This window comes from Kitasatospora sp. Ki12 (assembly GCF_054601375.1).
Genome location: NZ_BAAIHT010000006.1, coordinates 55321 through 111637, shown reverse-complemented (window position 1 = coordinate 111637; position 56317 = coordinate 55321). Strand labels below are relative to the sequence as shown.

Annotated in this window: 58 protein-coding genes and 1 pseudogene (1 of these 59 cut by a window edge); 28 read left to right on the top strand and 31 right to left on the bottom strand. The window is 70.3% G+C overall.

Translation table 11 applies throughout. From position 1 onward, the window contains the following. Positions 1-136 carry the 3' portion of a cytochrome P450 gene (locus ACYP53_RS42885; RefSeq protein ID WP_459651495.1) on the top strand. 1070 nt of this gene lie to the left of the window's left edge, so 136 of the gene's 1206 nt are visible here — the last part of the coding sequence; the start codon falls outside the window, past its left edge; its stop codon occupies positions 134-136. Between the two features lie 62 nt (positions 137-198). Here ACYP53_RS42885 and ACYP53_RS42880 read toward each other — a convergent pair whose 3' ends face one another. Together ACYP53_RS42880 and ACYP53_RS42875 are read right to left on the bottom strand one after the other, a co-directional pair. After that, positions 199-576: a nuclear transport factor 2 family protein gene (locus ACYP53_RS42880; protein ID WP_459651494.1), complete on the bottom strand. Its 378-nt coding sequence runs from the start codon at positions 574-576 to the stop codon at positions 199-201. Positions 577-827: 251 nt separating this feature from the next. Further along, complete coding sequence (locus ACYP53_RS42875) at positions 828-1361, bottom strand: hypothetical protein (protein WP_459651493.1); 534 nt, start codon at positions 1359-1361, stop codon at positions 828-830. A 443-nt stretch (positions 1362-1804) separates the two neighbouring features. On the opposite strand from ACYP53_RS42875, the gene ACYP53_RS42870 reads away from it, so the two are divergent. Continuing rightward, a complete protein-coding gene (locus tag ACYP53_RS42870; protein ID WP_459651492.1) occupies positions 1805-3004 on the top strand; it encodes a hypothetical protein in 1200 nt (399 codons plus the stop codon). A gap of 344 nt (positions 3005-3348) precedes the next feature. Here ACYP53_RS42870 and ACYP53_RS42865 read toward each other — a convergent pair whose 3' ends face one another. Further along, a complete protein-coding gene (locus ACYP53_RS42865) occupies positions 3349-4380 on the bottom strand; it encodes a medium chain dehydrogenase/reductase family protein (protein WP_459651491.1) in 1032 nt (343 codons plus the stop codon). Between the two features lie 127 nt (positions 4381-4507). Between ACYP53_RS42865 and ACYP53_RS42860 the strand changes: the two genes are divergently transcribed. Further along, entirely contained in the window at positions 4508-5182 is a 675-nt protein-coding gene (locus ACYP53_RS42860) for a TetR/AcrR family transcriptional regulator (protein ID WP_459651490.1), read from the top strand. A 93-nt stretch (positions 5183-5275) separates the two neighbouring features. Then, complete coding sequence (locus ACYP53_RS42855) at positions 5276-5512, top strand: hypothetical protein (RefSeq protein ID WP_459651489.1); 237 nt, start codon at positions 5276-5278, stop codon at positions 5510-5512. Between the two features lie 114 nt (positions 5513-5626). Here ACYP53_RS42855 and ACYP53_RS42850 read toward each other — a convergent pair whose 3' ends face one another. Both ACYP53_RS42850 and ACYP53_RS42845 read right to left on the bottom strand, forming a co-directional pair. Continuing rightward, positions 5627-8032 (bottom strand): FtsX-like permease family protein, encoded by a 2406-nt coding sequence (locus ACYP53_RS42850; protein ID WP_459651488.1) that lies wholly within the window; start codon positions 8030-8032, stop codon positions 5627-5629. Continuing rightward, positions 8026-8817: an ABC transporter ATP-binding protein gene (locus ACYP53_RS42845; protein ID WP_459651487.1), complete on the bottom strand. Its 792-nt coding sequence runs from the start codon at positions 8815-8817 to the stop codon at positions 8026-8028. The genes ACYP53_RS42850 and ACYP53_RS42845 overlap by 7 nt, the downstream gene beginning before the upstream one ends. A gap of 706 nt (positions 8818-9523) precedes the next feature. On the opposite strand from ACYP53_RS42845, the gene ACYP53_RS42840 reads away from it, so the two are divergent. Next, complete coding sequence (locus tag ACYP53_RS42840) at positions 9524-10045, top strand: GNAT family N-acetyltransferase (protein ID WP_459651486.1); 522 nt, start codon at positions 9524-9526, stop codon at positions 10043-10045. 34 nt (positions 10046-10079) lie between these two features. Further along, a pseudogene (locus ACYP53_RS42835) lies at positions 10080-10262 on the top strand (DedA family protein); the annotation flags it as partial. 165 nt (positions 10263-10427) lie between these two features. Here the strand turns inward: ACYP53_RS42835 and ACYP53_RS42830 are convergent. The 4 genes from ACYP53_RS42830 to ACYP53_RS42815 form a co-directional block, all read right to left on the bottom strand. Further along, on the bottom strand, positions 10428-11765 hold the full coding sequence (locus ACYP53_RS42830) for a hypothetical protein (RefSeq protein WP_459651485.1): 1338 nt from the start codon (positions 11763-11765) through the stop codon (positions 10428-10430). A 111-nt stretch (positions 11766-11876) separates the two neighbouring features. After that, positions 11877-12101 (bottom strand): hypothetical protein, encoded by a 225-nt coding sequence (locus ACYP53_RS42825; protein ID WP_459651484.1) that lies wholly within the window; start codon positions 12099-12101, stop codon positions 11877-11879. Further along, positions 12098-12517: a hypothetical protein gene (locus ACYP53_RS42820; RefSeq protein ID WP_459651483.1), complete on the bottom strand. Its 420-nt coding sequence runs from the start codon at positions 12515-12517 to the stop codon at positions 12098-12100. The genes ACYP53_RS42825 and ACYP53_RS42820 overlap by 4 nt, the downstream gene beginning before the upstream one ends. 155 nt (positions 12518-12672) lie before the next feature. After that, positions 12673-13935 carry a hypothetical protein gene (locus ACYP53_RS42815; RefSeq protein WP_459651482.1) on the bottom strand — a complete coding sequence of 421 codons (1263 nt, stop codon included), beginning with the start codon at positions 13933-13935 and terminating at the stop codon, positions 12673-12675. A gap of 73 nt (positions 13936-14008) precedes the next feature. Here ACYP53_RS42815 and ACYP53_RS42810 point away from each other — a divergent pair, with 73 nt between their 5' ends. Beyond that, the gene (locus tag ACYP53_RS42810) at positions 14009-15445 is read left to right on the top strand and encodes a hypothetical protein (protein ID WP_459651481.1); all 1437 of its coding nucleotides are present in this window, start codon (positions 14009-14011) and stop codon (positions 15443-15445) included. A gap of 22 nt (positions 15446-15467) precedes the next feature. Further along, complete coding sequence (locus ACYP53_RS42805) at positions 15468-16451, top strand: NAD(P)/FAD-dependent oxidoreductase (protein WP_459651511.1); 984 nt, start codon at positions 15468-15470, stop codon at positions 16449-16451. 97 nt (positions 16452-16548) lie between these two features. On the opposite strand, the gene ACYP53_RS42800 is transcribed toward ACYP53_RS42805, so the two are convergent. From ACYP53_RS42800 to ACYP53_RS42790, 3 genes are all read right to left on the bottom strand, one after another. Then, positions 16549-16746 carry a hypothetical protein gene (locus ACYP53_RS42800; RefSeq protein ID WP_459651480.1) on the bottom strand — a complete coding sequence of 66 codons (198 nt, stop codon included), beginning with the start codon at positions 16744-16746 and terminating at the stop codon, positions 16549-16551. A gap of 117 nt (positions 16747-16863) precedes the next feature. Continuing rightward, on the bottom strand, positions 16864-17292 hold the full coding sequence (locus tag ACYP53_RS42795) for a RidA family protein (protein WP_459651479.1): 429 nt from the start codon (positions 17290-17292) through the stop codon (positions 16864-16866). A gap of 44 nt (positions 17293-17336) precedes the next feature. Then, positions 17337-17843 (bottom strand): cupin domain-containing protein, encoded by a 507-nt coding sequence (locus tag ACYP53_RS42790; RefSeq protein ID WP_459651478.1) that lies wholly within the window; start codon positions 17841-17843, stop codon positions 17337-17339. Between the two features lie 85 nt (positions 17844-17928). Between ACYP53_RS42790 and ACYP53_RS42785 the strand changes: the two genes are divergently transcribed. From ACYP53_RS42785 to ACYP53_RS42775, 3 genes are all read left to right on the top strand, one after another. Beyond that, on the top strand, positions 17929-18432 hold the full coding sequence (locus tag ACYP53_RS42785) for a MarR family winged helix-turn-helix transcriptional regulator (RefSeq protein ID WP_459651477.1): 504 nt from the start codon (positions 17929-17931) through the stop codon (positions 18430-18432). Between the two features lie 237 nt (positions 18433-18669). After that, positions 18670-18918, top strand: coding sequence for a hypothetical protein (locus ACYP53_RS42780; RefSeq protein ID WP_459651476.1), 249 nt, complete (start codon positions 18670-18672; stop codon positions 18916-18918). Positions 18919-19002: 84 nt separating this feature from the next. Further along, the gene (locus ACYP53_RS42775) at positions 19003-19269 is read left to right on the top strand and encodes a hypothetical protein (protein WP_459651475.1); all 267 of its coding nucleotides are present in this window, start codon (positions 19003-19005) and stop codon (positions 19267-19269) included. Positions 19270-19468: 199 nt separating this feature from the next. Here ACYP53_RS42775 and ACYP53_RS42770 read toward each other — a convergent pair whose 3' ends face one another. Beyond that, on the bottom strand, positions 19469-19786 hold the full coding sequence (locus tag ACYP53_RS42770; protein WP_459651474.1) for a P-loop NTPase family protein: 318 nt from the start codon (positions 19784-19786) through the stop codon (positions 19469-19471). Between the two features lie 733 nt (positions 19787-20519). Between ACYP53_RS42770 and ACYP53_RS42765 the strand changes: the two genes are divergently transcribed. After that, positions 20520-20987 carry a VOC family protein gene (locus tag ACYP53_RS42765; protein WP_459651473.1) on the top strand — a complete coding sequence of 156 codons (468 nt, stop codon included), beginning with the start codon at positions 20520-20522 and terminating at the stop codon, positions 20985-20987. A gap of 39 nt (positions 20988-21026) precedes the next feature. Here the strand turns inward: ACYP53_RS42765 and ACYP53_RS42760 are convergent, their stop codons facing one another. From ACYP53_RS42760 to ACYP53_RS42735, 6 genes are all read right to left on the bottom strand, one after another. After that, on the bottom strand, positions 21027-21785 hold the full coding sequence (locus ACYP53_RS42760; protein WP_459651472.1) for a TIGR02466 family protein: 759 nt from the start codon (positions 21783-21785) through the stop codon (positions 21027-21029). Between the two features lie 41 nt (positions 21786-21826). Beyond that, positions 21827-22954: a winged helix-turn-helix domain-containing protein gene (locus ACYP53_RS42755; RefSeq protein ID WP_459651471.1), complete on the bottom strand. Its 1128-nt coding sequence runs from the start codon at positions 22952-22954 to the stop codon at positions 21827-21829. Further along, positions 22951-23958, bottom strand: a complete 1008-nt coding sequence (locus ACYP53_RS42750) for a GNAT family N-acetyltransferase (protein ID WP_459651470.1) — start codon at positions 23956-23958, stop codon at positions 22951-22953. The genes ACYP53_RS42755 and ACYP53_RS42750 overlap by 4 nt, the downstream gene beginning before the upstream one ends. Continuing rightward, the gene (locus ACYP53_RS42745) at positions 23955-25223 is read right to left on the bottom strand and encodes an MFS transporter (protein WP_459651469.1); all 1269 of its coding nucleotides are present in this window, start codon (positions 25221-25223) and stop codon (positions 23955-23957) included. Before ACYP53_RS42745 ends, ACYP53_RS42750 begins: the two co-directional genes overlap by 4 nt. Next, on the bottom strand, positions 25213-25893 hold the full coding sequence (locus ACYP53_RS42740; protein ID WP_459651468.1) for a hypothetical protein: 681 nt from the start codon (positions 25891-25893) through the stop codon (positions 25213-25215). The genes ACYP53_RS42745 and ACYP53_RS42740 overlap by 11 nt, the downstream gene beginning before the upstream one ends. A gap of 75 nt (positions 25894-25968) precedes the next feature. Beyond that, complete coding sequence (locus ACYP53_RS42735) at positions 25969-27015, bottom strand: YVTN family beta-propeller repeat protein (protein WP_459651467.1); 1047 nt, start codon at positions 27013-27015, stop codon at positions 25969-25971. 895 nt (positions 27016-27910) lie between these two features. On the opposite strand from ACYP53_RS42735, the gene ACYP53_RS42730 reads away from it, so the two are divergent. Next, positions 27911-28207: a hypothetical protein gene (locus ACYP53_RS42730; RefSeq protein ID WP_459651466.1), complete on the top strand. Its 297-nt coding sequence runs from the start codon at positions 27911-27913 to the stop codon at positions 28205-28207. A gap of 261 nt (positions 28208-28468) precedes the next feature. After that, on the top strand, positions 28469-28645 hold the full coding sequence (locus ACYP53_RS42725; protein WP_459651465.1) for a hypothetical protein: 177 nt from the start codon (positions 28469-28471) through the stop codon (positions 28643-28645). Between the two features lie 38 nt (positions 28646-28683). Here ACYP53_RS42725 and ACYP53_RS42720 read toward each other — a convergent pair whose 3' ends face one another. Further along, complete coding sequence (locus tag ACYP53_RS42720) at positions 28684-29598, bottom strand: hypothetical protein (protein WP_459651464.1); 915 nt, start codon at positions 29596-29598, stop codon at positions 28684-28686. A 455-nt stretch (positions 29599-30053) separates the two neighbouring features. After that, entirely contained in the window at positions 30054-30815 is a 762-nt protein-coding gene (locus ACYP53_RS42715; protein WP_459651463.1) for a GntR family transcriptional regulator, read from the bottom strand. A 295-nt stretch (positions 30816-31110) separates the two neighbouring features. On the opposite strand from ACYP53_RS42715, the gene ACYP53_RS42710 reads away from it, so the two are divergent. Both ACYP53_RS42710 and ACYP53_RS42705 read left to right on the top strand, forming a co-directional pair. Beyond that, entirely contained in the window at positions 31111-32598 is a 1488-nt protein-coding gene (locus ACYP53_RS42710; protein ID WP_459651462.1) for a pyridoxal phosphate-dependent decarboxylase family protein, read from the top strand. Further along, positions 32595-33263 (top strand): hypothetical protein, encoded by a 669-nt coding sequence (locus tag ACYP53_RS42705; RefSeq protein ID WP_459651461.1) that lies wholly within the window; start codon positions 32595-32597, stop codon positions 33261-33263. The genes ACYP53_RS42710 and ACYP53_RS42705 overlap by 4 nt, the downstream gene beginning before the upstream one ends. On the opposite strand, the gene ACYP53_RS42700 is transcribed toward ACYP53_RS42705, so the two are convergent. Continuing rightward, the gene (locus tag ACYP53_RS42700) at positions 33221-33961 is read right to left on the bottom strand and encodes a phosphotransferase (protein WP_459651460.1); all 741 of its coding nucleotides are present in this window, start codon (positions 33959-33961) and stop codon (positions 33221-33223) included. The two genes, ACYP53_RS42705 and ACYP53_RS42700, sit on opposite strands and share 43 nt — an antisense overlap. An 897-nt stretch (positions 33962-34858) precedes the next feature. Here ACYP53_RS42700 and ACYP53_RS42695 point away from each other — a divergent pair. The 6 genes from ACYP53_RS42695 to ACYP53_RS42670 all read left to right on the top strand — a co-directional run bounded on the left by ACYP53_RS42695 (position 34859) and on the right by ACYP53_RS42670 (position 39713). Then, positions 34859-34990, top strand: coding sequence for a hypothetical protein (locus ACYP53_RS42695; protein WP_459651459.1), 132 nt, complete (start codon positions 34859-34861; stop codon positions 34988-34990). Between the two features lie 369 nt (positions 34991-35359). Continuing rightward, a complete protein-coding gene (locus tag ACYP53_RS42690; protein ID WP_459651458.1) occupies positions 35360-36310 on the top strand; it encodes a helix-turn-helix domain-containing protein in 951 nt (316 codons plus the stop codon). A 93-nt stretch (positions 36311-36403) separates the two neighbouring features. Continuing rightward, positions 36404-36799 (top strand): hypothetical protein, encoded by a 396-nt coding sequence (locus ACYP53_RS42685; RefSeq protein WP_459651457.1) that lies wholly within the window; start codon positions 36404-36406, stop codon positions 36797-36799. Positions 36800-37468: 669 nt separating this feature from the next. After that, positions 37469-38380: a nucleotidyltransferase family protein gene (locus ACYP53_RS42680; protein ID WP_459651456.1), complete on the top strand. Its 912-nt coding sequence runs from the start codon at positions 37469-37471 to the stop codon at positions 38378-38380. Next, positions 38377-39021 (top strand): Cap15 family cyclic dinucleotide receptor domain-containing protein, encoded by a 645-nt coding sequence (locus tag ACYP53_RS42675; RefSeq protein ID WP_459651455.1) that lies wholly within the window; start codon positions 38377-38379, stop codon positions 39019-39021. The genes ACYP53_RS42680 and ACYP53_RS42675 overlap by 4 nt, the downstream gene beginning before the upstream one ends. Positions 39022-39347: 326 nt before the next feature. Beyond that, positions 39348-39713 carry a hypothetical protein gene (locus ACYP53_RS42670; RefSeq protein WP_459651454.1) on the top strand — a complete coding sequence of 122 codons (366 nt, stop codon included), beginning with the start codon at positions 39348-39350 and terminating at the stop codon, positions 39711-39713. Between the two features lie 52 nt (positions 39714-39765). Here the strand turns inward: ACYP53_RS42670 and ACYP53_RS42665 are convergent, their stop codons facing one another. Continuing rightward, positions 39766-40140 (bottom strand): hypothetical protein, encoded by a 375-nt coding sequence (locus ACYP53_RS42665; protein WP_459651453.1) that lies wholly within the window; start codon positions 40138-40140, stop codon positions 39766-39768. 43 nt (positions 40141-40183) lie between these two features. Then, complete coding sequence (locus tag ACYP53_RS42660) at positions 40184-41791, bottom strand: restriction endonuclease fold toxin-2 domain-containing protein (protein WP_459651452.1); 1608 nt, start codon at positions 41789-41791, stop codon at positions 40184-40186. A gap of 786 nt (positions 41792-42577) precedes the next feature. On the opposite strand from ACYP53_RS42660, the gene ACYP53_RS42655 reads away from it, so the two are divergent. Continuing rightward, positions 42578-42805: a hypothetical protein gene (locus tag ACYP53_RS42655; protein ID WP_459651451.1), complete on the top strand. Its 228-nt coding sequence runs from the start codon at positions 42578-42580 to the stop codon at positions 42803-42805. Between the two features lie 355 nt (positions 42806-43160). Here ACYP53_RS42655 and ACYP53_RS42650 read toward each other — a convergent pair whose 3' ends face one another. Together ACYP53_RS42650 and ACYP53_RS42645 are read right to left on the bottom strand one after the other, a co-directional pair. Next, complete coding sequence (locus ACYP53_RS42650; protein WP_459651450.1) at positions 43161-43670, bottom strand: hypothetical protein; 510 nt, start codon at positions 43668-43670, stop codon at positions 43161-43163. Then, on the bottom strand, positions 43670-44464 hold the full coding sequence (locus ACYP53_RS42645) for a NucA/NucB deoxyribonuclease domain-containing protein (protein ID WP_459651449.1): 795 nt from the start codon (positions 44462-44464) through the stop codon (positions 43670-43672). The genes ACYP53_RS42650 and ACYP53_RS42645 overlap by 1 nt, the downstream gene beginning before the upstream one ends. 822 nt (positions 44465-45286) lie before the next feature. On the opposite strand from ACYP53_RS42645, the gene ACYP53_RS42640 reads away from it, so the two are divergent. Then, the gene (locus tag ACYP53_RS42640; protein ID WP_459651448.1) at positions 45287-46549 is read left to right on the top strand and encodes a hypothetical protein; all 1263 of its coding nucleotides are present in this window, start codon (positions 45287-45289) and stop codon (positions 46547-46549) included. Between the two features lie 229 nt (positions 46550-46778). Here ACYP53_RS42640 and ACYP53_RS42635 read toward each other — a convergent pair whose 3' ends face one another. Then, positions 46779-47066 carry a hypothetical protein gene (locus tag ACYP53_RS42635; RefSeq protein WP_459651447.1) on the bottom strand — a complete coding sequence of 96 codons (288 nt, stop codon included), beginning with the start codon at positions 47064-47066 and terminating at the stop codon, positions 46779-46781. Further along, the gene (locus ACYP53_RS42630) at positions 47063-47491 is read right to left on the bottom strand and encodes an HNH endonuclease family protein (protein WP_459651446.1); all 429 of its coding nucleotides are present in this window, start codon (positions 47489-47491) and stop codon (positions 47063-47065) included. Before ACYP53_RS42630 ends, ACYP53_RS42635 begins: the two co-directional genes overlap by 4 nt. A 116-nt stretch (positions 47492-47607) precedes the next feature. Here ACYP53_RS42630 and ACYP53_RS42625 point away from each other — a divergent pair, with 116 nt between their 5' ends. From ACYP53_RS42625 to ACYP53_RS42615, 3 genes are read left to right on the top strand one after another with little or no spacing between them, the layout of a single operon-like run. Then, positions 47608-48729 (top strand): tyrosine-type recombinase/integrase, encoded by a 1122-nt coding sequence (locus ACYP53_RS42625; protein ID WP_459651445.1) that lies wholly within the window; start codon positions 47608-47610, stop codon positions 48727-48729. Continuing rightward, the gene (locus ACYP53_RS42620; RefSeq protein ID WP_459651444.1) at positions 48726-50924 is read left to right on the top strand and encodes a tyrosine-type recombinase/integrase; all 2199 of its coding nucleotides are present in this window, start codon (positions 48726-48728) and stop codon (positions 50922-50924) included. The genes ACYP53_RS42625 and ACYP53_RS42620 overlap by 4 nt, the downstream gene beginning before the upstream one ends. Then, a complete protein-coding gene (locus tag ACYP53_RS42615) occupies positions 50921-51517 on the top strand; it encodes a DUF6262 family protein (RefSeq protein ID WP_459651443.1) in 597 nt (198 codons plus the stop codon). The genes ACYP53_RS42620 and ACYP53_RS42615 overlap by 4 nt, the downstream gene beginning before the upstream one ends. Here ACYP53_RS42615 and ACYP53_RS42610 read toward each other — a convergent pair. Further along, positions 51489-51782 (bottom strand): hypothetical protein, encoded by a 294-nt coding sequence (locus tag ACYP53_RS42610; RefSeq protein ID WP_459651442.1) that lies wholly within the window; start codon positions 51780-51782, stop codon positions 51489-51491. The genes ACYP53_RS42615 and ACYP53_RS42610 overlap by 29 nt on opposite strands. Positions 51783-51938: 156 nt before the next feature. On the opposite strand from ACYP53_RS42610, the gene ACYP53_RS42605 reads away from it, so the two are divergent. Beyond that, on the top strand, positions 51939-52856 hold the full coding sequence (locus ACYP53_RS42605) for a hypothetical protein (protein WP_459651441.1): 918 nt from the start codon (positions 51939-51941) through the stop codon (positions 52854-52856). A gap of 497 nt (positions 52857-53353) precedes the next feature. Here ACYP53_RS42605 and ACYP53_RS42600 read toward each other — a convergent pair whose 3' ends face one another. Both ACYP53_RS42600 and ACYP53_RS42595 read right to left on the bottom strand, forming a co-directional pair. Beyond that, a complete protein-coding gene (locus ACYP53_RS42600; RefSeq protein WP_459651440.1) occupies positions 53354-53671 on the bottom strand; it encodes a hypothetical protein in 318 nt (105 codons plus the stop codon). Positions 53672-53958: 287 nt separating this feature from the next. Then, positions 53959-55818, bottom strand: a complete 1860-nt coding sequence (locus ACYP53_RS42595; RefSeq protein ID WP_459651439.1) for a pentapeptide repeat-containing protein — start codon at positions 55816-55818, stop codon at positions 53959-53961. Positions 55819-56317 lie beyond the last annotated feature (499 nt).

The window sequence follows — 56317 nt, the reverse complement described above, 5'->3', positions numbered from 1 at the left end:
GCTGGCCCGCGCCGAACTCCAGATCGCCCTGGAGACACTGTTCCGCCGGCTGCCGGGGCTGCGGCCGGCCGGCGAGCGCGGGTTCCGTACCGAGTCGTTCATCTACGGGATGCGGTCGCTGCCCGTGACCTGGTGAGCGGGGCCCGATGGAGAACTCTCACCTTTGATCTCCCAGGATGCCCCGTCCTTCAGGACGAGTCAGGAGGCGGACGGCTCGATCTCTCCCGCGAAGACGATGACCTGGTCGATGAGGTTGCGTCGCAGATGGACGACGTCCGTTCCCGCCAGGCGGGGGCCTCCGTCCGGCGTGGTGAAGACCCACCGGTACCGGGCCCACTCGTCGGGCATGTCCACCGCCGAGCAGCGTGCCATCGTGCCGGTCCCCGCCGGGTGGCGCCGGATGTCCAGCACGAACCGTTCGACCGCCGCGATTCCTTCGCTGCGACCCAACGGGCCCCAGAAGACCACGTCCGAGGTCAGGGCCTGGGAGAGCAGGGCAGTCACATAGCTGTCGTCCGAGGTGTTGAACGCGGAGATGAACGTGTCGATCGCGGAGCGTGCCGTCTCTTCCTGCATGCCCCAGTAATACCAGCCGTCGCGTGTGCGCTCGTCCCGCGAGCTGCTTTCCGATCACGGTGGACCATGGGTACCACGCGGTGTTGCGGCGGGGCGCGACACGGGGCTGGGCTGCGGGTCTGAGCAGGTGCCATGTGGCCGGGCGTGGGGGCGGCCACGCCCGGCCAGCGACAACAGGACGACCAGCGGTGGGAGGGCCGGACGAGGCTCTGCCCGGCGAAGGGCCGGTGTGTGTGACCTGAGGCCTCCTGCTACCGGGCCGGGGCTCCGGAGGCGACGCCGGGGGCGTTCGACCCGCGTACCTTGACCTTGGCCTTGGTCAGCCGCGTGAGCGCAGCCGTGACGTCGGCGGCCTGGGCGTCGGTGAAGGCCTTCTTGAGGACGGTCGTGGGCACCGGCGCTCCGCCCGGCCTCTTGACCAGGACCGACCAGGCCAGGGGAGTATCCGTGGCCCGGGCGACCGACGTCCACGGGAACCTCAGCTCCCCGGACGCCGTACGGATGACGGCCTCCTGATCGGTCAGCGCGACCGAGGTGGGACCGGCCTGGCGCTGGGCGGCACGAGAGCCGAGCTTCTTGACGACCACGGTGATGTTCTGGACCTGGAGCAGGCAGGCGATGAGCGCGGCGATCGCGAAGAGGACACCGTCCGCCGCGAGGCAGAGCAGGGAGAGCAGCAACCAGGCGCCGGCGACCGCCCAGCGCACCGCCGGGGCCGGGAAGTTGGCTCTCACCGCGGCGGCGAGCTCCTCAGGTGCTGCGTCGTACTCCACCTGGACGTTCACGTTCGTTCCTTTGTTCGCGAGGGGGCACATCATGACCGGGGCACCCCACCCAGCACAAATGCGATGCGACGGCCCCGGACGGGACGCCTACGACCAACACCGGAAGGCCCGGGAGAAGAAGGCCCGCCAAGCCGACCGAGACCCTGTGCGGGCCCTGACCTGCGCCGACTGCCGCCGGGTCCCCGAAGACGGAGCGGAAGACCACCGCGCAGTGCGGCCGTGAAATCCCGCGTCGGATCGCACCCTGCCGCTCGGGCCTTGCAGGCAGCGGGACAATGATCTTGGATGCCGGCTGATGCGGGGCAAGGGGGCGGGGTGCGGATCAACATGACTCAGTGTGACGAGGATCGTTGCTCGTCGGTCCATCAGATCCACTGTTGGCCCGACACGGTCCTTCCAGTGCGGCAGGATGCGGAGCTGTGATCGTTCCTACGCGTGTAGCCATGCCCGGCCAGGTGCGGAGCCTGGCAGCCCACCATCCCGCGGGTCCGCTGTACGTGACGAGCTACGGCAGCGACGTCTTCGAAACGGTTCTGACCGCGGTGGACCTTTCGGGAGCCGTGTTGTGGCAGCGGACCTTCCCAGGCACTGGACATCCGAGGTCTCGTGGCTCCCAGCAGGGAGTGATGTGGCTGCCCCGGCTGGGGGACGGCGGTCCGATGCTGGAGGAAGTCGGCCCGGACGGTGATACCCGGAGCGTCGTCGTCCCTGCTTGCGATGCCGGTGAAGAGATCGGTGCCTTCGTGGTGCTGGACGACGGGTTCTGCATCTCCTGGGCCGCCGTTCCCCCCTTCCGGCGCGGCGTCGCCCCGTACCGCGAACCCCGTGTGGCCCGGTACGCCCGCGACGGCCGGTGCGTGTGGTCGTCACCGGTCAGTCTCGGCGCTCTCTTCCACACAGGTGTGGCCGAGGCGGGAGTCCACAGCGACTGGGAGGTTCACTCGAAGCCCTGGACTTCGCAGGAAGCCGTGGTCGATCACTGGGAGCCGCTGCTGGTGTCCGGGGACAGAGTGGCCGCGAGCTTCGAGGACTCGCGGGACGGGATCGGCGCCACCTTCTTCCTGGACCTGGCGGGCGGCGGGATCGTCGCGTCGACGAGGCCCTTGCCGACGGGCCGGAAAGCCATTGCCGGGCCGGCGGAGTTCCTGATCGGCTCGCAGGGCTACGGGGAGTTCAGCACCGCACGCTACGACCGCGACGGCGCCCGGGTCGCGCGGTGGAACAGCCACGGAGCGATGCTGGTCGATGCGTCCGGAGCGGCTCGGGGTCCCGAACTGCAGAACCACCGCCCGTCCTGCTCCAGGTTCCGAGGACTGACCGATCTGGGCACACTGGTAGACGGCCCGGTGCTGACCGGCTACTACACCTCCTACCCCGCGCTGGACTGTGCGGGCACCGCTGTGTTCTGGCGGGACGGCAGGCTCCTGGCCATCGACTCGAGCCTGGGGCAGCAGGAGTACTGTGCGACCGGCGACTCCCGAAGGATCATGAGCCGCACCCTGCTGCTCGACAGCGGGCAGGTCGCCTTCGCGTTGGACGACGAGCTGCTGCTTTTTCAGACCCCGCTCGGCCCACTCGCCGCCGGCGCCTGGCCCTGTGGAGACGGAAATCTGCACGGCAACCCGGTCAGGTGGACCGACTGACTCCCCGGCCCGTGCGAGAGCCACGCGCCTTCGACGGGCTGGTCCGGACCGGGCTGCTCGGAGCCCCGGCCGTCACCACCGTGGCCGCCGTCACGATGCTGACGGTGATGCTCCTGCTTCGCGCGTCCGAGTGGAAGGGCGCGTTGCCTGGCTTGGCCAGGTGGCCGGGGGCGGTCGAACGCCGGCACCGTCTCGTCGGTGCGGACGGTCCAGCGTTCGACGGTGCCAAGGCGCAGGGTGTGGTTGGTGTGGCCGGAGTCGAACAAGCCGTAGGCCCGGGCGGCGTTCTGCGGCCGGGCCGGCGTCCGCGCCGACTGGCGGCGGCGTCCTGGGGAGCGTGCCGCTCAGGGGGTCAGGACGACCTTGCCGGTGGCGGTGCCGGATTCGGCGAGGCGCAGGGCCTCCGCGGCCCTGGCGAGCGGGAGCTGGGCGGCGATGCGGGCACTGACGTCGCCGCGGCCGACGGCCGCGAAGACCTCGGTGAGGTCGGTCCGCAGCCGGGCGCGGAAGCGGTCGCTGTTCAGCGACCGGCCGGCCCAGATGTTGTAGAAGTGGGCGCGGCGGCCGTTGGGCAGGGCGTTCCAGAGCCAGGTACGGGCGAGGATCTTCAGTACGGGCCACTGCTTGGAGCCGGTGTCATCGCGGGTGGAGGCGCTGCCGTACGCGACGAGGGTGCCGCCGGGGGCGAGCAGGTGCCAGGAGTCGATGACGCTGCGGCCGCCGACGTGGTCGAAGACGGCGTCCACCCCGCCGGGGGCCAGCTCCCTGACCCGGTCCGGCACGTTGCCGGCGCGGTAGTCGACCGGCGTGACACCCAGCGCCCGCAGCTCGTCGTGGTGCCGGGCGGAGGCGGTGCCGATCACCTTGACGCCCGCGGTGCGGGCGAGCTGGGCCAGGACTGACCCCACGCCGCCGGAGGCGCCGTGCACCAGGACGGTCTGCCCGGCGCGCACCCGGGCGGTGCGGTGCAGCATCTGCCAGGCGGTGATGCCGTTGACCACGACCGTCTCGGCCTGAGCCGCGGTCAGGCCGTCGGGGACCTCGACCGCGTCCGCCGCGTCGACGACGACGTGGCTGGCCCAGCCGCCGACCTTCACCAGCGCGGCCACCCGCCGTCCGGCCAGGCCGGGGTCGACTCCCTGACCGGTCGAGTGCACCCGTCCGACCAGGTCGTAGCCGGGCACGAACGGGAACGGCGGCTGGTCGTAGTACCGCCCGCGGCGCATCTGCTGCTCGGCGAACGAGACGCCGGTCGCCTCCATGGCGATCACGATCTGTCCCGGGCCGGGGCGCGGTACGGCGGTGTGGCGGATCTGCAGGCCTTCCGGGGCCACGATGCCCGGCAGAACGACCTGGACGAGGCTCTCGCTGTCCACGATGGCCCTCCCTTCGGTAGATGTCTTCGCGTTCGTTAGAAGTTATAACTCCCGGCGAGAGTGAGAGTCAAGAGCGATGGTGATAGGCTCTAACTGAACGGGTCGGTGGAGGAACGGGGGCAAGGTCGTGAGCGAGCCGGATGCGAGGACTCCCCGGGAGCGGTACCGCGCCCAGGTCCAGGAGGAGATCAAGCAGCACGCCTGGGGGCAGATCGCCAGCGCCGGGGCCTCCGCCCTGTCCCTCAACGCCATCGCCAAGCAGATGGGCATGAGCGGACCGGCCCTGTACCGGTACTTCGCCAACCGGGACGAGCTGATCACCGAGCTGATCAGAGACGCCTACCGCAGCCTGGCCGACACCTTCCGCGCCCGGGCCGAGGCCGGCGCCGGCACCGGCACCGGCCTCGGCGACCTGGCGCACGCTCTGCGCCGGTGGGCCCTGGACGACCCCCAGCGATACCTCCTCGTCTACGGCACCCCCGTGCCCGGCTACCGGGCACCCGAGGACACCACCCGGACCGCCGCCGAGATCATGGCCGTCATCCTCGACGCCTGCACCGCCGAACCACCCCCCGCCGCACCGCCGACACCTCTCGACGCACACCTGGACGCACACCTGGACGAGCACCGCGCATGGGCCGGGCAGCACCCGGCCCCGCCGTCGGCGCTCCGGCGCGCCCTCGCGTTCTGGACCCGGCTTCACGGCGTGCTGTCCCTCGAACTCGCCGGCCACTTCACCGGCATGGGAATCGACCCGGCCCAGCTCTACACCGCCGAGGCAGAGGCCATCGCGCGCCACTGACAGCGGCAACGGCGCAGCGGCGCAGCGGCGTCACGCGACGCGAGGGTCGTCCGAAAGGCGAGGAACCGCCAGGGACGCCGCCACACACAGGCCGTGAACGCCGAAAGTGCCGCGCGGCGAGCGGCGGCCGTCCGCTTCGCCGACCCCAGGAGCCCGGTCATCGACATCGTCCAGGCCGTCGGCCGCGCACTGCGCCAGTCCTACCGCCAGGGCAAGGTCTCCTGGGTCGTCATCCCGGTCCACCTGCCGGCGCCACCTGGGCGGCCAGGGCCTGCTCGATGCCGCCCGCCTCTCGGAGCCGGACGCGCGGCGGCCGTCAGGGTCCGCTGAAGGGAACTCCGGCGGCTACCGGTTGCTCGCCGCCCTCGCGGGCGGCGAGCAACCGGACGTGGAGGCCCCCTCTGGTCCGGTCGATCCGCGGGTCGCCGGTGTGGCCGAGCGCCGCTACTCCCGTGCCCCCGCCGCTTCGATCGAGCGCCCGCGAGTGGTGCGCCAGGCGGCGAGTACGGCCGCTGTCACCGCGACTGCGGCACACAGGGCCACCGCCTGCGCGACCGGTGTCCACGGGACGGTGGCCGCGAAGCCGTCCACCAGGCGGTGCAGCGCTGTCGCCTGAGTGGCCGCGACCGCCGCGCCGGCCACGGCGGCGAGCAGTGTGCCCACCAGTACGGCAAGCAGGGACTCCGCCGCGATCAGCCGCAGGGTCTGGGCCCTGGTCGCCCCGGCGAGGTTGAGTGCCGCCAGTTCGCGCCGTCGGCCGGCCGCGGCCATGACCAGGGTGTTGGCCACCGAGAGCAGCGAGTAGCCGACCGAGATCCCCAGCACCACCACGCTCGCGTTCCGTGACTGCGCGCGCTGCTTGGCCGCCGACCGGTCGAAGTACAGGTCGGCTGGTCCGACCTTGGCGTCCAGGCCGCCGAGCGCCGTACGGGCCGTTGCCGCGTCGGTGGGCGTGTCGAGCCAGGCCAGCGCGGGCAGCGCGCCCGTCGTGTGTGCCGCCGAGAGGTAGGTGTCGTCGCCGTTGAGACCGGTCCGGACCACCGCCGCGATGCGCAGTGCGGTCCGTGACCCGTCCGGGAGCCAGCAGGTCACGGTCTGCCCCGGTGACAGGTCGTCACTGCGGGCGGTGTGTTCGTCGACCACCAGGAAGTCGTCGCCGAGCCCGGTCAGTGAGCCCGCGACCACGGTCGGCGTCAGCACCGAGCCGAGTGCGTCGGGCCGGACGGCCTTTCCGCTGAGCGAGTCCAGGATCGTGCCGTCGGCGCCGCCGATCTCCAGCCGGGTGGGGGTGACGGTGGTGGCCCGCAGGTTCGCGAGCGCGGCGGCCGTCGGCCGGTCCAGCAGCCCGCCGTCCACGGGCAGTACCACGGCGGCGGCGTGGGTCTGGCTTCGCGCGAGATCTGCGCGGGCCCCGTCGCCGGCGCCCTGCATGCTCATCATGGCCGCGACCAGCCCCACGGCCACCACCACGGGGGTGACCGTGGCGGCGGTCCGGCGCCTGGCGTTGAGCGTGTTCTGGCGGACGATCAGCGGGCCGGCGCCGAGCCGGGCCAGCGGCCACGTGGCCAGCCGGGCGGCGGGCCGCAGCAGCACCGGCGCGAGCAGGGCGAGACCGCCGACGAAGAGCAGCGGAACGGCACCGTACTTGCGGGCGTTCACCGCGTACTCGGGCGAGGTCGCGGTGATCGTCCAGCCGGTGGCGACGGCGCCGGCGAGCAGGCCCAGGGCCAGTACCCAGCGCAGCGGCGTCATCGCCCGGGTGTTCGCGGCGGAGTCCCGCAGCGCCGCGACCGGGCGCACCCGGGCGGCCCGGACGGCGACGGCGGCGGCGCCTGACAGCGCGGCGGCGACGCCCAGCAGTGTGGCAAGCAGCAGCGCGAGCGGATCTGCTCCGACGTCGAACCACCCGGGTGCGACGCCGTGGTCGACCATCCACTCGCGCAGCACGCCGGCGCCCGCCACCCCGAGCAGCGACCCGAGCAGCGACCCGGCCGCGCCGACCAGTCCGGCCTCGGCCAGGACCAGGCCGGCCACCTGGGGCGGGGTGGCGCCGGTCAGCCTGAGCAGCGCGAGCTCGCGGCCGCGCTGCTCGATCGAGAAGGCGAAGGTCGCGATCACGATGAAGACCGCGACCGAGACCGCGATTGCGCTGGTGGTGGCGGCCATGGCCTGCGCGTTCAGCAGCTGGTCCGCGCCGCCGGACGGGTCGGGATCGGCCTGGCGGCGTTCCGGCCCGGTGAGCAGCAGCACGCCGTCGGCTGTCGGCAGGGCGGCCGCGGGGCCGGTGGTGGCCAGCGCGTTGACCGGTGGCGAGATCCGCGCGGCGGCGGCGTCGGTGAAGAAGGCCGCGTGTTCGAACCAGCGCTGCTCGGTGGCGCCGACGACGGTGTAGGCGGAGCGTCCGGCCGCGGTCGCGAGTTCGATCCGGTGGCCGACCAGCTCGGCGCCGCCGGTCAGCACGATCTCGTCGTCCGCCACCGGCGCCCGGCCGGCCGTCAGGTGGTACGGCGTCAAGGCGGCCGACGACCAGCCGTGCCCGACGCCGTCGGACGGGCCGCCCGGGCGGCGGGCCGGGAAGGTGCGGTCGGCGACGGTTCCGGCCGGCGCCCCGCCCGCCACGGCGGCCGGCAGCCCGGTGGGAAGCCGGGCCGCCTCGCCGCGTGCGTCGGCGGGCACGGCCACGGCGGTGGCGGCCGCGAACCGCTGGGGCGCGGGGTAGGGCGTACCGGCGGTCGCGGCCAGGACGAGCGACATCATCGAGATCAGCCCGGTGCCCAGGACCAGGGCGGCGAACACCCCGGCGAAGGCGGTCCAGCGGCTGCGCAGGTTGGCCATGGCCAGCTTCAGCACGCCGCGGCCTCCTCGAGGTGGCCGTGGCCGGTACCGGTGGGTTCGTCGTCGGCCGGCTCCAGCGCGGCCATCCGGGCGGCGACCGCGTCCACCGTCGGGTTGGCCAGCTCGTCCACCACTCGGCCGTCGGCGAGGAAGACCACCCGCCCGGCGTACGAGGCGGCCACCGGGTCGTGGGTCACCATGATGATCGTCTGCCCGTGCTCGGCGACGATCCGGCGCAACAGTGCCAGCACCTCCCGGGACGTGCGGGAGTCCAGGGCCCCGGTCGGCTCGTCGGCGAAGAGCACCTGGGGACGGGTGACCAGGGCGCGGGCGATGGCCACGCGCTGCTGCTGGCCGCCGGAGAGCTCGCTCGGCAGGTGCGCGGCTCGGGCGGCCAGGCCCAGTTCGGCCAGTACCTGGTCGACTTCGGCGGGCCGGGGCGGTTTCTTGGCCAGCTGGAGCGGCAGCTCGACGTTCTGGCGGGCGGTCAGCGTGGGCAGCAGGTTGAAGGACTGGAAGACGAAGCCGATCCGCTCACGGCGCAGCCTGGTCAGCGCCGTCTCCGACATGCCGCGCGGGTCCACTCCGGCGAGGCGGACCCGGCCCTCGTCCACTTGGTCGAGCCCCGCCGCGCACTGGAGCAGGGTCGACTTCCCGGAGCCGGACGGCCCCATCACCGCGGTGAAGGAGCCGGCCGAGAACTCCAGGGTCACCCCGTCCAGGGCCGCGACCCGGCTCTCACCGTCGCCGTACACCCGCCGGACTCCGGTCAGCGCGACGACCGCGCTGTCTTGCACCATGCTGAACTGCCCCCCGAGCTGAATGATCATTCAAAGAGGTGACAGTAATACCAGCTGCGGAGCCGATCGAGGACGAGTCCGGGTACGTCGACCGCATCCATGCCGCCGGTCAGGCCGCAACCGCCTCCGGTAGCCCCGCTTCCGCGGTCCTGCACCGGCTCCGTACGAGGACGATCCCCGCACCCTCTCCCAGCCGTCGAGGAGTCTCTCGGCGACCCGGGCACGCCCGCCGACGTATCCTCCGCTCTCGTCGCCTTCCCCGTCTGCGCGAGAACCCCTTCCCGCACCTGAGCATGCCGGTCCTGGCCCGCGTCCGGCTCCACGCCCGTAGCCGGTCGACGTGGCGGGCGTCGGCCCCTGGGCGTGAGGACCACAGCCACACCGGGCCCGGGTCCCGTCCGCCGGGCAGGCGCTCCACGGCCAGTCGGACCACGAGGCCGTGCAGGACGGGAAGTTCGGCGTTCTGGTCGGCGATCCAGGCCGAGCGACGGGTGAGCCGAGGGTGCAGGCGATCCTCTTCGTCCCGCGCGTCATCCGGTCCACCGGATTCGCACCCTTCGCGATCTCGGTCGCCCGCTGACCCCGACCGCTTCTCCGTCCCGTCGGCCCGGGGCGTCACCCCCTCCACCCGGCGTCGGCCGGCGCGTTGCGCCGTACGAGGTGGGCGTCAGGGAGCCTGGCGCTCCGGGTGGTTAGGGTGACCGGGGTGAGCGATGAAGCGGTCTCCTTGCGCCCGGTAGCCGAAGCCGACCTCCCCGCCCTCGGCCGGCTGATCAACGACCCGGAAGCGACCGGTGAGTTCCAGTGGCACGGCTGGCGGGATCCCGAGCGGCTCCGCCGCCGCTGGGAGGAGCACGGGTTGCTCGGCGACGACCAGTGGATCTTCGCGGTCGCCCTCGGCGACGAGTTCTGCGGCTTCGTCGCCGCCGACCGGATGGGCCTGCTGCCCACCATGCCGTACTGGAACATCGGGATCCAGCTGGCCCCGCACGCACGCGGGCGCGGGATCGGAACCCAGGCCCAACGCCTCCTGGTGGACTACCTGTTCGCCTGCACACCGGTGATGCGCGTGGAAGCGGACACCGAGACCGGCAACCTCGCCGAGCAGCGTGCCCTGGAGAAGATCGGCTTCACCCGTGAGGGCGTCCATCGCGCCGTGACCTTCCGCGCCGGCGAATGGCGCGACTCCGTCATGTACGGCCTCCTGCGCACCGACCCCAGGCCGTAGCGCGACATCCCGGCCCGCGCCCCGGACTTCGCCGCTGCGAACGCGGGTCGACACGGCGCGGGACCTGATCCGCCGGCGCGGGCCGGCCGCCGTCTTCGTCGGCCGCTTCGTCGCCTTCTTCCGCCCGCTGGTGCCCTCGCTGGCCGGGATGTCCCGGATGCCGTACCGCCGGTTCCTGTTCCACAACGCCCTCGGCGGGCTCGCCTGGGGCGTCGGCTTCACCCTGCTGGTCTGGTACCTGCGACGGCACCGCTCACGGCGCCACGATCCCTCGGACGACAGCGACAGCGCCGCCGACACCGGCACCGGCACCCCGCGCCGATCACGTGCGATCGAGGGCCCGTCCCGCCGGACGGGCCCTCGGTCGCACGGGCGCGGAGCGTCACGCGAAGCGGGAGCTGCGGACCGGGCCGGCGGAGCGGACGCGGTCGCGCGGGCCCGCGGCGGGCCAGCCGGCCGCGCGGGTGGCGAAGGCCGTGAGGGCGGCGTCCGGGTCGGGCGGGGTCCGGCCGTCGCCCTCCGGGACGGTCGGAGCGGCGGCCAGGACCGCCTCGGCGAGTTCCTCGGCCGAACGCCGGTCGGGCCCGGCCTCCTGCGGTTCGCCGTCCTCGCCGAACCGCAGGCCGGGCTCCCACGGGGCGTTCACGATCTGCCCCAGCAGGGTGGAGACGTCGGCCGTCACGGTGGGCGGGTCGGTCCAGCAGGTGGCGTGCTCGAAGAGCAGCTGGCCCTCGGCCCGCTCGTGCAGCTGCGCCACCACGTCGGGATCGCACGCGTTCAGGTCGTACGCGACCACCAGCACGTCCGGCGCCTGCGGCCGGTACGGTGCCGCCGGCAGGCCGAGCAGCCGCGCCGCCGCCAGTCCGAGCGCCCGGCTGCCCCGGTCGGGCAGCAGGCCGACCGAGGCGGGCTCGCGGTCGGTGGCGGCCAGCACGGCGCGCAGGCGCTCCAGGCCGTAACGGCAGTGCTCGAAGTCGTCCTGCAGGTAGGCCCAGCGGCCGGTCATACCCTGGTCGAACCCGTGCGGGGAGAGGGTGGTGAGCAGGCCGCCGGTGAGCACGTAGTGCCAGCCGCGCAGGTCCTGGCCGTCGGCCGGCGGCAGGGCCGCGGCCCGCTCCAGCATCCGCCCGACCCGCTGCGCCGGGCCGACCCAGACGCCCTCGGGGGCCGACAGCGCCTCGTACACCTCCCGGGCCAGGGAGATCCGGCCGGCCATCAGCGCGTTGTAGACCGTCAGGTACCGGTCCGGCCAGTCGCCGAGCCGGGCGTCGTGCTCCCGCAGCACGGCCAGCGCCTCGTCGTGCCGCTCGCAGCCCTCCAGCGCGGAGACCAGCTCCAGCAGCACCTTGCGCGGGCCGAGCGCCTGGGCGGCCTGCGGCTGGGGCTTGCGGCGGAACAGGCCGGTGCGCGCCGGGGCGGCGGGCGGGGCCTGGACCAGCCGCAGCGCCTCCCGCAGCGCGGGTACGGCCACCGCGTCGATGCCGCGCTCGACGCAGGCGTAGCCGTAGGCGTAGAGCCGGCCGGCCTCCCCGGGCCGGGCCGCCAGTGCTGTCGAAGCCTCCACCAAGTCCTCGAAACCGGCGCCTTCGGCCAGCTCGGCCACCAGCGGTGCGATGCCGGCGGGCGGGAGCCGGTCGGCCGCGGAGCGCAGCACCCGCATCGATCCCTGCGGGTCGCCGGACTCGAAGAGCTCCCAGGCTTCGGACAGTTCGGTGGTCATGTGTCTCCGGGGCCGGGGGGCAGGACCTGAGGATGATCCTCGACCGGCCGCCGTCCGGGCAACCCGGTTTCCACCGGCGGCCCGGGTGGGGGAGCCCGCCACCTGCCGCCGTTACAAGTCCCCTTCCCGTATGGGCGGTTCGGCGGGCCATTCCTCGCCGGTGGCGCCGTCGAGGCGCAGCAGCCCGCTGGCGTCCGCGCCGGCCAGGCGGGCCGTGCCGTCCGCCGCGGTAAAGACGGCCAGCGACCGCAGGCCCGTGCGGCCGGTGCCGCGCATCCGAGGCCCGGCCGCCTCCCCGGTCACCGCGTCGACCCGGTCCACGCGGCCGTCGCTCAACCCGAGCAGCAGGGGCCGCCGCCCGTCTTCGCCGCGGCAGGAAGCCGCCGCGGACACCCGCAGCTCCACGGCTTGCGCCGCTTGCCCCAGGTGTCGGGACAGGCCCGCTCGCCGGTCACCAGGTCGACCTGGACCGCCGTCCCGCGCAGCCCCCGGGACTCCTCCAGGGCCACCAGCACCGGCCGTTCACCGCCCACGTCGAGGTGCATCCGGCACAGCGGGCCGCCGGTGAATCCCGCGTCGAGCGCGAACTCCCTTACCAGGGAACCGTCTTCGGCGTCGTACGCCGCGAAGCCCCGGACCGGGGCGAAGACCGGCCGGATGACCGCCGGCCGGCCGCCGAGCTCGGCCCCGAGCAGCTGCCCGGCGCCGATCAACGGGTTGCGCCAGACCGTGAAAGGGGTCGCCCTGTGCATGACTTCCGAACCCCACTGTCCTCAAAGGGGGGCTGCCCGCAGGACGGCCCCGAAGCCGGCGCGACGCTACCAACCGGACCGACCGGCAACGGCCCTCGTCCCCGCCCCGGCGCCCGCCACACGTCGCGGCAGCCACCGCGCCCGTCCAGTGGCGGTCAGTCCTGGCCGGCGGCGAAGGGGCCCTCGTCGACGAAGCGGCGCAGGAGGCGGGCGAAGGCCCGGGCGTCGGCCTGCGGCCAGGAGGCGAGCGCCCCCTCCGGCGCGACGGGCCGCCGCCACCCCGCCGCCCGCGGCCATGCGTCCGTCCGGGTGCGAACACGCGTCGTTCGCGGGCCGTCCCGCCCCGGCACGACACAATCACCGATCGACGAGGAGGCCCCGGCACACCCCAGGAGGCGAACGGCGTGGAGCTCACGCGACGCGATGTCATGAGGAGGGCCGCCGCAGGCGGGCTCCTGCTCGGGTTCCCCGGGCTCACCGTCCAGTACGAGGCGGCGGCCGCGCCGTCCTCCAGACCCCTCCTCGAACCGGTCGCCGACGCCTGCGCCCGCCTCGCCGACCAGGGCTGGCGCACGCTCCTGCACGCCGTCACCCGGGGCGCGCTCGACCTCGGCGCCCGGGACCTGGCCGCCGAGCTCGACAAGCCCGTCGCCGAAATCGACCGCACCGTCCCGGGCTTCGGCGACTTCGCCCCGACGCTGCCCGCCCGCGGCATCGAACCCGGCAGCCCGGCGCGCAGCCTCCTCTACCACTCCTTCGCCTCGGCGGCCGTGCTCACCGACGGCCGGGACCGCACTCTCGGCGCGTTCCCGACCCTGGCCGAGATCGAGGCCGTCGAGAACTACGTCTACGGGGTCAGGCCCCCCGGCCTGGACCGGGTCCGCGAGCTCGCCGGGAGCAACCCGCTCGGCGTCGTCGTCTTCGCCCTGGACTACCGCGACGCCACCGGCTCCGTGCACGGCCGCCACGCCGACCTCTGCTTCTCCCGGACCGGCGTCGCCCGGATGGGAACCACCGAACCCCACTACGACGCCCGCAACCGCCAGTTCACCCCCTTCGACCGGAAGGATCCATTCGCCTTCCGGACGGTGCCGCAGCGCTTCGCCCCCTACCTCGCCATGCAGGTGACCGGCGCGGACCCCCGGCTCTTCGGCCCCCGTGACACCGTCGACGGCGACGACGCCCGCTCCTTCTGGGTGCCCCTGCACAAGCTCTTCCCCGGCCGCGAATGCCTCGACGGCCTGGACCTGACCCTCTCTCTCGACTCCCACCTCGTCAACGAGAAGCTCAAGCGGATGCACCTCTTCCTGCGGGAACAGGGCTACCCCACCGACTGGACCGGCAAGGACCTGGAGGCCTTCCCCTTCACCATCCGCGGCGAGCACATCGCCGCCCTGGCGCCCGAACAGCAGGCCCACGGTTCCGGCGTCCTCGCCCCGCAGCCGCACCCCTTCGCCAGCCGGGCCAGGTTCAAGGGCGAGTGGCTGAGCTTTGACGTCTCCGCCGACCTGGTCCAGGACCCGGGCGTCCTCATACTTCTCCTCCGTCCAGCTGATCCCCGGCGCCGTCGAGACCGAGCCGACCTACCAGGAGGGCGACGCACCCGACAACGACCGCCGCTCGCCCGAGTACGTCAACATCCGCCACCGCCTGCACGACGACGGCCGGCTGGAGGACCTCAACCTCGACCCCGACATGGAGACGATCATCCGCACGGGCGGCTACCGCGCCCAGCACTGGATCGACTTCGCCGGCGACGGCTTCGTCTCCGTCGCGTGCCCGCAACTCGCCCCCGAGATCACCACCTTCAAGCCCGCCTTCTGCAGCGTCGCACCACCCGACTTCTTCCCGCACGTCAACCAGCACGACCTCGCCGCCTGGTGGCGCACCGCCGTCCCCCAGGAGACCCGCGCCGCGCTGTGGGCCGTGTCACCGCGCCCCCTGTCGGAGTTCCGCTTCGCCGGCGACATCACCCTCCCCAAGGGGTTCGACATCTACGACGACACCGTCACCGCGGTCGTCGGCCCTCCCACCCCCGGCGACCCGGTGGACCGGCCCCTGCCCGACGACGCGCGCGGCCGGTACACGGGCCTGCCGGACGCCGCCGCGGGAGTGACCGACCCGGGCTGGGAGGTCAGCCAGGGCCTGGTCTACAACGAGCCGGGCGCGCCCCTCCAGCGCTACATGCAGGCGTACAGCCTCGGAACCCCCTTCCTGGAGGACGCCAAACTCTGCGCGGCACTGGGCAGTTACTGGCCGTCCGTAGCGCCGGACGCCACCCGCACCTTCAGCCCGCTCAAGGCCGCACCCGGCTTCCCGTACCCGTGGCCGACGATCGTCCCGCTGACCGACACCGAGATCGGCATGACGGACGCCCCGGGGCGCGGCCGGATGCCGTGGGACGGCGTCCGCGGCCCGGAGACCAGGACGGTGGACGGCCGCAAGGCGGCCGTCCACCAGGACATCGACCGCGCGGACTACATCACCACCCAGGAGCGGATGACCGCCCACCTCACCGCCCGCGTCGACCTCGCCGAGACCAAGGCACGCGTGCTGGCCATGTCGGCGGTGTACTGGAGCCTGGGCATCCACGACCCGGACTTCGCCCGGTTCGGCGACCGCGCGGTCATCGAGATCCTCAAGGCCAAATCGGCCTGGGCCGTGCTGTCCTTTACCACGGCCGGAGCCGACGACGAGGAACTCGTACGGGCCCAGAACGCCACCGGCGGGCGGCTCACCGGCCCGCGCCGCTACCGCTTCCGCGTCTACCGGCCCGGGACGCAGAGCCCGGACCCCGGCGACATCCAGAAGGTCCTGGTGGAGATCACCGAGGACGTGACGGCCTACACCGACGGCCGGACCGTCCTGCTGTCCAGGGACGGAGGGCCGTGGACGCGCGACACCTCGATCCCGACGCCGACGTCCTGATCGCCGGAGCCGGACCGGCGGGCTGCGCGGCCGCGATCGTCTGCGCGGCCGCCGGGCTGCGCACGGTCCTCGCCGAACGCGCCCCCGGCCCGGTGGCCCGCCCCGGCGAGGCCCTCCACCCCGGAGCCGAGACCTCCTGGCCCGCCTGCTGCCGGAGGGCTTCACGGACGCCGTCCGCGCCCGGCACGACGGCATCACCGTCGGCTGGGGCGACCAGCCGCGCTTCCAGCCGTTCGGACGGGACGCGGACGGGCCCTGGTACGGCTACCAGGTGGACCGCCGGCGGCTGGACGCCCTGCTCCTGGAGCGGGCCCGGCGCGCGGGCGCCGACGTCCGCCTCGGCTGCCGGGTGCTGGAACCGGTACTGCGGGACGGAGCGGTGACCGGGGTCCGGCTGCGCGGCGCCGCCACGGCGCTGCGCACCCGTACCGTGATCGACGCGACCGGCCGGGCCCGCTGGCTCAGCCGCGCCCTGGGCCTGACCGCCCCGCCCCGCTCGCCGAGACTGCTGGTCCGGTACGGGTACGCGGCCGGGAGCTGCCCGCGGCGCGACGCCGCGCCCGCCATCGTCGCGGACGGCACCGGCTGGACCTGGACCGCGCGGGTGGCGCCCGGACGGTACCAGTGGATGCGCCTGGACTTCGTCCCCCGGCAGGCGCGCCCGCCGTACGCCGGGTCGCCGCAGGAGTTCGCGGGCCTGCGGCCGCACGGGCGGGCCGGGGCGGCGGACGTCAGCTGGAGGCTGTGCCCCGGGCCGGCCGGCCCGGGCTGGTTCGTGGTGGGCGACGCCGGGGTCCTGCTGGACCCGGCGTCCTCGCACGGTGTGCTGCGGGCCCTGCTGTCCGGCTGGACGGCGGGCTCGCTGACCGCGGCGCTCGCGGCCCGGGCCCTGGACGCGGACCGGGCGGCGGCGCTGTACGGCAGCTGGCTGCACGAGGGCGCCGAACGGGACATGGCCCATCTAGCCTCCCGCTACGCCGAGTTGGGGGCCCGCGGCTTCGGCTGAGGGCGGCGAAGCCGCCCGGGCGGGCGTGGCGCATCAGCGCGTGCCCTCAGTTCGGTCGGAGCGGCGGGCGGGGGCACGCGCTGCGGGTGATCCGGGCTCAGGTGGTGCAGGCGGGACCGGCGGCGGGCAGAGCGAGGGCGGTCAGGCAGCGGTTCATGACGTCCCGCACGCACGGGGAGAACAGGAATGTGCTGTAGTCGTCGCCCTCACGGCCGACCACGACGCTGCCGGGCAGCTGGGCCGCCATGGCCGCGCCCGCGTCGAACGGGACGGGGGACGGGTGGGCGGACGGCACGACGGCCGCGCGAGCGGACGCTCGTCACTCCGGAAGTCCGGCGTCTGCCGGCGTTCTGGGGCGGGAACGTCGCCGCGTCCACCGCGAGGCCTACGCCGCCCGCATCGACCACGGGCGTCAACCGGTTTGACTCGCTGCCCCCGCCGTCGGCCGGACGGCGACCGCATCGATCTCGAAGAGCATCCCCGGCAGGGCGAGCGAGGCGACCCCGCTGAGCGTCTGCGCGGGCAGCCGGTCGCCCCAGGCCCCGGCCAGGGCCTTGCCGAGGACGGCCAGCTTCTCCGGGTCGTGGTCGACGATGTACGAGCCGAGGCGGACCACGTGCTCGAAGCCGAGGCCGACCCCGGCGAGCGCGGTGCGCAGGTTGGCGAGGGCGAGCTTCGCCTGGGCGGCGAAGTCGCCGGGTACGACCTGACCGCTGGCGTCGGAGGCGTACTGGCCGCCGATGAACACCGGTTCGCCGGGCGCGGAGGCGGCGTGGCTGTAGCCGAACGGCGTCGGGTCGTGCAGGCCGGGCGGGTTGGTGATGGTGCGGGTGTCGGTCACGGGGTTCCTCCCCTGGTGTCGGGCCGGGCTCGGTGCCGGGCGGTCTACGGCTCGGACCGGGTGGCTTCCTCCCGGGCGTCGCGCCAACTCGGCGACTCCAGGAAGTGGTTGTCGAAGAGGTCCTGCTTGGCGAGCAGTTCCTCGACCGTGGCCTCGCCCGCGCGGATCCGCTCCAGCAGGCGGAAGTAGTCGAAGCGCTCCACCCCGGGGGTGATCACGATCAGCAGGTCCGCCCCGGAGTCCGGCGCCGCCGCGAAGGCATGCGGCAGATGGGGCGGCACCACCACGAGGTCGCCGCTCCGGGCGGTGACCACCTCGTTCCCGACCAGCACCTGGGCCGAGCCGTCGACGACGAAGAACAGCTCCGAGGAGCCCCCGTGGTAGTGCGGAGTGGCGCCGTCCTTGCCGCGCCCCAGCGTGACGCGCAGGGTGCTCAGGGCGCCGCCGGTGGCGCTGGAGTCCGCCAGCAGCCGCCCCTTGCCGCCGGGCATTCCGACGGTCTCGGCTTCGTCGCCCCGCACCACCACGGCTTCCGGTCCGATCAGCGTCATTGGCCTCTCCCCACAGTGAGCGCTCCGGTAGTTCCCTAGATGATAGTACTACATCTAACTATCTCCCATCGAATAACATGCCCCCATGGATCACGTGGACGTCATGCTCGACCAGTGGAGCCGGGAGCGCCCGGACCTCGACCTGGCGGCGGTCGGCACCGTTGGCCGCCTCGGCCGCTTCGCGCTGCTCGCGGGCCGGGTCGTCGAAGAGGTGTTCAAGCAACACGGCCTCCAGCGCGGCGAGTTCGACGTTCTCGCCACCCTGCGCCGCTCCGGCGCGCCGTACGAACTGATGCCCTCCGAACTCGCCGCGCTGCTGCTGATGTCGCGGGCCGGCATGACCAGCCGGATCGACCGGCTGGAATCGGCGGGCCTGGTGGAACGCCGCACCGACCCGGCGGACCGGCGCAGCGTCCGCATCGCCCTCACCGCAGCCGGACGCGCCCTCGTGGACGCCGCCTTCACCGACCACGCGGCCAACGAGACCGCGCTGCTCTCCGCCCTCTCGGGCAAGGAACGGGCCACCCTGGACGGGCTCCTGCGCAAACTGCTCGCCGACGTCGAGGGCGCGCAGAGCCCGGCGCCCTGACGGCCCCGCCCGAGGTCCAGTCACCCGCGACCGCTCCGGAACGCCGTCGGCCGCCGTACGCGGGGAACGCGTACGGCGGCCGACACCCGGAGGCTGGGGAGGCCAAGCAGCCGGCGGCAGTGGAGTCGTCGGTCGAGTGGCTGAAAGGCATGACCTCAATGGCAAATATGTGAACCTGGGAAACTAGCCTCCGACGTGAACGGGCGGCTGATGGGAGTGGACGTAAACATTGAGGAGATGCTGGACCAACTCGGTGCGGTGATCGGGCCGCCACCTGAGAGCGGCGTGGTCCCGGTCCCGTGGGAGCACGCGCCGGGGGAGCTCGGCTTCCAGCTGCCAGCGGACTACCGGGCGTTCGCCGATCGGTTCGGGATGGTCAGCATCAGCGACGAACTACACATCTACACGCCATCGGCAGCGCCCAGTCCCCAGGTCGCGGAGCCGGTTGGCTTCGAGGGGTTCCTGTTCAACACGACGGAGCCCTAGGGATACTGTGCCTGGCTGGCCGAGGCCTACCGGGACGGGGACTTCAAGGAGTGCCCGTATCCGCTGTTCCCGGCTGAGGGTGGGTTGCTGAAGTGGGGCAACAACTACAACTCGGACCATTTCTTCTGGCTGATGCGGGGCCCAGACCCGGACCGCTGGCCGGTCGCTGCCAAGTTCCACTCGATGCGGGAGTGGGACCTATTCGAGGGCGGCTTCCTGGAGTTCCTGCTGGCCGCGGTGACGCAGCAGTACTCGTACCATGATGATGTCATCCCGGACGGGCTGAAGCAGGCTGGTGACGGCCGTGCTTATCGTTTCAAGGGTGACTGGTCCAACCAGGTTCGGCAGTGAGCCCACGAACATGGTCAACGGCCAGGTTGTGGCGCTGCTGGGGGCCTCGGACGGCTGAGAGCGCGGCGGATGCCGCGTCGGCGCAGGTGCTCGCGGATGGCGGGAAGGCGTTCGGAGAGGTCTTTGAGGAAGTCCGCGGGCTCGGCGCCGCCTGTGGTATGGGGGTTGAGGCGGTGGATCTCGTCCACCAGGACCAGGCTCACCCCAGGCTGGTGTACATGCTGCAGACGGTCGCGGTGAGCAGGGCCTGGGTCATGCGCGGGCCGACTGGCAGTCCGACGAAGCGTGCGAACTCGGCGGCCGGGCTCTTGGCGCTCGCTCCGGGTGGCACCAGAATGTACGCGACCTGCGCCCGCCCGGGGATGGAAGTGCGGGACAGGGACCGCTGGTGCAACTCGTAGGTGCGCCCGACTTCCTGGAGGGCGGTGCTCTTGCCGGTAGTGGGTGGCCCGGTGACGATCAGTCCGGGACGGGCGGTGCCGTCCTGGTGGCACCCGAGCAGTGTGAGGGTGCGCAAACTGGTGGTGATCTTGTCGAGGGCCGGGGTGCGTACGACGACGAACCGGGAGTGGTCGGCCAGCCGCTGGGCAGCGCTGCGCCGGGGCCCCTCGGGAGAGGGCGGTGTGGGTCGTTGCGGTCGACGAAGCGCCGCCGCTCCTCCCAGGTGGTGGGCGTTGCGGTGCCGGCCTGTGCCGCGGGCTGACGGTTGGTCGGGGTCACCCACTGCTGCGCCTCCTCGGCGGCGTTGAACAGCCCGAAGCCGGCGTCCCCCGCATCCGAGTCGTCCAGGTCGTCCGGGGCGTCACCGCCGGAGTGCGGGAACGTCGCCGCGTCCACCGCGAGGCCTACGCCGCCCGCATCGACCACGGGCGTCGACCGGCTTGACTGGTCACTCGCGAGCGGGGGCGCCCGCACTGGATCCGCGCCGCTGTCCCCGTCCTTGGGGAGGAGACACGGAACGGGTGCCAGTTCCGTTGGAAGGCCTGGGTGTGGATGCAACCGCGGACTCGACCAGTGGAGAAAAGGGGCGTTGCAGGACATCTACAATGCCCGCAAACGCGCGCACGGCGGGGCCCGCCGAGCTGAGCGGCCTCGAGCGGGTTCGGGAGCCACGGACGGGCCGAGGCCATGACCGACGATGAGGACGATGTGCTGACGCTTCACGATTCCCCAGCCACGTGTCGGACCTGCTCAAGGGTCACCGAACCAGTCGGGAGCCGTCGATGTGATGCCATGCCGGTGGGGGCATCATGCGAACCGGGCTGGCCGGCCGGGACGTTCTCAATGGTGTCGGCGGCGTGACCAGGTCCATCAGCGGAATGCTGCACCACGTCGAGATCTGGGTTCCTGACCTTGACCGTGCCACCGCCTCTTTCGGGTGGCTGTTGAAGGCCCTCGGATACACGTTGTTCCAGAGCTGGAGCAACGGGCGCAGTTGGCGCCTCGGGTCGACGTACCTCGTCTTCGAACAGTCGAAGGCTCTCACCGCCGACCGTCATGACCGTTGCCGGCCGGGGCTGAACCACCTGGCGTTCCACATCGACGGACAGGACACGGTGGAGGCGCTGGTCTCGGAAGCTCTCCAGCACGGCTGGTGCCTGATGTTTCCCGACCGTCACCCGCACGCCAGTGGCGAGCACGTCTACGCCGCCTATCTGGAGAACGACGACGGTTTCGAGGTCGAGCTCGTCGCGATCGGCGCGTCGGAGGCGGACTGATCGCGACGAAGGCGGGTTGAGTCCCCCGGGGGGCGTGGCTCAAGCGGAGCCGGCCGTACTGTCGCCGCTACGGGTGGGCTGCGGGCCGGCCGCTGGGATGATGTTGTAGCTGAGGTTCCAGGACATGGAGATGCGGACGGAGTCGTCGTGGAACTCGGGTACGGCGTGCTTGAGCCAGCCGGGGAACAGCACCAGTTCCCCGGGCGCGCAGCGCAGGCGGAAGTTGCGGCCCTCGCCGGCGAAGGTGATGCCGGGGTCGAAGTAGTCGATGTTCGCGCGGGGGTCGATGAGGTCCAGATCGCACGTGCCGGGTGCTTCGACGTAGTAGATCGCCGCTATCGCGGTGTTGGGGTGGAAGTGGGCTTCGTGGTGGTCGCCCTTGCGGTAGATGCTGGCCCAGCTTCGTCCGGGTACGATCGATGCTCTCCTGGCCGTCGTGCTGCGGGTGCCGTTGAAGGTCTCCTGGTCGTTCGCCACCGCGTCGGCGAAGGCCTCGTCGAGGCTCTTGCCCACCGAGGTCTCCACGAAGCGCCGGGCCGCTTGGAGGACCCAGGTCGTCAGGCTGTCGATCAGGGGCTCGCCCCAGGCGGTCATGTCCGCAGAGGTCTCGGCCTTGTACGTGAACTTGTTGTCGGTCCCGCTGAGCCTTCCGAGGAGCAGTTCGGCCAGCGGCTCGTTGAGCGCTGCGGCGAGTGGGTGGGGGACACGAGCGACCGGCGTGGCGAAGGTGTGCAGCAGCTTGCCTCGCGTTCCTTCTCCGGGCTGGGTGGCTTCGTCGTCCTGGAGCGGCGTGGCCATGCGTCCTCCTTGCGGTCGTCGGGTTCGTGGCGCTGGGCCGGTCACGGCAGTGCGGGGATTCCGGTCACGGTTGTGGCTCCGGCGAAGCGCAGCAGGTCCTGCAGTGCCTGGTCGAGCGCGGGGCGGTGGACGTCCTGCTGGTCCTCCCGGGAGAAGGCCAGAACCTGGAGTTCGCCTTTGGCCACCTTCATGTCGGCTCGTGCGACGAGGCGGTCCGCGTGCAGGAGCGGCATGGCGTAGTAGCCGTACTGTCGCTTGGAGGCTGGTTTGTACGCTTCGAGGATGTGGTCGAATCCGAAGAGGCGGCGGACGCGGGGGCGGTGCCAGATCAGGTTGTCGAAGGGCCCGATGAAGCGGGCGTCGGCGATCGTGGGGTGGTCCAGATGCTCCGATGCCGCAGGGTGGATCCATGCCTGGTCGGCCCAGCCTGTGACACGGGCGGGTTGCAGCGGGGTGTCTTCGATGACTGACAGGACCCGGTCTTTGCTGATCCGCAGATAGTCGGCCAGGTCGTCCGTTGTGGAGATGCCCATCGCCCGGCCGGCCTTGGTGAGAAGTTGGGTCAGTGCGGTGTGGTCATCGGGTTCCTGCTTCAGCAGGTGGGCGGGGATGGTGCGCTCGGGGAGGTCGAAGACGCGGTGCCAGCGACGTCGTGTTACACAGACCAGTTGTCCGGTCCAGAGGAGGTATTCGACGGCGGTCTTGGTGGGTCCCCAGCTCCACCCTTGGCTGGGACTTTCCTCGCCCCGCAGTTCACGCATAGTCAGGGGCCCGCGGTCGGCGATGGTGCCGATCAGGCGTGCCTGGACCTGTGTGTCGGGCCGCCAGTCGAGGTCTCGGGTCCGGGTGTGGTGCCTGCGGAAGTTCCACAGCGGCCAGTCGGCGATGGGGACCAGGGAAGCGGCGTGCGCCATGTACTCGAAGGCCACCGGGAGTTGTCCGTCACCCCAGAGCGTGTCGTCGACCTGCTTGGCGTCGAGGCCGGGAAGGCGGGTGCCCAGCGTGAGCTGGTGGGCCCGGGCGACTGAGTTGATGGAGTCGAGTTGGATGATGCCCAGATGGTCCAGCACCTCCTCGGCGGTGTGGTGTTGACGGCCGAGGGCTGATGCGTGGATGGCGAGACGCCGCGCTTCCGGCTGGGTCAGTTCGGTCAGGTTGCGGCTGGTCACAGTGCTCCTGGGTGGTCGGCTGGGGCGAGTTCCCACGTGCTCCAGGCCGGATTGAACCCCGCACGTCGCCAGAAGCCTTCGGGGCCGTCGGGCCCGAGCAGGTGGTGGGTGTAGGTGTTGGTGGCGCCGGTGCGGGTCAGGTGGTGGTTGGTGTGCTCGACCAGGTGCAGGCCCAGGCCCAGGCCCTGGTGCGAGGCTTTGACGGCGATCCAGTCAATGCAGCCAGTGGGGCCAAGCGGTGCGCGGGCGACCGCGTAGTCGTCCGGGGTGGTCTCGCGGCGGGCCTCGATGGCCCCGAGCACGGTGCCAGCCGCGTCTTCGGCGACCCAGACCCGGGATTGGTCTGCGGTGAGCCCGGCCTCGCAGGTTGAGATCCGGCTCCGGACCGCTTCGACCGCGGCGGCGTCGAAGCGGACGAACGGTGACGCCTTGGCCAGGGTGGTGAGGGATTCCGCGAAGAGGGTGGCGACGGCAGCGGCGTCATCTCGCTCCGCCGCACGAATCGTGCAGTCGGGCTGGCTCGGCGGCCGGGTGGGCGCTGGTCCGCTGCGGACCGACAGCGCGCTGTCGGCGCGGAACCCGCCGCTCGCCAGCGCCCCGTGCCAGTGTGGTTCACCGACGGGCATGCTCAGGGTGATGCGGTGTTCACCGTGGATGGCCCTGAGCCTTTCAGCAAGCCGGGTGATCACGCCGGCAGCTGCGCCGGGGCTGTGCCCGGGACGAGCGACGAGCATGGGTACGCAGATCGCTGTGGGGCCGGCCGCGGCGGCGATTTCAGGGTCGTCGTTGCGCTCGAGGTAGTGCAGCGCAACGGCGGCCGGCTCGTCGCCGTCGGCCAGGATGAGAAGGCGCTCGTAGTACCCGGCGGAATCCTTCCAGCGGTATCCCCCTGACGGGAGCGACGCTGCGGCTGCCGTGTCGACAAGCCGGGCTGCGGCTGCCCGCGCTTCGGACGTGCCGAGTGGGTGATCGTCGAGACGGATCCAGTGCACCTCGCGGGTCATACTGCTGCCTCCTCCGCAGGTTGCCGTGCTTCGGTTGTGCGAGGAACACGCCAGAGCCTCAGAAGGGCGAGGCACAGCAGTGCAACGGCGCCGAGCACGATCAGCGCCCACCGCCACTGTTCGCGGGCGACCAGGTAGCCGATGGCGATGGCGCTGGCTCCGTTTGCCAAGTCCGTGCTGGAGCCGACCCAGGCGTTGGCCTCGTACCGGGTGCGCTGGGAGATGACGTCGTCGACCAGGAGGTAGGCGCTGCTGAAGATCGGCGTGACGAACAAGCCAGCGAGCAACAGCAGCACGCCGAGCACCCAGGGCGTGGTCGCGAAAGGCAGCAGGCAGCAGGGGAGGGCGAATCCGGTGACGAGGCTTCGGTACTTCTGCCACAGACCGGTTTCCCACCGCAGAGCCCCGTAGGCGATGCCGCCGACGACCCCGCCGACACTGATGAGCGAGATGATGGGCCCGGACCAGCCGAGCATGTCCAGGTGGCGGGTGTACGCGGGGATGAACACCCCGAGCCCGCCGAACATCAAGCCCATCACCAACAAGGGTGCCACCAGTGGAATCATCGGCGGCTCGCTCAGGGGGCCCAGCCAGCGCCGGACCCGTTGGGCCAGCCGGGCCGACCCCTCGGCATCGACGGGTGGTGCTTCCTTCTGCGACTTGTGTCCAAGCTGGTACTTCGACGCCGCGGCCAGGTACAGCAGGAGACTCGCGGTTCCGGCGAGCACCGAGGCACGATACGCGCCCTGTCCCCCGTGGAAGAGGGCGAAGCCGAGACCGGCTGCAGCCGGTCCCACCACGAAACCGAGTTCCTCGATGATGGAGTTGGCCGAGTGGACGACCTTGAGCTGCTCCGGCCCGTCCACCGCCTGCCTCCAGGACACGCGCAGCGCCGATCCCAGCGGAGGCGACGTCATCCCGGCCGCGATGATCAGGGCCAACGTCGTGAACCACGGCCAGTTCCCCGCGATGGCCAGGACGATCAGGCCCTGGAAGGTTAGGGAGAGGGCACCCATCACCAGCAGGACCGCTCGCTGCCCGAACATGTCCAGGGCCCGGGCCCGGAACGGGCCGAGCCCGGCGAGGAGCAGGGTGTAGACCCCGTCGATCAGGCCGCCGACTCCGAAGCCGTACACGCTGGCGAGCGCCACCAGGAGCGCCAGCGGAACCGCGCCGCGTGTGATGGTGCTGATGAAGGAAACGGTCAGGAGGTGGGCGACCCTCGGCTTGGTGAGGACCGCCAGGCCGGTCCGGTCAATGACCACGAGAGTCGGTGCTCCGTTCGGTCCGGGCCTGGAGCGAGTCCTGGTGGAGGAGGATCAGGCGCGCGATGGGGTCGCCCCGCCGGATGGGGGCACCGGCGCGGATGCCGGCCGCCAGGCTGAATCCGCCGCGACCGGCCATCTTGTTGACGACTTGGGCCGGGAGTACCCCAAGGGGGATGTCCAGCGCACCACAGCCAGCTCCGGTGACCAGCAGGAAGTACCGCTCCGGGATCTGGATGCCCCAGCCGAGGCGCCATTCGACCGTGCCGGAGCCGTTCGGGACGAACATCCCCTCCCAACCTTGGTCGCCCCGGAAATCGAATTCCCGCATCCACGAGGCATTGCGGGTCGAGATCCACGCCTCGTCGCGTCGCCAGAGCTCGCCCGCGCTGAGCTTGCGCGCCGCGGCGGCGACTTCCTCATCGTCCGGGACGGTGAACTCCCTGTCCTCGAGCGGCTCGGGGGCGAAGGAGATCGGAGAGCGGACGAGCCAGCCCAGTTCCTGCCCCATGACCCAGGGAGGGCAGTCGGCGGGAAGCCGGCTGATCCGCTTGTAGCGGAAGCTCCTGTCGTACAGGTCGCGTTCTTCCCTGGCGGCCTTGCGGTCGATCTTCGACTGCTCGGGGACGACAGCCCACTCGTATAACGCTGTGAAGGTGACGGGCACCACGATGTTGCTCTGCTCCTCCTGAATGCGGGTGTGCCCGCCCGCTTGGGCGGGCGGGCACACCGGGCGGACGCCGCGTCAGACCTGGGTGTAGTCCAGGCGCTTGGCGCGCTCGTCCTCGGGGATCGTGTCGAGGTCGAACATGACCACGCTGCACGGTCCGAACCCTACGACGACCTCCTCGTAGGAGAAGGAGCCCTCCTGGCGGTCCAGCGGCGCGGAACTGAGGTCCACCTTGGTCAGGGCGTTCGCCCCGAAGTCCGGGCCGCCCTCCATGACGACGTCGGTGGTGCGCTTGAAGTTGGTGACGTAGAGGGTGTTGTCCTCCTTGTCCAGGGTGAGCCCGCGAGGGCCGGCACCGACCGGCAGGTGACGCTTGACCTCCAGCGTCTCCACGTCGATGACGTAGACCCGGGACTGCGTCTCGACGGTCACCAGCGCGAACTTGCCGTCGGCGCTGAAGGTGATCGCGCGACCTCCGATGGCCCCGAGGTCGACGTTGTGGACCTCGTTCGTGGCCACGTCCACCACGGTCACGTACGTCGCCTGGGTGTTGGCGACGAATACGCGGCTGCCGTCGGGCGTGATGTTCAGGCTGTACGGGTGAGCGGCCTGGTCGATCTCGATCCGCGCCACCTCGGCTACGCCCGCCGCGTCACCGGTCGCGAGTGAGGCGAGGTCGAGCTTGCTGATGTACCCGTCACCCCACACGCACACGTAGGCCCACAGGCCGTCGGCCGAGATCCCCATGTGCCGCGGGTCTCGGCCCACGGCGACCTGGCGGAGTTCGACGTTCAGCCCGAGGTCCACGACGGACACCGTGTCGGAGCCGGAGTTGCTGACCAGCATGTACTTCTCGTTCGGAACGATGCCCAGGCCCCGGGGGCCGTGACCCACCTCGATCCGGCGGACCTCGACCAGGGAGACGGCGTCGATCTCCGACAGCGTGTTCTGGCTGGTGTTGCACACGAAGCCACGCCCCGACTTCGTGAACTTCACTCCACCCCGCGGTGCGTTACCCACGCGGATCTGCTTGATCAGGCGGTGTTCGTTGGAACCGGTCTTGGCGACGACGGAGACCACACCGTCATCGGTGTCGGTCGAGAACAGCTGGATATTGCGCAACGCATCCACCTTTCCATGAAGCACGGATAGACGTGAGCGAGCAGAAGGCGCATGGATTCTGGACAGCCCGTTGTTGCGAAGGGCCCAACCCCGAAGCTCCCTCCTGCAACTCGCTTGCCGGGGAGCACGCGAACCAAGCCTCACCGAGGCGACCCAACAGTGTCAATGCCACGACAAGTTCCTTACGAAGCATCCCACTTTGAGATCCTATGCGCCTACAGATGTCTCGTTCTGTTATCGATGGTGACAGGTAGTGATCGCTGCGGTATGTCGGTGGCATGCGGTATGCGCGGGGTGGGGCCCAGACGTGATGCGTGCTCGGATCTCGGGCGGGGGGCCGGGTGAACGTCGAAGGGGGCGACCATCCATGATCACGTTGATACCGCACAGCAAGATCGAGTAGGCCGCGCCCGCCGCATGCCATCCTGCCCGGCCCGGCCCACCTCCCGTCAACTCGCCAAGTAACTCAACCTTGTCGGCGAGGAGTTGTGCTTGCCCGACTGCCTCCCTCGCTGCTCTAGGCCGTCCGGTCGGTGCCCGACCCGCGCACTCCGCACCCAGTCACGCACTCCTTGTCGATGCTGCCCAGCCTGGTCGCCTGCGCCCTGCTGTGAGGGGTCCGATCGGTGCGCGGCGTGATCCGCTGGGCCCACGGCCAGGGCGCTGGCGTCCTTGCCGCCCTCGAGGTCCCCGACGGCGACCCCGGCCAGCTGCCGGTGGCCACCACCTTTGCCCGCACGCTCGTCCGCGTCGACGCCGATGCGCCCGACGCCGCCGTCGGCACCTTCGTCCAGGCCCACACGGCCGACCCACTCGCGGGCATCGCCGGCGATCCGCCCGTGCTGCGGCTGGCCGTCGAGGCAGGGCGGTCCGCGGCGCCCGCGACGAACAGGGCTTGCAGTTGCACCTGCTCGGCGCCCTGCATACCGTCGCCGGCCACGCCCACTACTGCACCGACGCGGCGCCTTCGGCCTCTTTCCGGTCAAGGAGAAACCGCTCCGCCCTCTTTGTCCAGCTCGACGCGCTCGACTGGGACGAGCACGCCAACCCGCACATCACCGTGGTCCGCGCCGAGGAGACCAACAGCGGCCGCCACGAGATCCGCATTGTCCGCGTCCAGCCTCTGGCTCCGGGACAAGTGAACTTCCCGCACGCCACGCCGAACGCGCCAGCGCCGTACAGGACGCACTGAGCCGGGTGCACGCCCGCTGCGGCGGCCAGGATCCCAGCGCCGAGCCAAGTGAGCATGCCGATCAGCAGCACCAGAGCCGCCCTGGTCGACAGCAGCGCACGCTGCACCTTGAACCTCCTCGATCCGTGGCGGCCTTCGCCGACCATGACCTGCCCGCCAGTCGGGCCGGTCTGACGGTGCGTCATCGCATTGAGCCTCCAGGCACCGTTGCGCGGCTGTTGCCGGGGCGGTAACACCGGATGGCAACAGCGCCCCAAGGTCGTGTGGGAGGCGCTCGGTCACCTGGACCAGGCGGTGGAGGGCAGGCAGCGCCGCCGCCAGGCCGACCCGCACTTCCCGCATCTGCGGGATGTCGAGGTCGGGGCGGGCCGGACCGCCTACACACTGCCGGCCTGGCGCGGCCGTGTCGACCGGGTCAGCGGCTGGAGCTTCGGCTGACCCGGCTGAATCGTGGCGCGGCCGTGGGCTGCTTGGGATCAGCCGATCGCTGCGTCCAGCTCGGCGGCATTCCGGGTTGGCGCTGGCAGGGGCTGCCGGTCATCGGGGCCGGTCAGCTCGATGGCGGCTTCGTGGAGTTTCAGCAGGCTGACGTCGGACCAGCCGGTGCGTGCGGTGTGGGTGGCGCCGGGGATCCGGACGGCGCTGTTGACGAGCAGGTCTCCCATCTCCGTGCAGGTGGGTCCGTTGCGCCATTGCAGGCAGCGGCTGGTGTTGCTGCGGCGCGGGGGGATCAGCTCCGCGGTGTGGGGGTAGTGGCTCCACCAGAGGATGCCCCGGACCATCAGTGCGCTGCGCAGGGGCGTGCACGGGGTCACGGTCCAGTGAGGGGCGGTGGCTTCTTCGGCGGGCGTGACACTGGCCTTGTGCCAGAACGCGAGGTTGTCCGGCTTTTCGTCGGCGCCGGTCTCCCACCGCAGGCGCGAGCGCATCGAGCGGGCCGTTCCGGGTGAGTAGTCGCGCAGCTCCAGGCGGCCTTCGGTCGGCAGGTGCAGCAGGTGCACTGAGCGGCCGGTGACGCGTTCGATCCGCAGCCCGGGGATGCCGAAGTGCACGTACGAGCCGTCGGCGAAAGTCCGGGTGCGGGGAAGCAGGTAGTTCGCGACGCGGGGTGCCACGCTCGTCTGGATCACCAGTGTCCGGGGCTTCGGGACGATCCAGGAGATGTAGAGGGCGAGGTCGGGGAAGGACCTGCCGCCGCCGTGGTCCCAGGGGTGGTCGTGGCCGCGGCTGAAGAGCAGGTCCCACAGCAGGGCCTGGAACGACGCCTGGCCCTGGTGTCCGGTGTCGAGTTCGATCCGGCCGTCCACCGCGACTGCCCGGAGGACGTCCTGGGGGACGAAGAGCAGGTCGTGGTACTGCTTCAGGCGCGCACGGTCGTTGACATGCGGCATCGATGGTCCTCGCTGGCGACAGCCCGGACTGCGCCGCGAAGTCGGACGTTCAAGTCGTCTGGGGGCACAGCGAACCGACGGGGAGGTTGGGCATCCCACCCTGCGGCTCCCAGGCACATTTCGTCCGGGCGAACGGCCAGCCGTGGACCACCTCCGGGCCCAGCACAACAGTAGGGCGCCACCCATGGTGCCGAGCGGCCGCCACGCCGTCCCCGCCCTCAGCTGTTGTGCTCGGCGGGGAACGCGCCCCGGCGGGGTGGGCCGGACCGCGGTGGCTCACAGCGGCAGGTGGCGGAGCATCACGGCGTAGCGGGGGGGAGTCGGGGAAGGGCTGTCGCGGGCCGATCTGCCGGTATCCCCAGGATTCGTAGAGGGCCTGGACTTTGGGGTGGTCGGGGTCGAGGAGGAGGGCGGCGGGGTGTCCGGCGCGGTGGTCTTTGGTCCGCGGTGGTCGCCTACTGGGCCGGGGCGGCGGAGGGGTCGCGGGTGATGGTGTAGCCGAACTCGAAGGCGTCGCCGGACATGCGGGTGTCGTTGACTTCCAGCACGGTGCCGGCGGGGCTTGTGGTGGTGCGCACGGCGCGCAGCAGCGGTACGCCCTTGGGCAGGGCCAAGCGCTCGGCTTCCTTGGGGGAGGGCATCCGGGCGCCGAGACCTTCGTGCCAGTCGAGGGGGCCGTGGCCCATCTGCTCGAGCAGGTCGTAGATGCCGCCGGGGCCGGTGTCGCGTTCCGCCAGGCGGGTGCCGCGGGCGAGCGGGGCGGGCAGGTAGCTGGTGGCGAGCTGTTTGGGTGCGCGGGTGTCGGGGTCGCCCATGACGCGGTCGCGGATGAGGACCTCCTCGCCGGCCCGGACGCCGAGGACGGGCGCGAGGTCGCGTGGGGCGGGCCCCCAGTCGATGGTGGGCGGTTCCAGTGCCACCCACGGCTGGGCCGCGGGGTCGAAGTAGTAGCCGCGCTCGTCGCGGTAGACGGTCCTGGTGCGCAGCAGGCGCAGCCGGGCGGGGGCGGGCCGCACGACGGTGCCGCGTCGGCGGACCGGCTCGACCAGGCCCTCGTGCTCCAGTTCGGAGACGGCCTCGCGGGCGGTCTGCTTGGCGATGCGGTAGCGCTGGGCGATCTCCTCCAGCTTCGGCAGTGCGGTGCCTTCGGGGTAGTCCCCGCGCTCGATCGCGGCGCGCAGGTCGGCGGCGACCCGCCGGTAGGCAGGGACGTTCAATTGGGCCTCCTTGTTCACTCGCGGCAACGGCAGAACCAGATAGGACTAGGACTATTGACGGTCTGTCGGGTCAGGCCGAGCATAGTCCTAGTCCTATCGCGGTTGGCGGTGGGGCGCATCATCGTTGTTCCCCGCCGGGCGACCCCGGCCCCTTACCGCTGCCCACCCGCACCGGGCAGCCGTCAGCAAGCCGTGCCGGGCACCACAACGGCCCGGCAGCGCCCCCGCCTCCTCGGCCTCGGAGCCCGGCGGAGGCCTCCGGTACCACCCGCCCAGCCCACACCCGGGAGGAACCATGCACGCCCTCACCCCCGACACCCTGGAACAGGCCACCGAAATCCTCCAGGACGTCGTCACCGCCGGCCTGGCCCACAAGAGCGCCGAGACCGTCTACGCCGCCCGCGCCACCACCGGACAACTGCGCGACCTGCTGCTCACCGACCTACCCGACAAGCCGTCCAGCCCCGAGCAGATCTGGCGGGAGATCACCGACACGGTGCTGCCGTACTGCGTCAACATGAACTCGCCCCGCTTCATGGGCTTCGGCGACACCGGCGCCGACACCGCCTCCCTCGCGGCCGGCCTGTTCGCCGTCCTCGCACAGCAGAACCTCATCAACCAGTCCTTCTGCTCACCGTCCGGCACGTTCACCGAGATCGCCGTGCTGCGGTGGCTGCGCGGCCTGATCGGCTACACCAACCCGCGCGCGGACCAGGTGACCTCGGTGTGGGACGCGGGTGGGATCACCACCTACGGCGGCACCGGATCCAACGCGGCCGCGATGATGATCGCCCGCGAGCACGCCGTCCCCGGCACCCTCGCCCGCGGCGTCACCGACCCCGACCGGTTCGCCCTGATCGTCCCCAAGGGCATCGGCCACTACAGCGTGAAGTCCGCCGCCACCTGGATCGGCTGCGGCGCGCACATCACCGAAGTCGACACCCACGCCTTCCGCTACGACCTCACCGCCCTCGCCCGCGCGGTGAAGGCCGGGCGCGGCCGGACCATGGCCGTGGTCGCCTACGCCGGCGACTCCCGTACCCAGACCGTCGACCACCTGCGCGCCGTCGCCGAAACCGTTCGCGAACACGACCCCGACGTCTGGCTGCACACCGACGCCTGCTGGGGCCTGATGTGCGCCCTCACCCCAGGCCTGACCCACCGCCTCGACGGCATCGACCTCTTCGACTCCGTCACCGTCGACCCCCACAAGGTCCTGAACGTCCCCTACGGATCCTCCGCACTGCTGCTGCGCGACCCGGCCGCGCTGCGCCTGATCTCCTCCTACTCGGACCTGATCATGCAGGAGGATTACGCGTTCGGGCAGGTCACCCCATTCATCGGCACCAAGGAGTGGACGTCCCTGCGCGCCTGGGCCGCACTCCGTGCCCTCGGCCGGCAGGGCCTGGCCCAGACGATGGACGACCGCCTGGAGCGCGCCCGCCGATTCGCCGATCTGGTGGACGCCCGGCCCGGCCTGCTGCGGCTGAACGAGCCGGACATGTGCGCGGTAGCCTTCCTCGTCCTGCCCGACGGCCACGACCCGCAGGCCCCGGACATCGAGCGGATCAACCACCTCAACCGGGTCGTCCACGCCCGGATCCTCGATGAGGGCCACTGGCACCTGCACCACTTCACGATCCCCGACGACACGGGCCGCGTCCGGCGCGGCGCCCTCCTCGCCCCGCTGCGCTTCGTCTCCATCAACCCGCGCGTCACCGAAGCCCACATGGCCGAGGTCCTCGACTACGTCACCGCCCTCGCCCGGCAGGCCCAGCGGTGAACGCGCCCTTCGAGGACGCCGCTTGCCTCGCCGGCTTCCCCGGCGGCTACGCCCTCGCGTACGGCTCCCACGCCACCGCGACCCACCGTCCCGGATCCGACCTCGACCTGCTGTACACCGGCGGCGCACCGCTCACCGCCGAGCGCCTGGCCGACCTGGTGGAGCAGGTGAAGCGGCTCCACCGGCGGCACGGGCTCGACCTGGACGACGAGGTCCCCTACGAGACGAAGCTGTACGCCACGCTCCACCAGGCCGAGCAGGCCGCCGACGGCGAAGGCTTCACCCCCGGTGAGGGCACTCCGGCCACCGTCCGCGAGACCGCGTTCCTGAGCACCGACTCGTTCCGGCTCCGGCTGGTGTTCAACGCGCTCACCACGCCGAACGTCTTCCTCGCCGGGAACCCGGCCGCCTACCGGCGGCACACCGTCCGGGCGGAGCGCACCGCCGCCCGCCTCGCCCACACCCTCCACGGGGCGAAGAAGGTGACGGTGGGCCAGGCCGCAGAGGCCCTGCTGCACGCCCCGGACGGGCGCACCGGCAAGGACTATCTCGGCTACCTCCACCCCGCGCACCTGTACGCGGTCCTGGCCCGGGGCTTCGCCGACCTGGCCGCCCGCGGCTCCTACAAGACCACCGCACCAGGCGCCTTCCAACCGGTGCGGTGAGCGATCCACTCACGCCCCGCGGCGGCGGCCCGGGCCCGGTAGGCGCCGAGCGCGCCGCCGGGCCCGGTGCGCTGCTGCCACGCCCAGTACCCGGTGATGGCGACCGCGAACCCGGTTACCTCCTCCGCCGGGGCCTCCCGCCAGGCCGGCACCGCCTCGGCGAGCAGCCGCTCGGCACCGGCGGCGGTGTGACCGGCCAGGACCAGCTGCGGCAGCAGGAACGCGGCGTCGACCCAGGCGGCGCCGCGCGCGAACCACGACCAGTCGATCACCCTCACCCGGCCGCGTTCGAGCAGCATGTTGTCCGCGCGCAGGTCGCAGTGCAGCAGGGTGTCGCCCTCGGTCGCCCTGACCAGCGCGGCCGGATCGTCGAGCTCGGCCAGCTCGGCGGCGTGCTCCAGGTCCCAGCCGTCCAGGCCGTCCCGGACCAGGCGCTGCCAGTGGCCGGCCAGGGTGTCGGCGAGCACGGAGAACGGCCCGGCCTCACCGGCCGGGCACGGTGTCAGCAGCTCACCGAGTCCCGCCACTGCCGCGAGCACCGCGCCGAGCCCCGGCGATCCGGGCGCGAGATCCGGATTCGTGCCGTCGACGTCCTCGAAGCCGAGGACCAGCCAGCCCCCGGTCTCCACCGTCCACAGCAGCGCAGGGGCGACCCGTGAGGGAAGATCCGCTCCTGCGGCAGCCTCCGCCCGATACATTCCGCCGCCCCGTCCGCCGCCGGCACACCCTTGATGAATACCCGGGTGCCGTCGGCGAGCCGCAGGCGCGCGGCGATGCCCGGGGTGAACCCGCCCGACGGGTAGTCCACGCCCGTCACCCGGGCCCGCGAACGCTCCTCGACAGCCGTACGGACAGCGGGAGGAAGGTCGTCCCAACCGGGACGGCCGGCAGGCGGCGTGGACACCATGATGGCCTCCGGGGTCGACGGGTGGGCCGACCGTACCGCGCACACCACCGTGATCGCCGCGAATTCTGTGCCGGTGACGGCCCGCACGGGCGCCGTCTACCGCCGCTGACCCGCGCGAGCGCACGCCGGATACACACCGCCGGAGACGATCGACGAGCCGGCCACACGGTCGTGGTGGCCGGCGTGTCCGCTCTAGTGGGAATACCCGTTCAGGCGGCGTATGTCTGGGAGGTGGACGGCCGGGGCTGCGGGAGTTTTGAGTTTCGTCCGGTTGGTACTTGCGCTGGCCGAAATGAGCGGCACGCCACGGCTTCAGGTCGCTTGTCGGGGATATTGGCCCGAATTTGCGCCACCGATGATCGGTACTGACCGTCTTCGGGTGGTTGTGGGATTGAACGGTGGTATCGGCGGTTCGTTTACGTGATGAACGCTCGACACAGCGTGTCGGACAGGGAGGTAGGGTCCCCGTACGGATGAGCCCCGGACCAATGGCCTGGTAACCGGGGCCGGGGCTCAGCCGCTGACACATCATCACGATCAAGGAGTTCCGATGACTCTTGACCGCAGTGGCCGACGGGCTCTCATGCTCCCGGCGGCGGGATGTCCCGAAACTAACATGCCTGACCTGCACAGCCGCCAAACCCGACAGGTCGTTGACTGCTGGGCAATGTTGAGGTTTGGGCTTCTGGTGGCCGTTCCGGGAGCGCTCGCCATCGTCATTCACGGACAGGCGCTCTCCTACGGCGGCGCCCTTGCCTTGGCCTCCGCCGGCGCCGTCGCCAACCGCTCCTACGTCTGCTACCAGCGACGCAGCCTCTGACATTCCGCCAGGCCCGGGGTTCACTGTGCTGGTTCTGCCGCGCCGGTGCCCCGGGCCCGCCGCCGGCTCCCGGCCGGAGCATCCGACGCTTTTCGCACGCGCGACTGCGTCAGATTCCTCTTCGCTGCGTTGCAAACCGCGCAGCGGGCTCACCCTATAGCGCGAATCTTCAGTGGAAGGGACGACCCGCAGATGCCTGAGGCCCGGCAGATTCTGGTATGCCAGCAGTGCAACAACGACTTCACCCGCACCAGCGTGAAGGGCCGACCTCAGCGCTTCTGCACGCCGCGCTGCCGTGCGGCCTCCAGCCGCGCGGCAGCGCGGCGGGCTGCCGCAAGCGGACTCCAGCCGGAGCGCGGCCTGTACGACGTGACCGTCTCCAGGCTGTCCCACCAGGTCGTGACCCAGGCCCGCAGGCTGCAGAGGCTCGCCGACTCCCAGGACGACCGCACCGGCCCCTGCGCCGAACTGGAACTGCTGACCCTGCTGCGCGGGGAGCTCGAAGCGCTCACCACCGCAGTGGTGCTCCAGGCCCGCGAGCGGAAGGTCAAATGGGCCATGGTCTCGGAGATCCTCGCCGTCAGCCCCGGTACGGCCCGCTCCCGGTGGTCACCGGAGAACGGCGGCCGCTCCCTGCAGCACCACGGGGATCGCCAGCGGACCGCAGCCGAGGCCGCCCGGCGGCGCGGCGCCGGCACCCGCCGACGCCGTGCCCCAGGTGACCACGCCATGCCGGCCGGCAGCCCCACCGACCCCGAGGCCCAGCTCACCAGCGCCCTTTCCCACCTGCAGCGTTCGTCAGGCAAGTCCATGAGCCGCATCGCCGATGAGACTGACCTCTCGCCGTCGTTCGTCTCCCGGCTCATCTCCGGTGAGCGCTTCCCTTCGTGGCCGACCGTCCAGCACCTCGTGACCGCGTTGGGAGGGGAACCCGAGCACGTCCGGCCGCTGTGGCAGGCGGCCCGCGGGGAAGGGATCTCCCGGCCCTTCCTGCCGGGCCTGCCGGGCGCCCGCCGGTATGCAACCGCCGGGCTCCAGGCGACCGTCCAAGGCCTCTACCTGGCCTCCGCGTGCCCTCCCGAGCAGGAGGTTGCCAGCCGGGCCACTCGGCAGGTGACCGTCGCCCAGGTCGCCTCAGTCCTCGATGGACGGGGCGTGGAGTCCTGGACGATCGTCTCCGCCGTGGTCGAAGCCCTTCGAGGCCACCCCGACCAGGTCCGCCCTTGGTGGGAGCGTGTCCAGCTCTCCCTCAACCCCACCTGGACGCCGCACGAGACGAACCCTGGCATCTCAACCCACTGCGCCGGCGCGTTTGGTTGACCGGTGATCGCCCTCACCCTAATCGCCGCCCCGCGTCCGATCCCGGGGAGACCCATGCCGACTGCGTCCACTCACCAACCCGGCCGTCCCGCCGTGACCCACCGTCTTCCCGAGATCGGCCTGCGCGCCCTCTACGAGCTCTACCACCAGCGCTATCTCGATTACGCTCACCTTCTCCTCGGCCCCACGGACGCCCACCTCGCCCTGCGCGCCTCCTTCGAGTACCTCGCCGAGAGCTGGTCCGACATCCTGGGCGCCGCCAATCCGGCCGAACGTATCTGGCAAGCCGTGCGGCAACGGATCCACCTCCTAGCGGGCCCGAGGCCTCTCCAGCCCGTCGCTCATTTGGAGCCGGCCCTGCAAGACGCCGTCCTCCTCCATCTGGCCCTCGGATTCCCGATTCCGGACGTGGCGGCCATGACAGGTGCCGAACCGGCCCATGTCCGCGCTTGGCTGCGCTCTCTCGGCGCACCGGCAAAGGAGAGCTGACGATTGGGGCGGCAGAGGCCCCGCCGCTTGGTGCCGCGTACCAGGGCGCCTGTGCAGCTGTGACGATGCGATCGGTGTAAGCCCGGTATGCCTTGTGGCTGGCCGGAGTGGCCGCCGCCAGCGGCAGACGGCTCAAGCACACCTGTACCGGCGCCTGCCCGCCTGGCCCTGCGCCGCTCGCCGGAACACCGCCGTCGCCGCCACGCCCCGGGCCCTGCTGGACGCCCCGCCCAGCGCCCTGGCACTGCAGGGCGTGCCGACCGCCGACACGATGCCGAGCCCGGCTCCACCTCCTCCGATCCTGCCCGAAGCTCTGGTCGCCCGGCATCACCGACTGCGTCTGGCCGCGCTCCGAGCCCTGCCCGCCGCCCGGGACTGCCGCGGCCCAGGGCGGCTACGCCCTACCGCGCCGCCGTGCGCTGACCACGGGGACGTCCCCTTGTTTCGTCCCGTCCGTTGAACACGCTGAGCGCTCCCACCGTGGCACGCAACTGCGTCTCCTCCACACCGCCTGGCACGCACACCCCCGCAGCCCTGGGCACCGCACGATGAAGCCCTTGGGCGGCCGGGCCCGTACAGAGCCCGGCCGTCCTTCCCGCGTCACGAGGGGCTCCGTTGTCAGTCCCTGGAGGTAGGGTGCCCGCCACCGTCTTGAGCGAGGAGCACCCGTTGGCACAGCGTCTGAGCGCCGCGGAGCGGCAGCAACTGATCAGCACGTGGATATCGCCGTCCACCGCGGCCGAGGCGGACCGCCAAGCCAGGGCGGAGCGGATGGTGAAGGAGGCCATAGCCGCGCATGGGGCCCTCGACGACGTGCGTAGCAGCATCACGGTCGCGGCCAAGGGCTCCTACCCGAACAACACCAACGTGCGCTCTGACAGCGACGTCGACATCAAGGTGCAGCTCAACAGTCTGTACTACTACGACTTCGCCCCCGGTGTCGTCCCGAACCGCTCCTCCAGTTCCTACACCGGCCGGTGGACTCCCACGCTGCTGCGTCAGGAGGTCGGCAAGGCGCTCGTGAACGCCTTCGGCTCCGGCGTGGACGACAGTCACAACGTCGCCTTCTACGTGCCGCCGGTGGCGGGGAGCCGGCCCAACGTCGACGTGGTTCCGTGTTTCGAGTACCGGCTCTTCACCGACGGTGCCGGCATCGGCTTCCACACCGGCAGCGTGGTGTACGGTCGGGATGGCAAGCGGATCGTCAACTGGCCCGAGCTGCAGCTGACGAACGGCCGCGCGAAGAACTCCAACACGGGCAACCGCTACAAGTTCGTGGTGCGGGTCCTCAAGTCGGTGGAGAACGAGCTGTGCCGGCAGAAGCTCATCGAGGCGGTCCCCTCGTACTTCTGTGAGTGTCTGATCTACAACGTGCCCGACGCCGTCCTCAAGGCCGGAGACCTCGACGACGCGGTCCGGGAGGCACTCGCCGACGTCTACTCCCAGCTCGGAAGCCGGTCGGCGACGATGTGGGAGCCGAACAGGATGAAGCTGCTGTTCGGCCCGCAGCAGAAGTGGACGGTGGACACCGCCCGCGAGCTCGTTGGGCAGGCCTGGGTCTACCTCGGGTACGGCCAGTGAGCCCGGCGACCACCGTCCGCACGACGGCCTCCCTGCTCACCACCGCCTACACCTTCGCCCTGCCGCTGCTGGGCATCACGCCCACGGAGAACGTGAAGTACCTGTTCGCCTACCTGCCCTCGCTAATCGGTTACGGCGTCCTGATCTTCGACAAGTGGGCCTGGCGCTGGTGGGGCATCCACCGCATCACCGGGCACCCCTGGGTCGGCGGCACCTGGCGCTCGGTCCTCACCCCCGCCGCCGAGAGCCACATCCCCGCCGGTGGTAACCGCGGCCCCATCACCACCTACCTCACCGTCGAGCAGACCTACTGGACCCTCCACGCCACGCTCCGCACGGCGGAGAGCATGTCGCGCTCGAACAACGCGACGATCGTGAAGACGGACGGCTCGGGGATCGCGGAGGTGCGGTTCCTGTACGAGAACACACCGCGCACCGAGCACCAGGCCCGCAGCCCCCGGCACACCGGTTCGTGCCAGCTGTCCGTCACCGGACGGGCGCCGCGCAGCCTCACGGGCAGCTACTTCACCAGCCGCTTCACCGCCGGAGACATGGACTTGACCCTGGTCGACCGCTCCACCGAGTACGCCACGTACGCCCTTGCCCGGGCGGCCGACCGGCAGGCGTCGGCCACACCCTAATGGGACGCGTCGGGCCGTGAGGGAGACTACGGCCCGTAGCCGCCAGCGGGTGAGCACCTGGACTCTGCCACGGCCGCCGACATGTTCCGTTCGGACCGCGAGATCCTCGCTTACCCGCACCGCACCGGGGAGCCGATCCGTTCGGGGGAGTGAGACGGGCGGGGGCGACGGTGACGCTTCCTCAGATGCGCCCGACCTGCCAAGATCCGCTGGTGAAACATGTGACTTACCGTCTCCATCCGGCACAGATACGCCGCCAGCGGATCTTCTCGACGCTCTTCCTGGCCGGTGGTGCCTACCTTCTGTACCGCGGTTCGCTCTTCCCGGTGAACGTCCGGACTGCCGCCGTCATGGCTTCCGGCGTTCTCCTGATCATCGGTGGACTCCTCCAGGTGAGGGGCGCCTTCAGCAGCGTGAGCTTCGACGAGCGCGAGATCCGGTGGACCGGGGCGCTGGGCTCCCGCAAGCGGTTCGCCTGGGCGGACATCACCAACGTCGAGGTCGGGAAGAACCGCAACCGCCCCGATTCCGGGGACGTCGTGCGGGTCACCCACCGGGAGCACGGCGACTTCAAGCTGCCGGCCGTGATCGGCATGCCCGGCGCCTGGCGCGACCCGGACTTCGAGACCAAGGCGGCCGACGTCATCGCCGCCTGGCGTGCGGCGACGGCGACGTCCGAGCCCGCGGCGTAGCCGGGCATACGTGGCCCCTCGTTCGAGCTCGTCATGGCCGCCCTGCGCGTGCCTAGGCCGGGAGACTCGCGATGAACGCGTCGAGGCCTCCTGCCAGATCGAGGGGCTGGAGGTCGACGTCGTAGTCGATCCACCACACGACGGGCACCTCGGGCGCCAGGTCGTGCAGCACCCTGTAGATGACGGTCAGGGGCCCGACGGGCGACCCCCGGTCCTCAAACGAGAACACGGCGTGCCGGAGGTTGAACGACAGCTCCGCCGGCCGCCCGGGTTCGACGTCCGCCACGATCTCCAGGAAGCCCTCGAACGCGCTGCCCACCATGGCGTCCGGCCAGTACACCAGGACGCGTTCCTTCACCTGCTCCCCGGTGAAGGCCCACGGCCCGACGCGCTCGCGGTCGGCACTGATGTTGAAGCTGGATCCCACGTAATGCTCGTTTCTCTCGGTGGCGCAGGCCGGGTATGGCCGGTCAGGGCTCGATGCGGACTCGGCCGGTTACGCCCTGCGCCGTCATGAGGGACTGGAAGTAGGCGGAGGCCTGAGGGTCGTTCGTGATGAGTTCAAGGTGGTTGACCTTGTTCCTGGGGTCCTTCAAGGCCGATGCGTACTTCTCCAGTTTCGTGGACTCCCCCTGCATGGTGTGCTCGTACGCGAACTCGAAGACGCCGTCCGCGTTGTCCAGGCGGAACGGGGACTTGCAGCTCTTCTGCTGGCCGATGTACTTGGCGTCGATCGCGGCGCCATCCTCGGGGCGGACACCGTCGGCGTCCATACCCAGCTCGCGCCCGGTCGGGTCCGTGACGTCGGTGTAGAGCCGGTACTCCGTCGACCCGGCCACCCTGACCTGGTACGCCCGCCTCGCGTTGATCTTCGGATCGGGCTTGTCCGGGGGCTTGGGCGCATGGGGGCCGTTGGCCTGGAACGTACGGCCGTCCTGCTCCATCTGCGTCATCCACGCCCGGATCGCGGCCTGCTCCTGCGGGGGCAGCAGCGGGAACGGGCTGGTCGGGTCGTGCGGCAGCGGCGGCATGCCAGGGGTGACCGTGAACGGCGGGGGCTTGGGTGCGGGTGCTGCCGCCGCGTCGCCCGCCCCGGCCAGCACGACGGCCGCGGTGGCCGTGGCGGCGGCCGCTGCTCCCACCGGGATCAGGCTCGCCGCCGCGCTGTCGACCACGGCTGCCGCCTCGGCCAGCACGGCGAGTTCCGCGCTGCCCTCCACGGCTGCCGTCATGGCAACCGCTGCGGTGCCGGCCTCGGCTGCGATCGCCGCCTCCCCTCCGGCCGCCGCCACGTCGGACCCGCCGAGGGTGAAGACGGTCAGCAGGATGCCCGCCCCGGCGACGATGCCAGCGGTGATCGCGAGGTCCTCCAGCGTGTCGCGCAGGCCTTCGACCTCCTTCGCGTACGCCTCGCAGGCCTGCCCCAGCTTGAAAGCCGCGTTCGTGATGCTGTTCAGCAACGGGCCCTGCGTGGCGCAGCCGTCGTGCATCTTCGCCCAGTTCTGCGCGAAGCTCGTGACGGCGCTTGACGTGCTGGACGCGGTTACCCGCTGCACCCTCTTGTCGCCCTCAACTCCCAGCCGGCTGACGAGGCTCGCGAAGTTCTTCCAGTCGCTCGCCGCCTGGCGGAGCTTGCCCGGGTCACCCTGCGGCCAGAACTTCTTGAGGAAATCATGGACCGCGCCGCTGCCGTTGTGGCCCACGGCGGAGTTGAGCTTGGCCTTGGCCAGCTCCTCGTCGCACGCCGGGTCGGCGGACGCAGGGAGCTTCTGCGGGGCCATCATCGAGGCCGCGACATCGGCGTCGGTCTGCAGGTAGTTGACCGCCATGGTGTACAGGCCGTTGGCAGTTCCGCCGAGTTGGCCGACTGCCTGAGCCATCGCATCGGCGATCCTCTGAGCCGCGGGATCGTACGTGGCAGCAAACTTCTTACCGGCGTCGTCATCGCCGGCCATGCCTTTGACCTCGTCCATGGAGAACACGAGGCTGCGGTAGAGCTGCGCAGCCGTGTTGTGCAGATCGGTAAACCCGGCGGAGGAGAGAATCATGTCCACCGGCTTGACGTGAAAGCTGGTCATCAGGCCCCCGATTGTCTGTCCTCGCTCACGGTAGCAACCACCGGAACGGGAACGGGAGTCGACCATGTCGGCCGTCCGCCAGAGGGCCGGAGCACTGGGCGTCCGAACGGGTAGACGATCCGGTCCCAGTTCAGCGCTGGATCGGGGGCGAGCTTCCGGCCGACGGCCAGAGGATCAGCGCCGGCGAGACGCAGCTCGACGGCGTCGGCCTGTCGCTGGGCGATCAATCCGCGTCTCCGTCGGTCACGGCCAGGAGACCGAGCCGGCCGGGGCCACCACGTACACGGACCCGGCGGTGCAGCTGGCGGTGTCGAGCGGCCAGTCGTCGACGTTCCGGGTATTCCACACCGGGACCAACGGATTCGTGCTCTACACGGAGGTGACGGTCAACGCGGGTAGCCAGACGCCCCAGGTGCGGCCCGGGTGGGACCAGGTCCCCAAACGGCGTGGCGACGCCCAACACGATGGCTGTGTCCGTGGTCGCGCTCCCGAACGCAGCACCCTCTTGACCTACCGGGGCTCCAACAGCGACGAGGAGTGGAGCATCTTCCTCAGCGAGACGTCGAACTCCTGGATCGCCCCGACCAGGATCCCCGATTCGAGGAGTGACTTCCCCCTGCACCGCGAAACGGACCTCGGCTCGTGGGACTCCCACTGGCGGGGCACCATCATGGGCACCTGGCTCGGAACCGATGGCCAGGTCAACGTCATCCGTCAGACCTATGGGCAGGGCAAGTGGTGGGGGCATGAGATCCCCCCGGCGTCCAGGGCGAGGGCTCACCCTCTGTGGGGATCACGGACAACGGGGAGGGCCAGGTGGCCGTCCGCCGGGTCGGCGACAACCGGATCGCCCTCACCCGGGTCAATTTCAACGGTGGCTGGCAGGGAGGGTGGGACCTGGAGCGGAACGGCTTCACGGCCCGGGCCTTCTCCCTCTTCGCCTACCAGGCGGCAATCTACGTGCTGGCAAACGCCAACGGCCAGGTGTACTGGAAGCAGACCGGGCAGTACTGACGCCCGCCCGCAGCGTTCCGCGGAGCCGACTTGCGGGAAGCCGTGATCTCGGACCTCGACCTCTCGCAGGCCTTCGTCGACGGCGCCGAGCTCGATAGGGTGGGCCGGTACTTGGAGAAGCAGTAGACGCTCCCGCTGCCGGGGCGCGGCAGCCCCGCACCAGGAGTCCGGCGCTGACCGCGTCGTGCTACCACCGGGGCCGGCGCAGGCCGAGGGCGGTCAGCGCCCTGACGTCATGCGGCCGCAGGCATTCGTCCTGAGTGGCCGTTCGGTCCAGCCGGTCGCTGCTTTGCTGCCGCAGGTGACAGCAACGGTGCCTCGGCTGGGGCTCGCCGTGGCCGAGGCACCGTTGCTGTCAGGCTGTGCGGACGTGTGCGCCGCGTCGGTCGGTCAGCTTGTGTCGGACTTCGGGAACCACGGGGTGCGGCCATGCCTGGACCAGGTAGAACTCCACCGGGTCGCCGTAGTTGTCTTCCAGGTTCAGGCCTTCGTTGCGGCCCCGGACGTGGACCCGGACCCGGTAGGAGCCCGGGCCTGGGGCGGACAGGTGGGGGAGGCTGGTGATCGGGTCGTCATGGAAACCGTGTCCGACGAAGCTAGCCATCGGGGTGGTGAACGTCATGCTGACGTCGACGATGTCGTCCCACCCGTCGAGTGTGAGTGCCGGTTCTGTCGGACACGCCTCGTAGGTGAGCGCGATCTTCCCGAAGGCGGTGCCGGTCAGGATGGTGGCGTGGTTCTCGCCGCCGCGGGTCTGGATCAGCCCGTTCAGCCCGGTGTAGACGTCGAGGGCGGGCTCGGCGTCGGGATCCTTGATCCAGAACTGGGAGTGCGACACCCGGGTCTCGATCGAGAAGGCGTTCATCACGCCGCCACGTAGAACTTATCGCCGTTCAGCACGCGCTGGGCCGCGTAGAAGGCGCTGAGCGTGCCGCCCTGGCTGTCGTTCTCGGCCTTGGGTACCCAGACGGAGCCGCTGTTCGGCGGAGGCGTCTTGGCGGCGCCCTCCAGAGTCGTGGCGAACGGGTACTCGTCGCACGACCACACGGTGCCGGCGGGTGTCGTGGGCTTCGGGACACCGGGTACTGGGCAGGCCGCCTTCCGGTTGTCCGACTCCACCGTCGGGGAGGTCGAGCGGGTGAGCGGGTTCGGGCTGTCGGGCTGGCCCATGTGAAGCGGCGCGCTCTGGACCTTCCGGATGCCGGCGGAGATCGTCGGCAGGTAGCGCATGTCCGTCACCGGCCGCCCGTTCGGCATGACGCAGCCAGCCGTTGATCCGGGGACCTGGTCATCGCATCGGAAGTACGGGGAGTTCCAGTCACCGGCAACCTCGTTCCCGCCCAGAGGGCGGATCGTGATCTTGTAGGTTGCTTCGGCGCGGTCCTGCGTGGAAGCCGCGGGGCTGTCGGTGTAGGCGTCGTTGGAGTAGAAGGAAGCCCCCTGGCCGATCCGCCCGCCGTTGTAGAACGAGAGGGGCTTGCAGGCCACGCTGGTGCAGCCGGTCGTGTAGGTGAAGTCGGCGCCGACGGCCTGGCCCCACACATAGGGGAAGTCGACCTGGAAATAGCCGTAGACCTGTGTGCTCTTCGGATCGGCCTTCAGATAGTTGGTGACCTTGTAGGTCATCCCCCCGACCGGCGTGCCGTGCTCGTCGGTCATCTCCCACTGGCTCGTCTGCGTGTAGCAGGCCTCCGTCCGGTTGACCTCCCATTCACTGGTGCACCACGACGGGATCGCACCTTGACGTGGTCCCGGAGCCGCAGACGCCGTGAGACCGGCCAGCATCCGCGCGCCCTCCAACTGGTCCGCCACCGCGGTCCCGCAGCCGGCCGCCCCGCCACCACAGAGCGACGTCCCACCCGAACCCGCCTGCGGACTCCCTACCGCCTGGACAGCCGGCCCAGCGCCAACCCCTGCCCCCATACCCGCCGCCTGCGCGCTGCCAGTCACGCTGATCAGCGCGGCAGCGCTGGCAAGAGCGGCGATCCCGCCGATCACCCGTCGGTCTGCACACCTCACTGAAGCCCCCTTGTCTGCGGATCGCTCCGCGTCCCCGACAGCCGCGACAAACAGGCACAACGCCCGTCTGGAGGCCGCCGACTATGCATCGTCTACCGCCGAAACGGCACCGGACGGCATCGTGCGCCATCCATCCAAAGACCACGGGCCAGACCGAGCGGACGGTTCAAGCGAACTGACGCTACGTCAATACGTGTGACGCGGAGACGGACCCGCCGAGGCACCGCTGCCTCGCGTCCTCAGGCGGGCACGCCGTTCGACGTCGCTGTTCCAGGTCGCCTGGACACAGGCGCGTTTCCCCTGGACACGGTCCCTCTGGGCTCCTTCGCGTCGCCGTACCCGCTGCCCGGCTCGGTTGCACCAGGTTTCCGCTTCGGACGTCCCTGACGGGGATAGCGGCGGGTGTGGCGGGTTCCGGCGAACACCCGGCGGCGGTGCGTGCACGCCTCTACATTGTCCGGGGTGACGATGCCGCCGATCGCGTGGGTGCATACTGCCCGTACCCGAGTCTCGCCGCTGATGCCGCGGGCCCGCCTCAAGGAGACTCTGGCCGGCAAGGTCAGGAAGGACCGGGCCCTCGCGGCGAAGAAGGCGGTACCCGAGGCGGAGGGGGCGCGGTTGGATGCCCGGGTCCGTGGTGTGCTGCTGCGCTGGTACTGCGCGAGCACCGTGGCGAGGTGGCGGATGCGGGGGGTGCTGTGGGTGGTTGCGGCCGTCGCGGTGGCTGTCGCGACGAGCAGCCCGTGGGCACGTCGTCCCCCGCACCCGACGTTGGGGGAAGCGGTCGACTTCGTCGTGGCTGGTGTGGTCTCGGCGGGGTTGGGACTGCTGATCATCCTGATCGTGCCGGTGGCTGGGACGGACGTGCTGTGCCGGCTGGTGCCCGGTCTGAAGTGGGCCGAGGCGGTCATGTCGTTCACGGCCGTATGCGCCTCATCCTTTGTGTTCCTGACGGCGATCGTCCAGGGCCGCCACCGGCTGCTGACGCCTCTGCCGGGCGACACCGTGGCGAGGGCCAACGGGCAGTGGGCCGGGATGCTGGCCGCAGGGCTGGCCTCGCTTGTGCTGGGCGGCTACCTCCTGCTCTACAGCCGGGCCCGGGCCATGGTCGCGCGTGTGGTGTGCCGCCCGTTCGACGCGGTGTGTGTCCACCTGGCACGGCTGGTGGCCGATCTCCACGAGAAGCGGCACCGCTGGTTCGCCGCTGAGGACGTGGCGGGCTGGTCAAGGCGACTGGAGGAGATCGCGGTCGGGGTGGAACGCGCTGGCATGTACCCGGGGCGCATCCATAATGCCGGGCCCGAGGTGACGGCAGCCCTGCGGCTGGAGAACCTGCGGATCGCCGCTGTGTTCCGCGCCCACAAACGCGACCTCGCCCAGGCCCACAGCGCCGCCGCCGTCGACGAGGTCACGGCCTCGCTCCTGAACGGACTGCGGGCACTGATGGCCGGGGACCGCGCCGCCCTGCTGGCGGGCGCGCCGTCCGACGTCGCGGTGCCCGGCCGCCTCGCGCGGTGGATGCCGCGCCTGGCTCCGGCGGCGGTGTTCGCCGCGGCCGCCGTCCTGCTGCCGATGGTCCCGTTCGTGGCGGACATCCCCGGGATGGCAACCAGCCTGCGCTGGACCTTTGCCGTGATGGCCGCCGTCTCGCTCGCCACGATCCGCCAGGACGTGGCGGCACAGGTCAACGAGGTCTTCGGCCGCGCCGTCCCTTGGGGCAAGTGATGCCCGCAGAAGGCCGGTTGCGGACGGTGTCCTTGACGGGACGGGACGGGACGGGACGGGGCATCGGGCCGGGGCGGCGGGACGAGCGCGCTGGTCCGCGGCGGAAGGCTGGCAGCCCACTCGGCCCTCGGTCCGGTGCGGGCGTGCTCCAGGCCGGCCTGCGCGGTTCGGCGGCCCTGCTTCCTGTAGCTGCGGTGGTGCCCGGTCCTGAGGCCGGGCACCACCGGGTTCAGTGGGGTGCGGTGGCTTCGTGGCCGGTGCGGACGGCGTCGAGGACGCGCTGGTGGTAGCCGGCGAGGGTTGTGTTCTCGGTTAGGGGGGTGGGGGTGCCGGTGAGGGTGTACCACTCGTCGGCGCCGGTGTACTGGACGGCGACCCAGGCCTGCCGGTCGGGGAAGGCGGTGGTGACGACGGTGAGGTCGCCGGTGATGGATCCGACTTCCTCGGTCATCACGCCGCCGGGGCCGGCGGTGACGCGGTCCTCGTACCGCTGGGTCGGGGCCGAGGGGGTGCTCACTGGTCGCAGGTGTCGAGCATGTCGGCGAGGGCGGTCTGCTCGTCGGCGGTGATGTTGAGGTGGAACAGGCTCTTCACGTGGATCCAGGCGCGGGAGTAGGTGCACCAGTAGGAGCGCAGCGGCGGGCGCCACGCTTCGGGGCCCTTGTCGCCCTTGGAGCGGTTGCTGGCCGCGGAGACGGCGACGAGTTGGGGGTCGGTGAGGTCGTTGGCGAAGGCCTTGCGGGTCTTGGTGTCCCACTCGTCGGCGCCGGAGCGCCAGGCGTTCGCGAGGGGGACGACATGGTCGACGTCGAGGTCCTTGGAGTTGGTGAAGGTCCGGCCGTCGTACGGGCTAGTCCAGTACCCGTCGACGGCCTGGCACTTGTCGTTCTGGACGACGTCCTGGCCGTCGCGGTCGAGGACGACTTCGCGGGTTATCTGCATGCACTCCGTGACTTCGTGCCACATGGGCCACAGAGGTAGTCCGCCTCTGTGCCTCACCGTTGTCGACCATACGGTGAGGGACAAGAGCGACAGATGATGCAGGAGAGCACCACCGCATGTTCAGAGCAGAGAAGGCGATCTCCCCGACCACCGGGGCGGTCACCTGGCTCCTCGTCGACGAGGAGACGTACATCCCCCACCCGGAGAGCCTTGAGTACTCCATTCACCTGCGCGCCAAGAGCCGCTCGCCCCACACCCAACGCAACTATCTGCCCCGCGTCGGGCGGTTCCTGAACTGGTGCTCCGAACGCGGCACCGATTGGAGAACTGTCTCCCTGGGTGAGATGGCCCGCTACAAGTTCCACGTCGAGCAGACCCCGGATCCGCGCACCAACCGACTTCCGACCGGCAAGACCGTCAACGCCGTAGTGGGTACCGCCTGCGGGTTCCTCCGCTGGTGTGCGGCCACCGGCAAGGTGGCACCCGAGATCGCGGACACGTTCAGCGAGCCGCGATTTCTCCAGTACACGCCCCGGGGCTTCGATGAAGGCGAGGACGGCCACTTCCGGCACGTCAACGCCCGCGTCCTGAAGGCGGCCGAGATCGAGCTGCCGCCCGCAGTCCTGCACGCGGAGCAGGTCGAACAGATTCTCTCCGCGACCCGTACCGCACGCGACCGGTTCCTTCTCGCGCTGCTCCTGGGGACCGGCCTGCGCATAGGCGAGGCGCTGGGCCTGCGGCGCGAGGACATGCACTTCCTCCCGGATTCCCGGCACCTCGGTTGCTCGGTCACGGGGGCGCACGTGCACGTCAGGCCGCGGCAGGACAATGCGAACGGAGCCCGGGCCAAGGCCGGGCGCCACCGGCATGTCCCCGTTGAAACAGCCGTGGTCGTCGCCTACCGAGACCACCTGGTCGAGCGCGGCACCGTCCGGCAGGCCGAAGGCTGCGACTTCGTGTTCGTGAACCTGACTTCCCGGCACATCGGCTCGCCGATGTCTTACTCCAACGCGAAGCAGATCATCGAGCGGGCCGGTAACCGCTGCGGGTTTCGCGCCCGACCGCACATGATGCGCCACACCGCAGCAACCACCTGGATCCGCCGGGGCGTCGACCCTGACGTGGTGCAGTCCCTGCTGGGCCACGTTTCATCGGCAAGCACGACCATCTACCTCCACGCCAGCGATGAGGATCTCCGCGCGGCGGTCGACTCGGTGGCAGCGGGGGTGGGCCGGTGACCGCCGCCCACGATCACGCCGTACGCCCTCTGAACCCGACTGGAAGGCCGGACTGGGCAGAATGGCTCACCGAGCGCCTTGACCCGCACTGGCGGACAGGAGAGTGGGATCCCAAGAGCCTGCTGTTCACCGCGGACCTCGACAACCCACGCACCCGGGCCTTCCCGTGTCGCGTGGTCGCGTGCCAGTCGGTGGTCGAGGGGCCACAGTCCCACTGCCAAGCGTGCCGAGCCGTCAGCCAGCGTCGCGGGCATCCCAGCGAATTCGACACGACGCACATCCCCTCCCTGCCCGCCATGCGCCAGCCGAATGTGGGGATCGGCTCTCAGCCGGGACGAACGCAGTTCTCCCTCGCGGACCTCTCCCCGGCAGTGGGAGCGGAGATCCTCTTCGGCCTGCAGCAACGCGACACCGAGGACCGGCCGATCGCACCCGCCACCATGCGCCGCACCATCCAGGCGATACCGCCCGACCTATGCTCTCTGCTGGAGCTCGATGCTGCGTTCCCCGCGGCCCGGCTCCCCAAGACGACGCACACCCTGTTTCACGATCTGCAGGTCAGGCTCCGCCGACTCCGCGCGCAGTACGAGGGCGCCGACCCGACGCTCGACGACGTCTGGGACTGCGCTCTGGTCGGTCTGCTGTCCGCGCCCAACCGCCGCTATCCCGCCGTGAGCGGGCACCTGGACTTCCGGGCGATCCGGCAGACCTGGCTGCGCGAGATCGTCAAGGAGTACGGACGCGCGGTCCGGCCCACAGTGGCCGAGCTGCGGCGCACGGCCAACGTCGCGGCACTCGCCTCGAACGCACTGATTTCCAGGCCAGCAGCCCAGACTCCACACTCGCTCGGCCTTGCCGACATGACCGCCGTTGTCGAGGCCATCAAGATCGCCCGGAACCCGAAGGACGGCAGCGACTACTCGCAGGCCCAACACAAGGCAATGCTGGGCTGGTGGCGCCGGCTCATGCACTACGCACGCCAAGCGGGCCTGATGGACGACGTCCCAGGTGCATTCGCGCTCAACCCCGAGCTGCACGGCATCGAGGTCGTCGACACTGCCGAGGACGAGAGCGGACGCGCGATCCCTGAGCACGTCATCGCCCAGCTCGACCAGCACCTGCACCTGATGGGCTCCAGCTTCAAGCACGCCGGCTGGCAGGCCGAGGACTTCGCGGCCATGTACCAGGAGGTCTACCGCATCATCCGCGACACCGGACGCCGCCCCGAGGAAGCCACCTCCCTCAAACGCGACTGCCTGCAGTGGACCGATGGCAAACCCACCTTGATCTACGACAACCGCAAACGCCGGCGCCACGGCCGACGGCTTCCCATCAGCCCGGAGACCGCCCGACACATCGAGCAGTGGCAAAAGCGCCGCGACAGTCTGCCGGAGATGCCCGGCTGCGAGAAGTGGCTCTTCCCCGCGCCCGGAGCCAGCAGGAGATCGAAGGTCAGATACCTGACCCCGCACTACTTCTCCGCCAGGGTCTTCCGCGACTGGGTGGACAGCATCCCAGAGATCACCGGCGACCGCCTCGACGACGATGGCAACCCTGTCTCTTACAACCGCTCCGAGGTCATCGTCTACGGACTGCGGCACGCCTACGCGCAACGGCACGCCGACGCAGGAACCCCCATCGACGTCCTGTGCAAACTCATGGACCACCGGTCACTGGACGTGACCATGGGGTACTACACCGTCTCCCAGGAACGTCGCCGCAAGGCCGTCGAGACCGTCTCGGGCCTGGCCTCCGACCGGCACGGCAACCCGAGAGGCTCCAGCGACCCGCTCGCCTATGAGCTGCGGTCCGTGGCCGTGCCCAACGGCGGCTGCACCGAGCCCAGCAACGTGAAGGCCGGAGGCGGGCACTGCCGCATCCGCTTCCAATGTGCCGGCTGCGACTTCTACGAGCCCGACCCCTCCTACCGTCCTGCTTTGGAACAGACCATCGCCGACCTGCGAGCAGACAGGGAGGCAGCGATCGCCATGGGCGTCGCCGACTGGGTCCTGGCGAACTTCGATCACCAACTAGACTCCTATGCAAAGGTATTGGCAAGCATGGACGACCGCCTGGCGGAACTGGAGCCCCAGGAACGGGAGGCAGTGGAAGCCGCGTCGAAGGAACTCCGGAAGGTCCGCGCCGCCCAGGCGTTCTTCCCTGGCGACACCCTGGAGATCAGGAGGGCCCGATGACGGACGCCGCCGATGCCGCCCGCGAGGCCCGTGTGCAGCGACTGCGGCAGGCACGGGCTGCGGACAGCAAGGCCAAGACCCGACGCAGCCTCGATGCCGTCGCCGGCATCCTCGCCGCCGGCGAGCGGGTCACGGTCGCCAGCGTGGCCCGCAAGGCCGCCGTGTCCACCTGGTTCGTCTACAACCGCCCCGAGGTTCACCAGGCAGTGCAAGCAGCCGCGCAGGAGCAGGCACGACACGGTCTGACGGCTGCGGCCGTCATCCCCGTGCAACGCGTCAGCCAAGCGAGCCTGCTCACCGACCTGGCCCTCGCCCGCGAGGAGATCAAGGATCTGAAGACCGAACGGGACCGCCTGCGCGAGCGGGTCAGACTCGCGCTCGGCGCCGAGATTGACGACGTCCAGCGCGGCGAGCTCCTACGTCGCATTCGGGAGTTGGAGAGCCACAACGCGCTCCTGGCCGCAGAGCTTGCCGAACAGACCGAGCGGGCCGGCAGGTTCGAACGCCGGACTGTCGAGCTGGAGGACGAGGTCACCGCGGTCCGCAGAGTCCTCGCACGGTCGATCAGAGTCGTTTCGCCATCGACAAGGTAGCCGTGTCGCGGCTGGGCTGCTGGCCGCCAGACAACCGGCCAGCAGCCCAGCTGCTTCTGCATGCATCAGCACGGATCAGCGCCGCGACCGGATTTGATCCCTTTTTTACTCGTCCCAACCAATTGTCGCTGACCGCTGGTACGGCCGACACGGCCAAATGAAGCAGCTCTTTCGGCGGAACAAATGTTGCGAACTCGCGCGGCATGGGTGATTGTTTTGCATACATATAGATTTCGCGGCCACCCATGGAGAATGCCTGATGCAAAGCGTTCGAGTCTCCGGCTTCAAGCCCAGCACATCTGGATTCCACTTCGCAAATGCCTTTCAATCTGGAATCCCAGTGGCAACTGTCCAAATTGGACCCAAGTCGATTCCGGTGGGCGACGCAGTCAACGGGGTTTGCTCCGGAATGGTCTATTCCGTGCTGGATTTCTTCTGTGCCAATCCCAGGTTGAATACGCCTTCCGACACTCTAGTTCCAGCAGGTGGAAGCCCTCTTGCGAACTACATCATGCAGCGATTTATGGACAGCTTTGCACTTTGGGCCACAGTGAATTCTAACGTCAGTCGCTTCCTTGATTTTATGAGCATGACCGACCATGACACGTGGTTCGGCCATGGAGCGCCATGGGAAATTGCGCATCGAGAGTGGCCGTCAATCAAGGCGGACCTGGACCGCGGCATGCCGTCACCGATTGGACTCGTAGCTGGGAGCTACACGTGGCCGACGAACGTTGCGGCTAAAATCGGATATCTTAAGAACTGTCATGCGGTTCTTGCCTACGGGTATGACATTGACAATGCAAATAATCTCACCCTTTGGGTCTATGATCCTGACGATCCAGATGAGGATGGATCGACCGTGTCGATGAGCCTCGGCAACCCCTCTCATAGCTCCGCCATTAGCACTCCATTGATCACCGGCAGCACGGGGCATTCATATCGCGCTTTCTTTCGCTATGGATATTACACTCCAACGCTCCCCCCGCTCGGCATTTCTCCGGGGCCGATTGCAATCTTGGTCAAGCCGCTTTCCGGAAACTCGATTCGCGCCGGAAAAGATACGGAGCAATTTATTGAAGCCAGGGATTCAATCACTGGAGAACCAGTCGATGGGGCGGTTTGGCTTGGGAACGTTCAGATCGCAGAAACAAACAAGCGCTTCACATTCAACTGCAATGCGGCTTACCAGAAGGTGTCGGTGATTAATCCAGAAACTGGCGCAGAAGAACTGCGGTGGGCTGGTCCACAACACCCCATCCTCTCGATCACTGCCGAAGGCTACGAGCGCGCCAGCATTCCGCTCACCCTGCTCGAAGCTTCTCCCCCAGCGATGTAGCGCCAGCCCCCGCACTCGATCTCGCCTGGTCTCTGACGACGCGAGCGAGACGTCAAAATAGAACAGGCAGGGGCGACGCCAGATGATCAAGATACTAAAATCGAAGATCGCCCCGAAGTCATCAAACCGACCGCGCGACCGTGAAGGTCCAGACGAACCGCATGGACGCGCTCACCAATCTAGCCACCGGGCAGGCCGCTCCCGCCCAAACCGTCCAGAGGCCGACTGCGAAGTTACGCAGGGCAACCATGATGCAGGTGCGGATGCGTGACCTCCACCGACCAGTTCTCCTGTGCGCCAGGTCGGGTGTCGGGTGGACGAAGCATCGCTGTCGCAGCCGACCCGCTATCGGTCATACCCCGACCAAGCAGCCGCGATGCTCCAACTCGTCGCGTGAGAACGCATCGTCCCTACCTCGGAGTGCCATCACAGACTTCGATACTTCTCTGGCACTGCTGTGCCTCACGTGCCTCGAAAGATGATCTTCGGCTAGATTCCTATCTGCCCTTGGTTGCGACTCCGACGGTTGAGCCCACAGTGCAGATAACACGGGTGTCACACTGGCCGTACTGGGTGGCCCAGTGCGGGAAGCGGGCGCGGCTGTAGCCCTCCATGGAGTGCGGTTCGGCGACCGGCAGGTCGGCCAGCTCGTCGCGCGCGACGGAGAGCGTCGGCGGCTCGGGCAGCGTACGGCGGGAGACGGAGGCCGGCGCGGTGGCGGCCTGGGCGGGCGAGGCGACGGCCGGCGCGAGGGCCGCGGACAGGGCGAGCAGGATGGTTGCGGTGCGGCGCCAGGGGCGGCGGGGAATGGTCATGCCGTATACGTACCGTCCTGCCTCGCGGGCACCCGTCACCGGCGCCCGTTCGTAGGCGCGCCGCCAGGCCGTCTTGACATGCCGTCAGTGGCGGGGCCACCGAAGACGACAGAGGCCAGGAGACGGCCGCGAGCGCAACCCACCTGCAGAGACTTGAAACACAGTTCAGCTGACCGATGACCGTCCTGTCGGACTTGCAAGGCCTTCCGGCTGGGCGTTCCTTCGAGCGGTCCAGCTGGGCGATGCTGCACGTCGACCGGCAGCCGAAGGCATCGGGTCGTGCCGGGTCAGCGTTTGACGCGGCTGCGGACGGCGAGGGCGGCGAGGCCGAGGAGGACGGGTTCGCTGATGCGGGAGGCCATCTCGATGGCGGTGCCGAGCAGGGTGAGGTTCTGGCCGCTGGAGCGGAACACCACGGAGTTGACCACGACCAGCGCGGCCTTCTCCGCCCGGGACGCCGTGATTCGCTTGTTCCAGGGCAGCGACAGTACTGGGTCGGGGGTTTTGGTCGTCACCTGGACGGTGCCGCCGTTGTAGGTGCCGGTCGTCTGGGGTTCGGGGGTGTCGTTCGGGAGTCCGAACAGGACCATCAGCGCCAGGGTGGCTCCCATCGCGACCAACAGCCACGACAACGCGCGAGAGGCCCGCAGACCGTACCCGGACGTCAGCCAGTACACCCCCAGCAACCGGCGCTCCGCCCGCGGCCGCTGCGCGTCGTGCCGGCGCATCTCCATCTCGCCGTAGTAGAAGTCTGCTGCATCCGGTTCGTTCCCGGCCTCCTCGAAAGCCTTCCGTAGCTGCTGATAGACACCCACCAGGTCATCCGGACCGGCTCCCCGCTCCGGTACCCAGTGGTGCGGACCCGCTGGCCACCCCCGCCCGGCCCGCCCACCTACCTGCGCACGCCAGTGCTGCTCTTCGGCGAGGACCTTGCGCCGTGACCAGCGGGCCAGCAGGGCGCCGCGGCGGTGCCGTGCGGCCGGGGGCTGGGCGAAGCGGCAGCCGAAGCCGATCTGGATCTGGTCGAGGTGGAAGGCGCCGGTGAACTGGCAGAGGGTGAGGTCGATGTCGGTCAGGACGAGGTGGGCGGCGTCGACACTGTCGAGGGAGGTCAGCTTGACGTCGGGCGGGTTGGCGCCGGCAGCGAGCAGGCTCTCGTCCAGCGTGGTGCCGTCGGACGTGGTGAACGGGACTGGCCAGGCCTGCACGGCCATAGGGGCAGAGAGGGCTGCGCGGCTCAGTTGCACCGTCGCGTACCGAAGACGTAGGACCGCGGAGCCCTCGAAGGTGGTCCGCTCGTACGTCACAGCTGCGGCGGCGGCCTCGATCGTGACCTGCTTCCCGGTCAGCCGGGCACTGTCGAAGGTGATCTTCCCTGCGCAGACGAGCGGGCCCAGGTGCTGCAATCCCTCGAAGACCGCCGAATGGAAGTCGAGGTCGCCGGCGAAGGAGGTCTTGTTGAAACCAATGATGCTGTTGAAGGTGGCTCTGGTGAAGTTGGCGATGCCGGTGAAGGTGGCCTCGGCAAACCAGGCGGTGCTGTTGAAGGTGGCCTCGGTGAACCAGGCGGTGCTGTTAAAGGTGGCCTCGGTGAACCAGGCGGTGCTGTTGAAGGCGACCTTGGCGAACCAGGCGTTGCTGTTGAAGGCGGCCTCGGCGAAGTTGGCGTTGCTGGCGAAGGTTGCTGCGGAGAATTTGATGTTGCTGTTGAAGGTGGCCCTGGCGAAGTTGGTGGTGCTGGTGAAGGTGGTCTTGGCGAAGTTGGCGTTGCCGGTGAAGGTTGCTGCGGCGAAGTCCGAGTCGCTGGTGAAGGTGGTCTTGGCGAAGTTGGCACTGCTGTTGAAGGTTGCTGCGGCGAAGTCCGAGTCGCAGGTGAAGGTTGCTGCGGCGAAGTTGGCGTTGCTGGTGAAGGTGGCCTTGGCGAAGTTGGTGGTGCTGGTGAAGGTGGCCTCGGCGAAGTTGGCGCTGCTGTTGAAGGTGGCCTCGGCGAAGTCGATTCGACCGAGGCGTGGGCGTCCTGTCGTGGGGTCGGTGCAGGCCGTAAGGAGTTCCCCCAGCAGCATCTCGTCGATGGCGGTGCCGCGCAGGTCAAGGTCACTGCCTGCGGTGAGAGAGTTGATGTAGGCATCGCGGTCGGGCGAAGGCATGTGGTTGAGACACCGGCCGTCGGCCGTGGCGTGTATGCCCCGGCAGCCCACCAGATCGGGCACGCCGGCGCCTACCCCGCAGTGAGGCCAGGTGGGAGCGGTGATGGTGGGTGCGGTGTTCATGGTGCTGTTCTAACGCGTCATCAGTAGTCGTGTAGGGGAGTCCGGCGAGTTGTGACAGACCCCGGAAGAAGCTACGCGTCGCGCCGACCGGGCCCGCGGCTGGACCGAGAAGGACGTCGATGGCCTGGACGGATGGATGGCCCTGGTCGCGCCATTATCCGGCGGGGCTGGAGCCCTCAGGTCGGCGTAAGAAGATCAGGGGTGAGGCCGGCACGCTGGGCTGGTACCAGGCAGGTATTCGGAGTGCGTCGTATTCCCCGGCTTCGGCGGGGATGGAATAGCCATGGGCCCGGGTATGGCGAGAGGCCGGGAACCCGGTCTCAATGTGTCGTGCAGTCGGCAGACTGGTTGACGATGGTGCCGTGGTGAAGGCGTC

Coding starts and splice junctions, on each gene's coding strand:
- ACYP53_RS42660 (WP_459651452.1), bottom strand. CDS start 41,791: ATGACCAGCTTTCACGTCAAGCCGGTGGACATGATTCTCTCCTCCGCC.
- ACYP53_RS42645 (WP_459651449.1), bottom strand. CDS start 44,464: ATGACCGACGAGCACGGCACGCCGGTCGGGGGGATGACCTACAAGGTC.
- ACYP53_RS42750 (WP_459651470.1), bottom strand. CDS start 23,958: ATGACCCGCGAGGTGCACTGGATCCGTCTCGACGATCACCCACTCGGC.
- ACYP53_RS42790 (WP_459651478.1), bottom strand. CDS start 17,843: ATGACGCTGATCGGACCGGAAGCCGTGGTGGTGCGGGGCGACGAAGCC.
- ACYP53_RS42600 (WP_459651440.1), bottom strand. CDS start 53,671: ATGACCATTCCCCGCCGCCCCTGGCGCCGCACCGCAACCATCCTGCTC.
- ACYP53_RS42625 (WP_459651445.1), top strand. CDS start 47,608: ATGTTCAGAGCAGAGAAGGCGATCTCCCCGACCACCGGGGCGGTCACC.
- ACYP53_RS42780 (WP_459651476.1), top strand. CDS start 18,670: ATGCTGGACCAACTCGGTGCGGTGATCGGGCCGCCACCTGAGAGCGGC.
- ACYP53_RS42870 (WP_459651492.1), top strand. CDS start 1,805: ATGCCCGGCCAGGTGCGGAGCCTGGCAGCCCACCATCCCGCGGGTCCG.
- ACYP53_RS42720 (WP_459651464.1), bottom strand. CDS start 29,598: ATGCCGCATGTCAACGACCGTGCGCGCCTGAAGCAGTACCACGACCTG.
- ACYP53_RS42595 (WP_459651439.1), bottom strand. CDS start 55,818: ATGCCTTCGCCCGACCGCGATGCCTACATCAACTCTCTCACCGCAGGC.
- ACYP53_RS42630 (WP_459651446.1), bottom strand. CDS start 47,491: ATGCAGATAACCCGCGAAGTCGTCCTCGACCGCGACGGCCAGGACGTC.
- ACYP53_RS42710 (WP_459651462.1), top strand. CDS start 31,111: ATGCACGCCCTCACCCCCGACACCCTGGAACAGGCCACCGAAATCCTC.
- ACYP53_RS42765 (WP_459651473.1), top strand. CDS start 20,520: ATGCGAACCGGGCTGGCCGGCCGGGACGTTCTCAATGGTGTCGGCGGC.
- ACYP53_RS42785 (WP_459651477.1), top strand. CDS start 17,929: ATGGATCACGTGGACGTCATGCTCGACCAGTGGAGCCGGGAGCGCCCG.
- ACYP53_RS42880 (WP_459651494.1), bottom strand. CDS start 576: ATGCAGGAAGAGACGGCACGCTCCGCGATCGACACGTTCATCTCCGCG.
- ACYP53_RS42760 (WP_459651472.1), bottom strand. CDS start 21,785: ATGGCCACGCCGCTCCAGGACGACGAAGCCACCCAGCCCGGAGAAGGA.
- ACYP53_RS42700 (WP_459651460.1), bottom strand. CDS start 33,961: ATGTATCGGGCGGAGGCTGCCGCAGGAGCGGATCTTCCCTCACGGGTC.
- ACYP53_RS42830 (WP_459651485.1), bottom strand. CDS start 11,765: ATGACCACCGAACTGTCCGAAGCCTGGGAGCTCTTCGAGTCCGGCGAC.
- ACYP53_RS42845 (WP_459651487.1), bottom strand. CDS start 8,817: ATGGTGCAAGACAGCGCGGTCGTCGCGCTGACCGGAGTCCGGCGGGTG.
- ACYP53_RS42820 (WP_459651483.1), bottom strand. CDS start 12,517: ATGCACAGGGCGACCCCTTTCACGGTCTGGCGCAACCCGTTGATCGGC.
- ACYP53_RS42615 (WP_459651443.1), top strand. CDS start 50,921: ATGACGGACGCCGCCGATGCCGCCCGCGAGGCCCGTGTGCAGCGACTG.
- ACYP53_RS42650 (WP_459651450.1), bottom strand. CDS start 43,670: ATGAACGCCTTCTCGATCGAGACCCGGGTGTCGCACTCCCAGTTCTGG.